This window comes from Morganella psychrotolerans (assembly GCF_001676055.1).
In the GTDB taxonomy this organism is placed as follows: Bacteria; Pseudomonadota; Gammaproteobacteria; order Enterobacterales; family Enterobacteriaceae; genus Morganella; species Morganella psychrotolerans_B.
Genome location: NZ_LZEX01000043.1, coordinates 173,015 through 217,903, shown reverse-complemented (window position 1 = coordinate 217,903; position 44,889 = coordinate 173,015). Strand labels below are relative to the sequence as shown.

General features: G+C 47.8%; 49 protein-coding genes and 3 pseudogenes (1 of these 52 running past the window's edge). 19 read left to right on the top strand and 33 right to left on the bottom strand.

Going from position 1 to position 44,889, the window contains the following annotated elements; translation table 11 throughout:
- From AYY17_RS21375 to fkpA, 9 genes are all read right to left on the bottom strand, one after another.
- A partial coding sequence (locus AYY17_RS21375) for a GTP-binding protein (RefSeq protein WP_004200661.1) occupies positions 1-154 on the bottom strand: 154 nt, incomplete at its 3' end.
- 76 nt (positions 155-230) lie between these two features.
- Positions 231-2,357, bottom strand: a complete 2,127-nt coding sequence (gene fusA / locus AYY17_RS18055; RefSeq protein WP_067426073.1) for an elongation factor G — start codon at positions 2,355-2,357, stop codon at positions 231-233.
- Positions 2,358-2,436: 79 nt separating this feature from the next.
- Positions 2,437-2,907 carry a 30S ribosomal protein S7 gene (rpsG, locus tag AYY17_RS18050; RefSeq protein ID WP_067368905.1) on the bottom strand — a complete coding sequence of 157 codons (471 nt, stop codon included), beginning with the start codon at positions 2,905-2,907 and terminating at the stop codon, positions 2,437-2,439.
- 96 nt (positions 2,908-3,003) lie between these two features.
- Positions 3,004-3,378, bottom strand: coding sequence for a 30S ribosomal protein S12 (rpsL, locus tag AYY17_RS18045; RefSeq protein WP_067405540.1), 375 nt, complete (start codon positions 3,376-3,378; stop codon positions 3,004-3,006).
- Between the two features lie 132 nt (positions 3,379-3,510).
- Positions 3,511-3,801 carry a sulfurtransferase complex subunit TusB gene (gene tusB / locus AYY17_RS18040; protein WP_067426072.1) on the bottom strand — a complete coding sequence of 97 codons (291 nt, stop codon included), beginning with the start codon at positions 3,799-3,801 and terminating at the stop codon, positions 3,511-3,513.
- A gap of 19 nt (positions 3,802-3,820) precedes the next feature.
- The gene (gene tusC / locus AYY17_RS18035; protein WP_067405544.1) at positions 3,821-4,180 is read right to left on the bottom strand and encodes a sulfurtransferase complex subunit TusC; all 360 of its coding nucleotides are present in this window, start codon (positions 4,178-4,180) and stop codon (positions 3,821-3,823) included.
- Positions 4,181-4,189: 9 nt separating this feature from the next.
- Entirely contained in the window at positions 4,190-4,585 is a 396-nt protein-coding gene (gene tusD / locus AYY17_RS18030) for a sulfurtransferase complex subunit TusD (RefSeq protein ID WP_067426070.1), read from the bottom strand.
- A gap of 14 nt (positions 4,586-4,599) precedes the next feature.
- Positions 4,600-5,301 carry a helix-turn-helix transcriptional regulator gene (locus tag AYY17_RS18025; protein WP_067368893.1) on the bottom strand — a complete coding sequence of 234 codons (702 nt, stop codon included), beginning with the start codon at positions 5,299-5,301 and terminating at the stop codon, positions 4,600-4,602.
- A gap of 406 nt (positions 5,302-5,707) precedes the next feature.
- Positions 5,708-6,466 (bottom strand): FKBP-type peptidyl-prolyl cis-trans isomerase, encoded by a 759-nt coding sequence (gene fkpA / locus AYY17_RS18020; protein ID WP_067426068.1) that lies wholly within the window; start codon positions 6,464-6,466, stop codon positions 5,708-5,710.
- 245 nt (positions 6,467-6,711) lie between these two features.
- On the opposite strand from fkpA, the gene AYY17_RS18015 reads away from it, so the two are divergent.
- Positions 6,712-6,930, top strand: coding sequence for a SlyX family protein (locus tag AYY17_RS18015; RefSeq protein ID WP_067405551.1), 219 nt, complete (start codon positions 6,712-6,714; stop codon positions 6,928-6,930).
- 66 nt (positions 6,931-6,996) lie between these two features.
- Here AYY17_RS18015 and slyD read toward each other — a convergent pair whose 3' ends face one another.
- The 4 genes from slyD to kefG form a co-directional block, all read right to left on the bottom strand.
- Positions 6,997-7,701, bottom strand: coding sequence for a peptidylprolyl isomerase (slyD, locus tag AYY17_RS18010; protein WP_067426067.1), 705 nt, complete (start codon positions 7,699-7,701; stop codon positions 6,997-6,999).
- A 121-nt stretch (positions 7,702-7,822) separates the two neighbouring features.
- Positions 7,823-8,026 carry a YheV family putative zinc ribbon protein gene (locus tag AYY17_RS18005; RefSeq protein ID WP_067426065.1) on the bottom strand — a complete coding sequence of 68 codons (204 nt, stop codon included), beginning with the start codon at positions 8,024-8,026 and terminating at the stop codon, positions 7,823-7,825.
- Complete coding sequence (gene kefB / locus AYY17_RS18000; protein ID WP_202906437.1) at positions 8,023-9,867, bottom strand: glutathione-regulated potassium-efflux system protein KefB; 1,845 nt, start codon at positions 9,865-9,867, stop codon at positions 8,023-8,025. Before kefB ends, AYY17_RS18005 begins: the two co-directional genes overlap by 4 nt.
- Complete coding sequence (kefG, locus tag AYY17_RS17995) at positions 9,860-10,426, bottom strand: glutathione-regulated potassium-efflux system ancillary protein KefG (protein WP_067426062.1); 567 nt, start codon at positions 10,424-10,426, stop codon at positions 9,860-9,862. The genes kefB and kefG overlap by 8 nt, the downstream gene beginning before the upstream one ends.
- Positions 10,427-10,575: 149 nt before the next feature.
- On the opposite strand from kefG, the gene AYY17_RS17990 reads away from it, so the two are divergent.
- Positions 10,576-12,507, top strand: a complete 1,932-nt coding sequence (locus AYY17_RS17990; RefSeq protein WP_067426060.1) for an ABC transporter ATP-binding protein — start codon at positions 10,576-10,578, stop codon at positions 12,505-12,507.
- A gap of 36 nt (positions 12,508-12,543) precedes the next feature.
- Here the strand turns inward: AYY17_RS17990 and AYY17_RS17985 are convergent, their stop codons facing one another.
- A complete protein-coding gene (locus AYY17_RS17985) occupies positions 12,544-13,404 on the bottom strand; it encodes an SIS domain-containing protein (protein ID WP_067426058.1) in 861 nt (286 codons plus the stop codon).
- Between the two features lie 267 nt (positions 13,405-13,671).
- Between AYY17_RS17985 and murQ the strand changes: the two are divergent.
- Positions 13,672-14,582 (top strand): annotated as a pseudogene (gene murQ / locus AYY17_RS17980) (N-acetylmuramic acid 6-phosphate etherase).
- A gap of 15 nt (positions 14,583-14,597) precedes the next feature.
- Positions 14,598-16,055, top strand: coding sequence for a PTS N-acetylmuramic acid transporter subunit IIBC (gene murP, locus AYY17_RS17975; protein ID WP_067426056.1), 1,458 nt, complete (start codon positions 14,598-14,600; stop codon positions 16,053-16,055).
- Positions 16,056-16,156: 101 nt separating this feature from the next.
- Here murP and AYY17_RS17970 read toward each other — a convergent pair whose 3' ends face one another.
- The 3 genes from AYY17_RS17970 to AYY17_RS17960 form a co-directional block, all read right to left on the bottom strand.
- Complete coding sequence (locus tag AYY17_RS17970) at positions 16,157-16,510, bottom strand: type II toxin-antitoxin system HicB family antitoxin (protein ID WP_067426054.1); 354 nt, start codon at positions 16,508-16,510, stop codon at positions 16,157-16,159.
- The gene (locus AYY17_RS17965) at positions 16,503-16,781 is read right to left on the bottom strand and encodes a toxin HicA (protein ID WP_082981448.1); all 279 of its coding nucleotides are present in this window, start codon (positions 16,779-16,781) and stop codon (positions 16,503-16,505) included. The genes AYY17_RS17970 and AYY17_RS17965 overlap by 8 nt, the downstream gene beginning before the upstream one ends.
- 166 nt (positions 16,782-16,947) lie before the next feature.
- Positions 16,948-17,550, bottom strand: a complete 603-nt coding sequence (locus tag AYY17_RS17960) for a LysE family translocator (RefSeq protein ID WP_067426050.1) — start codon at positions 17,548-17,550, stop codon at positions 16,948-16,950.
- A 95-nt stretch (positions 17,551-17,645) separates the two neighbouring features.
- Between AYY17_RS17960 and AYY17_RS17955 the strand changes: the two genes are divergently transcribed.
- From AYY17_RS17955 to AYY17_RS17945, 3 genes are read left to right on the top strand one after another with little or no spacing between them, the layout of a single operon-like run.
- Positions 17,646-18,632 carry a hydrolase gene (locus tag AYY17_RS17955; RefSeq protein WP_067426048.1) on the top strand — a complete coding sequence of 329 codons (987 nt, stop codon included), beginning with the start codon at positions 17,646-17,648 and terminating at the stop codon, positions 18,630-18,632.
- Entirely contained in the window at positions 18,629-18,847 is a 219-nt protein-coding gene (locus AYY17_RS21655) for a YheU family protein (RefSeq protein ID WP_067426046.1), read from the top strand. The genes AYY17_RS17955 and AYY17_RS21655 overlap by 4 nt, the downstream gene beginning before the upstream one ends.
- A gap of 21 nt (positions 18,848-18,868) precedes the next feature.
- Entirely contained in the window at positions 18,869-19,744 is an 876-nt protein-coding gene (locus AYY17_RS17945; protein ID WP_067426044.1) for a phosphoribulokinase, read from the top strand.
- A 62-nt stretch (positions 19,745-19,806) separates the two neighbouring features.
- Here the strand turns inward: AYY17_RS17945 and AYY17_RS17940 are convergent, their stop codons facing one another.
- The gene (locus AYY17_RS17940) at positions 19,807-20,214 is read right to left on the bottom strand and encodes an OsmC family protein (RefSeq protein WP_067426042.1); all 408 of its coding nucleotides are present in this window, start codon (positions 20,212-20,214) and stop codon (positions 19,807-19,809) included.
- Between the two features lie 303 nt (positions 20,215-20,517).
- On the opposite strand from AYY17_RS17940, the gene crp reads away from it, so the two are divergent.
- Complete coding sequence (crp, locus tag AYY17_RS17935) at positions 20,518-21,150, top strand: cAMP-activated global transcriptional regulator CRP (RefSeq protein WP_067368848.1); 633 nt, start codon at positions 20,518-20,520, stop codon at positions 21,148-21,150.
- Positions 21,151-21,207: 57 nt separating this feature from the next.
- On the opposite strand, the gene AYY17_RS17930 is transcribed toward crp, so the two are convergent.
- From AYY17_RS17930 to ppiA, 3 genes are all read right to left on the bottom strand, one after another.
- Positions 21,208-22,428, bottom strand: a complete 1,221-nt coding sequence (locus tag AYY17_RS17930) for an aspartate aminotransferase family protein (RefSeq protein WP_067426041.1) — start codon at positions 22,426-22,428, stop codon at positions 21,208-21,210.
- A 113-nt stretch (positions 22,429-22,541) separates the two neighbouring features.
- Positions 22,542-23,117, bottom strand: coding sequence for an aminodeoxychorismate synthase component II (locus AYY17_RS17925; protein WP_067405598.1), 576 nt, complete (start codon positions 23,115-23,117; stop codon positions 22,542-22,544).
- Between the two features lie 264 nt (positions 23,118-23,381).
- Positions 23,382-23,948, bottom strand: a complete 567-nt coding sequence (gene ppiA, locus AYY17_RS17920) for a peptidylprolyl isomerase A (protein ID WP_067426039.1) — start codon at positions 23,946-23,948, stop codon at positions 23,382-23,384.
- 554 nt (positions 23,949-24,502) lie between these two features.
- Between ppiA and yihA the strand changes: the two genes are divergently transcribed.
- Positions 24,503-25,144: a ribosome biogenesis GTP-binding protein YihA/YsxC gene (gene yihA, locus AYY17_RS17915; RefSeq protein WP_067426097.1), complete on the top strand. Its 642-nt coding sequence runs from the start codon at positions 24,503-24,505 to the stop codon at positions 25,142-25,144.
- Between the two features lie 185 nt (positions 25,145-25,329).
- Here yihA and spfP read toward each other — a convergent pair whose 3' ends face one another.
- On the bottom strand, positions 25,330-25,377 hold the full coding sequence (spfP, locus tag AYY17_RS22810) for a small protein SpfP (protein WP_438361642.1): 48 nt from the start codon (positions 25,375-25,377) through the stop codon (positions 25,330-25,332).
- 299 nt (positions 25,378-25,676) lie between these two features.
- Between spfP and def the strand changes: the two genes are divergently transcribed.
- Entirely contained in the window at positions 25,677-26,234 is a 558-nt protein-coding gene (gene def, locus AYY17_RS17910; RefSeq protein ID WP_067426037.1) for a peptide deformylase, read from the top strand.
- A 95-nt stretch (positions 26,235-26,329) separates the two neighbouring features.
- Here def and polA read toward each other — a convergent pair whose 3' ends face one another.
- From polA to AYY17_RS17890, 4 genes are all read right to left on the bottom strand, one after another.
- Positions 26,330-29,131, bottom strand: a complete 2,802-nt coding sequence (gene polA, locus AYY17_RS17905; protein WP_067426035.1) for a DNA polymerase I — start codon at positions 29,129-29,131, stop codon at positions 26,330-26,332.
- A gap of 417 nt (positions 29,132-29,548) precedes the next feature.
- Entirely contained in the window at positions 29,549-30,172 is a 624-nt protein-coding gene (dsbA, locus tag AYY17_RS17900; protein ID WP_067426093.1) for a thiol:disulfide interchange protein DsbA, read from the bottom strand.
- Between the two features lie 18 nt (positions 30,173-30,190).
- Positions 30,191-31,177 carry a serine/threonine protein kinase gene (locus AYY17_RS17895; protein WP_412779026.1) on the bottom strand — a complete coding sequence of 329 codons (987 nt, stop codon included), beginning with the start codon at positions 31,175-31,177 and terminating at the stop codon, positions 30,191-30,193.
- An 8-nt stretch (positions 31,178-31,185) separates the two neighbouring features.
- Positions 31,186-31,455, bottom strand: coding sequence for a YihD family protein (locus AYY17_RS17890; protein ID WP_067368938.1), 270 nt, complete (start codon positions 31,453-31,455; stop codon positions 31,186-31,188).
- Between the two features lie 330 nt (positions 31,456-31,785).
- On the opposite strand from AYY17_RS17890, the pseudogene mobA reads away from it, so the two are divergent.
- From mobA to AYY17_RS17870, 5 genes and pseudogenes are all read left to right on the top strand, one after another.
- Positions 31,786-32,328, top strand: a pseudogene (gene mobA / locus AYY17_RS22460) (molybdenum cofactor guanylyltransferase MobA); the annotation flags it as partial.
- 48 nt (positions 32,329-32,376) lie between these two features.
- Positions 32,377-32,892 (top strand): annotated as a pseudogene (gene mobB, locus AYY17_RS22455) (molybdopterin-guanine dinucleotide biosynthesis protein MobB); the annotation flags it as partial.
- Positions 32,893-33,101: 209 nt separating this feature from the next.
- Entirely contained in the window at positions 33,102-33,404 is a 303-nt protein-coding gene (locus tag AYY17_RS17880; protein WP_067405610.1) for an HdeA/HdeB family chaperone, read from the top strand.
- Between the two features lie 120 nt (positions 33,405-33,524).
- Positions 33,525-34,031, top strand: a complete 507-nt coding sequence (idi, locus tag AYY17_RS17875; RefSeq protein WP_067426029.1) for an isopentenyl-diphosphate Delta-isomerase — start codon at positions 33,525-33,527, stop codon at positions 34,029-34,031.
- Between the two features lie 283 nt (positions 34,032-34,314).
- The gene (locus AYY17_RS17870; protein WP_067426027.1) at positions 34,315-34,779 is read left to right on the top strand and encodes an Hcp family type VI secretion system effector; all 465 of its coding nucleotides are present in this window, start codon (positions 34,315-34,317) and stop codon (positions 34,777-34,779) included.
- Positions 34,780-34,784: 5 nt separating this feature from the next.
- Here the strand turns inward: AYY17_RS17870 and AYY17_RS17865 are convergent, their stop codons facing one another.
- The 4 genes from AYY17_RS17865 to AYY17_RS17850 form a co-directional block, all read right to left on the bottom strand.
- Complete coding sequence (locus AYY17_RS17865; protein ID WP_235845426.1) at positions 34,785-35,183, bottom strand: hypothetical protein; 399 nt, start codon at positions 35,181-35,183, stop codon at positions 34,785-34,787.
- Positions 35,176-35,862, bottom strand: coding sequence for a hypothetical protein (locus AYY17_RS17860; RefSeq protein WP_067426023.1), 687 nt, complete (start codon positions 35,860-35,862; stop codon positions 35,176-35,178). The genes AYY17_RS17865 and AYY17_RS17860 overlap by 8 nt, the downstream gene beginning before the upstream one ends.
- Before the next feature lie 383 nt (positions 35,863-36,245).
- Complete coding sequence (gene gorA, locus AYY17_RS17855) at positions 36,246-37,601, bottom strand: glutathione-disulfide reductase (protein ID WP_067426021.1); 1,356 nt, start codon at positions 37,599-37,601, stop codon at positions 36,246-36,248.
- A gap of 72 nt (positions 37,602-37,673) precedes the next feature.
- The gene (locus AYY17_RS17850) at positions 37,674-38,516 is read right to left on the bottom strand and encodes a 23S rRNA (adenine(2030)-N(6))-methyltransferase RlmJ (RefSeq protein WP_067405624.1); all 843 of its coding nucleotides are present in this window, start codon (positions 38,514-38,516) and stop codon (positions 37,674-37,676) included.
- 200 nt (positions 38,517-38,716) lie between these two features.
- On the opposite strand from AYY17_RS17850, the gene AYY17_RS17845 reads away from it, so the two are divergent.
- Positions 38,717-39,121: a DUF1090 domain-containing protein gene (locus AYY17_RS17845; RefSeq protein ID WP_082981450.1), complete on the top strand. Its 405-nt coding sequence runs from the start codon at positions 38,717-38,719 to the stop codon at positions 39,119-39,121.
- Between the two features lie 39 nt (positions 39,122-39,160).
- Here the strand turns inward: AYY17_RS17845 and AYY17_RS17840 are convergent, their stop codons facing one another.
- Both AYY17_RS17840 and AYY17_RS17835 read right to left on the bottom strand, forming a co-directional pair.
- Complete coding sequence (locus tag AYY17_RS17840; protein ID WP_067426019.1) at positions 39,161-39,763, bottom strand: NleE/OspZ family T3SS effector cysteine methyltransferase; 603 nt, start codon at positions 39,761-39,763, stop codon at positions 39,161-39,163.
- A 137-nt stretch (positions 39,764-39,900) separates the two neighbouring features.
- Positions 39,901-40,332, bottom strand: a complete 432-nt coding sequence (locus tag AYY17_RS17835) for a putative T6SS immunity periplasmic lipoprotein (RefSeq protein ID WP_067426017.1) — start codon at positions 40,330-40,332, stop codon at positions 39,901-39,903.
- Positions 40,333-40,637: 305 nt separating this feature from the next.
- Between AYY17_RS17835 and yhjD the strand changes: the two genes are divergently transcribed.
- From yhjD to AYY17_RS17820, 3 genes are all read left to right on the top strand, one after another.
- Positions 40,638-41,630, top strand: coding sequence for an inner membrane protein YhjD (gene yhjD / locus AYY17_RS17830; RefSeq protein WP_067426015.1), 993 nt, complete (start codon positions 40,638-40,640; stop codon positions 41,628-41,630).
- 208 nt (positions 41,631-41,838) lie between these two features.
- Positions 41,839-42,045 (top strand): 2-hydroxymuconate tautomerase family protein, encoded by a 207-nt coding sequence (locus AYY17_RS17825; protein ID WP_067368804.1) that lies wholly within the window; start codon positions 41,839-41,841, stop codon positions 42,043-42,045.
- Positions 42,046-42,146: 101 nt separating this feature from the next.
- The gene (locus AYY17_RS17820) at positions 42,147-43,175 is read left to right on the top strand and encodes a serine hydrolase domain-containing protein (RefSeq protein ID WP_067426013.1); all 1,029 of its coding nucleotides are present in this window, start codon (positions 42,147-42,149) and stop codon (positions 43,173-43,175) included.
- 80 nt (positions 43,176-43,255) lie between these two features.
- Here the strand turns inward: AYY17_RS17820 and AYY17_RS17815 are convergent, their stop codons facing one another.
- Positions 43,256-44,889: the 3' portion of a M16 family metallopeptidase gene (locus AYY17_RS17815; protein WP_067426011.1), read on the bottom strand. It continues 97 nt past the right edge of the window; the window shows 1,634 of its 1,731 coding nt (coding positions 98-1,731); its start codon lies beyond the right edge, outside the window; its stop codon occupies positions 43,256-43,258.

The following is a 44,889-nucleotide window of genomic DNA, read 5'->3' as shown; positions in this document are numbered from 1 at the left end:
TATCGATCTGATCGAATGCACGCGCAGAACCACCGTAGGTTTTAGCCAGAACGGTAGTGATTGCAGCTGTCAGGGTAGTTTTACCGTGGTCAACGTGGCCGATAGTACCAACGTTAACGTGCGGTTTTGTACGTTCAAATTTTTCTTTAGACACGACTCTATTCCTTATGGAGTCCCTTCTTCATTGTGAGAAGGGACTGAAATTAACGAGTTAAACCGGTAATAACCGATTATTTTGCATTACGCGCTTCAATGATAGCCTGAGCTACGTTGTTTGGCGCTTCATTATACTTCAGGAATTCCATGGAGTAAGAAGCACGGCCCTGGGTCTGTGAACGCAGGTCAGTTGCATAACCAAACATTTCAGACAGTGGCACTTGCGCACGGACGATTTTACCGGTAGGCATATCATCCATACCTTCGATCATACCGCGACGACGGTTCAGGTCACCAATTACATCACCCATGTAGTCTTCCGGTGTTTCCACCTCAACTTTCATGATTGGTTCCAGCAGAACAGGTTTCGCTTTTTTGAAGCCGTCTTTAAACGCCAGTGATGCAGCCAGTTTAAACGCCAGTTCAGAGGAGTCGACATCATGGTATGAACCGTAGTGCAGACGAACACCCATGTTTACAACAGGGTAACCTGCTAACGGACCAGATTTCAACTGCTCCTGAATACCTTTATCAACTGCAGGGATGTATTCACCAGGAATTACACCACCTTTGATTTCGTTGACAAATTCGTATTCCATGTTGACGCCGTCAGCACCTTTCTTGTTCAGTGGGTACATGTCGATAATAACATGACCGTACTGACCACGACCGCCTGACTGTTTCGCGTGTTTACCTTCAACGTCAGCTGCTTTAATAGTGATCGCTTCACGGTAAGCAACTTGTGGTTTACCCACGTTCGCTTCAACTTTAAACTCACGACGCATACGGTCAACCAGAACATCCAGGTGAAGTTCACCCATACCTGCGATGATTGTCTGACCTGATTCTTCGTCGGTTGATACACGGAAAGATGGATCTTCCTGCGCCAGACGGCCCAGTGCGATACCCATTTTTTCCTGGTCAACTTTAGTTTTTGGTTCAATAGCAACAGAAATTACCGGCTCAGGGAACTCCATACGTTCCAAGATGATTGGCGCATCGATGGCACACAGAGTGTCACCAGTCGTTACGTCTTTCAGGCCGATTGCTGCTGCAATGTCACCAGCGCGAACTTCTTTGATCTCTTCACGCTTGTTAGCGTGCATCTGAACGATACGACCAAAGCGTTCTTTTTTCGATTTAACCGGGTTCAGTACGGTATCACCTGAGTTAACAACACCAGAGTATACGCGGAAGAACGTCAGGTTACCCACGAATGGGTCGGTAGCAATTTTGAATGCCAGCGCAGCAAACGGGTCTTCGTCAGTTGAATGACGTTCCGCAGGCGTGTCTTTACCATCATCCAGAATACCTTTAATGGCAGGTACTTCTGTCGGAGATGGCAGGTACTCAATAACTGCATCCAGCATTGCCTGAACACCTTTGTTCTTAAATGCAGAACCACAGGTAACCAGAATAATTTCGTTAGCCAGAACGCGCTGACGTAAAGCTGCTTTAATTTCAACTTCAGTCAGTTCTTCGCCGCCGAGATATTTTTCCATCAGTTCTTCTGATGCTTCAGCTGCGGCTTCAACCAGATTCTGGTGCCATTCTTCAGCTAATTCCTGCAGGTTTGCAGGGATATCTTCGTAGACAAAGCTTGCGCCCTGATCTTCTTCACTCCACTGAATCGCTTTCATTTTGACCAGGTCAACCACACCGGTGAATGACTCTTCAGCGCCGATAGCAATCTGAAGAGGAACCGGAGTTGCCGCTAAGCGGGTTTTGATCTGATCAACAACTTTCAGGAAGTTTGCACCCATACGGTCCATTTTGTTAACGAACGCGATACGTGGTACATGATATTTGTTCGCCTGACGCCATACGGTTTCAGACTGTGGCTGAACACCACCAACAGCACAGTAAACCATCACAGCACCATCAAGAACACGCATGGAACGTTCTACTTCGATTGTGAAGTCAACGTGCCCCGGGGTGTCAATGATGTTGACGCGGTGTGGTTCAAATTGTTTACCCATACCGGACCAGAACGCAGTGGTTGCTGCGGAGGTGATAGTAATACCACGCTCTTGTTCCTGCTCCATCCAGTCCATTGTTGCAGAACCTTCGTGAGTTTCACCAATTTTATGGTTCACACCTGTATAGAACAGAATACGTTCTGTGGTGGTGGTTTTACCGGCGTCGATATGTGCACTGATACCGATATTACGGTAACGTGAAATGGGTGTTTGACGAGCCATTATTTCCTCTCTTAGGTCGTTCGTTTGATTTGGTCGGGCAGCCAATTGGCTACCCTATACACAATTCGCTACCGTTTGATTACCAACGGTAGTGTGCGAACGCCTTGTTAGCTTCTGCCATACGGTGAACGTCTTCACGTTTCTTAACGGCAGTGCCTTTGTTTTCAGCTGCATCGGATAATTCATTTGCCAGGCGCAGAGCCATGGATTTATCACCGCGTTTACGGGCAGCTTCAACGATCCAACGCATTGCTAACGCATTACGACGGACCGGACGAACTTCAACCGGAACCTGGTAGGTAGAACCACCGACGCGACGGGATTTAACTTCCACAGTCGGACGGACGTTATCCAGCGCTAATTCAAACGCTTCCAGGAAGTCTTTACCAGAACGCTGAGCCAGGGTATCAAGCGCGGTATAGACAATTGATTCTGCAGTAGATTTTTTACCGTCTACCATCAGGATGTTTACAAATTTAGCCAGCAGTTCTGATCCGAACTTAGGATCCGGCAGAATTTTACGTTGACCAATTACACGACGACGTGGCATGGAAATACTCCGTTGTTAATTCAGGGTTGTCCAAAACTCAATGAGTTTATTTGACATTAATGCGATAAATGTTTGGCCTTACTTAACGGAGAACCATTAAGCCTTAGGCTTCTTCACACCGTACTTGGAACGAGACTGTTTGCGGTCTTTAACACCTGAACAGTCCAGTGCGCCACGAACTGTGTGGTAGCGAACACCTGGTAAGTCTTTAACACGACCACCACGGATCAGGATCACGCTGTGCTCCTGCAGGTTATGGCCTTCACCGCCGATGTATGAAGAAACTTCAAAACCGTTGGTTAAACGAACACGGCAGACTTTACGCAGTGCTGAGTTAGGTTTTTTAGGTGTGGTGGTATATACACGGGTACATACGCCACGTTTTTGCGGGCAGGCTTCCAGTGCAGGAACGTTGCTTTTCACAACTTTCGAGCTACGGGATTTGCGAACCAGCTGATTAATCGTTGCCATTATAAAAAAAGCTCCTGGTTTTTTGCTTCGTAAACACGGATTTGTACCTCGTATCTGTCAGAGACAAAACACGAGGACGCGAAATTTTATTGCTGACGCAACAGGGTGTCAAGAAATATACAATGATATTTGCTATTCCCACGCAAAATGCTGCGTGTGTATGACAGTAAGTTCAATAAAACCATTATAGTCTATGATTCTTACTTTGCCGGAGAGGTACGGTAATAAACCGCGTGCTTGCGCATCCTCCCGCAGCACACAGGGAATATGACCCGACTGAATAAGCGCCGGCAACAACGGATTTTCGTTCGTTGCTGCTATTACGCCATCTTCGGTAAACAGGATGTCATCCCCGGGGGACAACAAATTCAGTAATGATTGAATATCAGTACGAAATGGCGATTGGCTGACAGTATATAGCATCTTGCTCACCGTAAGTAGATCAAAATGACAGAACGATATCGAATGTCGCCAGTTTGCGGGCAAACTCTGCTGAATCCAGACAGGTTACCGGAAGAATATACGGCGTTTCCGGTGATAATCCGCGGGCAGCCATATCCTCAGCACACACATAATACTCATCGATATCATAGAGCGGCAGCACTTTGAATGTCGCTATATAGTCGCGGGCCAGGATCTGCTCAGGCTGTTGGTCGGGTAATAATTGCCAGACACCGTCAGAGACAAAAAAAGCAGCAACCTGCTCAGTATAATTACTGGTTGCCAGCAAAGCATCCAGTCCTTCCCTGCCACCACTGCTGCCGTGAGGTGCATTTTTGAAAACAAACGCAATACGTTTCACCGGCTCTCCTTAAAACTGGATCACGCGATCACAAGTTATCATCGCTTCCGCCAGTGTCCCCAGGCCACTGAGTGCAAATCCACCGGCAATGTTAGCGCCGGCCAGTGCCTGAGATTGTGCCTGCGCTTCATCTGTCACACCACGACGCAGCGCTGCCGCCACACAGACGGACAGTGTAAACTGCCCTTGTGCGGCAAGCTGCTGCCACCGGCGCACCATGTCGGTTTCATCATTCGCCGGTGAGGTCAGCTCATTAGCATTACTGACCCCTTCGCGATAAAAAAACACACACTGAATGCGGTGTCCCGCCGCCAGAAGATGCTGCGCAAACAATAATGCGCTGCCGGCGCGCTGTGTACCGTAAGCCGGACCGGTAACCAGCAGGCAGTAAGATAGCGGAGTCATTTTGTCTGTGCGCCTTACTCGCCGTTTTTAAACTGACGGATGTACAGATAAACGGTGTGCTTGGAAATATTCAGACGCAACGCAACAAGGTTGATGGCATCTTTAATATCGAATATTCCTTTTTCATACAGATTCAGCACAACTTGTTTGTTCTTTGCATTATTCGCCACGTTACGGTCAGCATTGACCTCTTCGATGGTCTGTTCCAGCGTCTGGGCAACCAGGTCTTCAACAGAAGAAGCAAAGTTCACGTTGGATGTTTCTTCTGCCAGTTCTTTTGGCATAAACGTCTGCACAATTTGTGAGAACGGAACATCCAGGTTCATATTAATGCATAGTAACCCGATGATACGACGGGATTTATTTCGGATAGCAATAGTCAGCGATTTCATCAGCGCGCCGGTTTTTGCCCGTGTAAAATACGCTTTTGACGTGCTGCAATCTTCATCGGTAATATCATGAAGCATACGCAGAGCAAGATCCGTTATCGGAGAACCGACTTTGCGTCCGGTATGATGGCCGTTTGCGATCTTCACCGCTGAGCGCTTCAGGTCTTCCAGAGAGTGGAGAACGATTTCACAGTGCTCACCGATGAGTAGCGCGAGGCCATCAACAGCTGCTTCATAGGATTTCAGGATTTCATAGTCCGTTTCAGTAAACGGATGATTTACGATGTAATCCGAATCATTGTCATTAAATAATACTGGGTTAGACATTTAATACACCACTCTTTGTAACGTGTGAACGTCGTTGGTTTTACTCATCTGTAATCTTTCACCGCTGGAGGAGGATTACCCTGTCAACATGTTATAAATTATATACCCGAATTTGTCCGGGTGCAGGAAGGCGGCAAATGACGAGTTTCCCGTACTGCACAGATACCCACTATAGTGTTATAGCGAAAAACAGACAGTTTTGCGCCTGAGGTGATCAAATTCTGGTAAAAAATATAAAAAAAAACTAAAGGTCTTGCAAATATTTCATGAAACGGGGATGTATACCCTTATTCATTCAGGATCCGGCCAATAAACCTGTAGTTTGAATGAATAAGGTATATCAGAAACAAAAACCCGCACAATAATGTGCGGATTTCTTACAAAATGACGATTGAAACCGGAATACTTATTTTGATGCAGGTTTGATATCCAGTAACTCAACATCAAAAATCAGTGTGGCGTTCGCAGGGATCCCCGGGACACCATCAGTACCGTAAGCTAACTCCGGCGGAATGACGAATTGCGCTTTGCCGCCTTTCTTCATCTGCTTCAGTCCTTCAGTCCAGCCTTTAATCACGCTGTCCAGGCGGATAGTCAGCGGGTCTTTGCGATCATAAGAGCTGTCAAACTGGGTGCCGTCAATTAACGTCCCTTTGTAATGGACAACAACGGTATCAGTCTCTTTCGGTGATGCACCATTACCTTCTTTTTCTGTTTTATACAGCAGACCGGTTTTGGTTTTCACTACGCCTTTTTCTTTGGCAAATGCTGCGCGGTATTTATCACCGGCCGCTTTATTTTCTGATCCCTCACGTGCCATTTTTTCCTGAGCAGCACCTTTCACCTGCTCTTCGAAACCACGCAGAGTCTGATTAATTTCTTCATCACTCAATTTGCTTTTATCGTTAAATGCATCCTGAACACCCGCCATCATCTGGTCGCGATCAAGATCCAGACCAATAGCTTTTTGTTCACTCAGTGCATTTTCCATATAACGGCCCAGGGATGCGCCCAGAGCATAAGCATTCTGCTGACCTGCTGTTTTAAATGCGCTGTTAAGTTTTACTTCTTCTTTTTTGGGTGCGGTATCCGCATAAGCCTGCGACATACCTAGTGTCATCGCCAGCGAAGTTGCGACAACAGTCGCTTTAAACAATGATTTCATCCTTTTCTCCAATCAATTTTGCAACAATTGCAAGAAGTACCGCTTAGCGAAACACGCCAGAGAGTAGTTGCAGCCGCCACCGGGCGACATCATAATGTCACAGTGTTGTGATGCTGAGACAACCTTAGCAAAAAGAGGTTTCATAGTAACCCCCCAATAAAAGATATCCACTCACAGTAAGCGTATTTCACAGGGATATTACATATTTTTACACAGTCGGCACCGCCTCAGACAGGAGAAACTCCATGGATTTTCACGAATTAGAACAGCGCCTCGAACAGCTTGAGACCAAAACGGCTTTTCAGGATCTTACCATTGAGGAGCTGAACCAGGTCGTCACGCAGCAACAGATGGATATCACCCGGCTGAATGAAACGCTCCGCCTGCTGAGTGAACGCCTGAAAGCAACGCCCGGCTCAAATGTTGCGCCACTGTCGGAAGAAGTTCCGCCACCGCACTACTGAGTAAGTGACAGGCAGAAAAAAAGCGCATCAGAGTGCGCTTTTTTTATCCGGCTCAGCCGCGGGTTATCAGTGACAACCACAACCGCCGTTACCGTGACCTTTACCGTGGCCTTTACCCTGACCACCGCCACAGCAACCGCCTTCTTCGCCATGTTTATGATCGTGGTCGTGGTCGTGATCGTGGTCATGATGACCGCCGCCGCAACAACCGCCCTCTTCGCCATGATCGTGGCCGTGATGACCGCCGCCGCAGCAACCGCCCTCTTCACCGTGACCGTGACCACCGCAGCAACCGCCTTCTTCGCCTTCGCCGTGAACATGTCCGTGCTCCAGCTCTTCTGCTGTTGCTTCACGCACACCGATCACTTCGACGTGGAATTTCAGGTTCTGACCTGCCAGCATATGGTTTCCGTCAACGATAACTTCGTCGCCTTCAACACCGGTGATTTCAACCGGCACAGGACCCATATCGGTATCAGCCAGGAAACGCATGCCGACTTCCAGCTCTTCAACGCCCATAAAGACATCTTTCGGAACGCGCTGTACCAGGTTTTCATCATACTGACCGTAAGCGTCATTTGCGCCTACATCAACATCAAAAACATCACCGGCAATACGGCCTTCCAGTGCACTTTCCAGCCCGCTGATCAGCGAGCCGCGACCGTGCAGATAGTCTAACGGAGCACTTGCCGGAGACTCATCAACTAATACGCCGTCTTCTGTTCTTACCTGGTAAGCTAAGCTCACCACCAGGTCTGTTGCTACTTTCATGGTATCTCCTACATCTGCGGGGATAAATTTTAATTAACGCGCCGATTGTAGCGGAATTTCCGGGCACTGTATCTGTTTTGGGACAAATTCCCCCAAATTCTGTCAGAAAAATGGCTGCTCATTATTCCTGCGGCGTGAAAATACCAATAACCTGTTCATCTTTGCGCACATGAGGGTCAACACGGGCATCTGTCTGCCTCTGCATGTGCCCGCACTGCACACACTGCACCACATCCACACTGTCCTCACGCCACATCGCCAGGGTATCCGCTGCCTGACACTCAGGGCATACAGCCCCTGCAATAAACCGTTTACGATTTTTCACACTCCGCTCCTGTCATCTGTCCGTGCTTTGCCCGGAGAGTCATCAATACTGTTCCAGCCGTCCGGCTGACCTTGTTCCCGCTTCATTTCATTGCTGAACAAATTTTCCAGCTCGCGGCGGGCTTCTTTCACACGGGAAACATGCGCGATCTCTTCCTCTGCCTGCGGGATAAGCTCACGCAGCAACTGCATATCCAGACGGCGGAATAACTGCTGCGCCCGGTAAGCTTCTGCCGGATGGACACCCAGCCCGGTCAGGGCTTTGCGAGCCAGTTCCAATGCCGAGGAAAATGTCTCACGGCTGAACTGCGTCACACCATGCTGTAACAGCTCATGTGCCTCGACCCGTCCCCTGGCACGTGCAATAATTTGCAGGTGCGGGAAATGTTCCTGACACAGTTGCACAATCGCCATGGTGTCTTCCGGTTTATCACAGGTAAGCACAATGATTTTTGCATTTTCTGCACCGGCGGAGCGCAATAATGCGAGCTCAGTGGCATCACCGTAATACACTTTATAACCATAGCGGCGCATGGCGCTGACCGCACTGACATCTTTTTCCAGCACGGTCGGGTGGATTTTATTTGCCATCAGCAGGCGGCCGACAACCTGCCCCATCCGCCCGAAACCAACCAGAATCACATGCGGATGATTATCCTCCACAAACGGTGTTTCGTCTGTGCCCGCGCCCGCATTGTAACGACGCGCCAGGATCACATCGATTCCCTGCATCAGCAACGGCGTGGTCATCATGGAGAGCGTAACCACCACCAGCAGCAGTGCCATCTGGTGATCTGTAATCACACGGCTCGCCAGTGCGGCGGAAAAGAGCACAAACGCAAATTCCCCGCCCTGGCTCAGCACCCCGGCAAATTGCAGGCGCCCGCTCCGCCGGCAACTGAGGCGTGCCAGCACATACAGCACCAGCATTTTGACACTCACCAGCACAATCACACCCAGCAAAATTTGCGGGAGATATTGCCACAACACACCGATATTCAGCGACATCCCGACAGAGATAAAAAACATCCCCAGCAACAGACCTTTAAACGGCTCAATGGTGATCTCCAGTTCATGACGATATTCCGTATCCGCCAGCATCACCCCCGCGATAAATGTACCGAGCGCCATGGAAAACCCGAGCTGCTCCATAAACACCGCCGACCCGATAACCACCAGCAGTGACGCCGCGGTAAACACTTCACTGACACCCGATTTTACCACCAACCGGAACAACGGACGCAGCAGATAACGCCCGCCGACCAACAGTCCGGCGAAAGCCAGGATTTTTATACCGATGCGATACCAGTCACTGCCCGCTGCTTCCCCGCCCAGCAGCGGAATAACCGCCAGAATGGGGATCACCGCCATATCCTGAAACAGCAATACAGAAAAACCCAGCTGACCACTCTCATTGTTGGTCATGCCTTTTTCATCCATCAGCTGTAATGCCATCGCGGTGGATGACATCGCCATTCCCAGACCGCCGACGACTGCCGCCTGCCAGGAGAAATCGGTCAGATACAGCAAAATACCCAGGATCAGTGCGGAGAAAACAACCTGCGCCGTCCCGGTGCCGAAAATAGAGCGCCGCAGTTTCCATAACTCACGCGGGTTCAGTTCCAGCCCGATAAGAAACATAAGGAAAACCACACCCAGTTCTGAGAAGTGCAGCAGTTCATTAACGTTCTTAATAAAACCCAGCCCCCACGGACCGATAGCTATCCCCGCCAGCAAATACCCCAGAACAGCGCCGATGCGCAGCCGTTGTGCCACGGGCACCATAATGACTGCTGCCGCCAGAAAAATAATCCCGGCATGCAGTAAGTTGCCGTCATCCATCGTCATTCGTGCGCCCTCCTGTCAGTTGCGGGGTACGGAGCCAGTCACACCAGGCCTGAGTCTGTTCATGCAATACCGCTTTTCCCTGGCGGCGCGCCTCATAGATAACAACCGGTGCCAGCCAGTGCATTTCACACATCGATGCGGTCAGTTCGAAGGGACGCAGCAAATCACTCAGCGGAAAACGATTATAACCGCCGGGCTGATAGGCATCTGACGGCTCGCCGGTGGTGATAACCTGGCGCCAGTATTTGCCTGATAATTGCTTTCCGCCCTGCTCACCGGAAAAATCACGGGTGAGAACGCGGTCAAACCACTCTTTCAGCAATGCAGGGCAACTGTAAGTATACAGCGGGTGCTGAAATACGATGATATCGTGCTGACTGAGCAATGCCTGCTCATGGCGGATATCAATAAAAAAATCCGGATAGGCACCGTAAAGGTCATGAACCGTGACATGTTCCAGTTCAGACGCACCGCTAATCAGCGCCTTGTTTGCGATGGAGTGATGCGGCTCCGGATGGGCATAAAGCAGTAATATAGTCGGATTATTTGTCATCACTTCCTCTTAAACGCGTGAGAATTGCTGTGATTTTCGCTACTATGCCTGCTGCAACGATACCTCCACGCCTGCTGCCGGGTGATTTGCTGCCGACAACGCACGAATTACATTAATTTTACTCTCAATTGCGTACCCTATCGATATTTATGATTGTTTTCTCTTCACTTCAAGTCCGCCGCGGAGTCCGGGTTTTACTCGATAACGCAACGGCTACCATCAATCCCGGACACAAAGTCGGATTAGTGGGAAAAAATGGTTGCGGTAAATCCACCCTGCTGGCACTGCTGAAAGGCGAATTGCAGGCAGAAGCCGGCAGTGTCACTTTTCCCGGCAACTGGTCACTTGCCTGGGTTAACCAGGAAACACCGGCTCTGGATGTCCCGGCGATTGATTATGTGATTGACGGGGATCGTGAATTCCGCGCACTCGAAGCAAAACTGCATCAGGCGAATGAACAAAATGATGGTCATGAGATTGCCCTGATCCACGGTCAGCTTGATACGCTGGACGCCTGGACTATCCGCGCACGCGCAGCCACGCTGCTCAGCGGGCTGGGCTTTTCACAGGAACAGCTCGAAACCCCTGTCCGTGCATTCTCGGGCGGCTGGCGGATGCGTCTGAATCTGGCGCAGGCACTTATCTGCCGCTCGGATCTGCTGCTGCTGGATGAGCCAACCAACCACCTGGATCTCGATGCCGTGATCTGGCTGGAAAAATGGCTGAAAAGTTATCCCGGCACCTTAATTCTTATCTCTCATGACCGTGATTTTCTAGATCCGATCATTGATAAAGTCCTGCATATTGAGCAGGATACCCTATTTGAATATACCGGAAACTACTCCTCATTTGAATTGCAGCGCGCTGAAAAAATGTCCCAGCAGCAGGCTCAGTATGAGAGCCAGCAACTGCGTCGCGCACATCTGCAACACTATGTGGATCGTTTCCGCGCACAGGCAACAAAAGCCAAGCAGGCACAAAGCCGGATAAAAATGCTGGAGCGGATGGAAAAAATCGCGCCCGCGCTGGTGGATAACCCGTTTCATTTCAGCTTCCGCCCGCCGGAAACCCTGCCAAATCCATTACTGAAAATGGAAAAAGTCACCGCAGGATATGGCGACAAAATAATTCTCGATGCTATTAAACTCAACCTGGTGCCGGGCTCGCGCATTGGTTTGCTGGGGCGTAACGGTGCGGGTAAATCCACACTGATAAAAATGCTGGCAGGGGAATTAAAACCGCTGCACGGTGAAATCGGGCTGGCGAAAGGAATTAAGCTCGGCTACTTCGCGCAGCATCAACTGGAATTCTTACGCGCAGATGAATCCCCGCTGCAACACATGGTGCGCCTCGCGCCGGAAAAAACAGAACAGCAATTGCGTGATTACCTCGGCGGCTTCGGGTACAAAGGCGACCAGGTAACCGATGTCACCGCCCGTTTCTCCGGTGGTGAAAAAGCACGCCTGGTACTGGCGATGATTGTCTGGCAGCGCCCGAATCTGTTACTGCTCGATGAACCGACCAACCACCTTGATCTGGATATGCGCCAGGCACTGACAGAAGCACTGATCGAATTTGAAGGTGCGATCGTGGTGGTTTCCCATGATCGTCATTTACTGCGCTCAACAACAGATGATCTCTATCTGGTGCATGATGGTCAGGTTGAACAATTTGACGGCGACCTGGATGATTACCAGCGCTGGCTGGCCGGCAGCCAAAAGCAACAGCGCCAGACAACAGAAGCAGTGACCGGTGATGCTGATGAAGAGAAAACCACAGTCACGGCGCAGGATCGTAAAGAACAGAAACGCCGCGAAGCAGAGTTTCGTCAGCAGACTCAGCCACTGCGTAAGCAATCAGAAAAACTGGAAAAAACCATGAGCCGGTTATCTGATGCCATTGCCGCGGTTGAAGAAAAACTCAGCGACAGCGGGTTGTATGACCAGGCGCGCAAAGCCGAACTGACAACCTGTCTTCAGGAGCAAATGCAGCTCAAAGCTGAGCTTGAAGAGACCGAAATGGCGTGGATGGAGATACAGGAAAACCTCGAAGCCATGACGCAGGCATTAGAAAATCCATAAATATCCAGGCGGTACAGTCATGTACCGCCTCTTTTATCAGCCATCCAGGCTGTTAATCATGGTTCGCGCATTGTTCACCAACTGCCGCGCCTGCTCCTCCCGCCGCTGTAACAGCGCCATAAACAATAAATCTGTCACTGTATTCTGCGCCGTCCTCGATGAAATGGATGAGCTGCGCCATTCATTTTCTTCAGCAACGGTTTCCAGTACGTAATCAGCCATTTTTGCCAGCGGGGACAGCCGGTTACCGGTAATAGCAATCAGTGTTGCATTCTGTTTTTTAGCCGTTGCCGCCGTTACCAGCATATCCCTGCGCTTTCCGCTGAAAGAGAGCACCACCAGCACATCCTTTTCGGTCAGCGTCTGGGAAAAGGCAATCTGCACATGGTGATCGGCTTCCGCCAGTGTCATCAGCCCGATTTTCTGGAGTTTATACGCCAGATCTTTTGCCGTAAGACCGGAACCGCCGATCCCGGCAACCTGAATGCAGCGGGCAGTATCCAGACACGCAACAATATGAGCAACCTGTTCAAAATCAAGACGCCGCGTGGTTTCCGCAATTGAATTTTGTTTTTCCTGTGCCAGCTTTTGTGAAATAACCAACAGTGAATCATGTGTTTCGATCCGGTTATGCAGGGCATTTTGCTGATTTACCGCCAACACCCGGTTGCGTCCGATCTCTTCACTGATCGCCATTTTCAGTGCCGGAAATCCCTTAAAACCCATCTTCTGGCTGAATTTTACAATGGCGGACTGACTGACGCCCACACGCTCTGCCAATGCCTGGGAGGAGAGCGTTACCGTCATTTCCGGCTGCGCCAGAATAAAATCAGCAATATATTGCTGATTTGTCGCCAGCTCGGGTCTTGCCCAGCTGATTTTTGTCAGGGTAGCCATCTGTTTTTACTGTCTCCGTCCGGAAAACCGCCATGAAAGAATAAATTATTTATATCTGTGCAGTTAAATTATCCCTCAGGAATAATTTGTTATAAAAAAGATAAATATAATTAAATTCAATATAATAATTAAAAAAATAGGTTAAATATCATAGAAATATTCCTCACATACCATCACAGGAGAATAGATTAGCCTGTGATAATCCTCACATAAAAAGAATATTTAATTCCTTAGCATGCAGATTATATCTGGTTTAAAGGATTACCTATGAAGATTGACTTAACCACACTTGTTACCGAAAGCCGCAACCCCGCCAGTGCAGACATCGACAGCCTGCCAACCTTGACATGCTGCGGGTCATCAACCGCGAAGACCAGTCCGTGGCACTGGCCGTGGAAAAAACACTGCCGCAGGTCGCACAATTGGTGGATGCGGTCGCTGATGCTTTCCGCCGTGGCGGACGCCTTATCTATATGGGTGCGGGAACCTCCGGGCGGCTCGGTATTCTTGACGCCAGCGAGTGTCCGCCGACGTTCGGCACTCCGGCGGAACTTGTCGTCGGTCTGATTGCCGGCGGGCACAAAGCTATCTTAAAAGCCGTTGAGAATGCGGAAGATAACCGCGAACTGGCTGTCAGTGACTTAAAAGCACTGAATTTCAATAAGAACGATATTCTGACCGGGATAGCTGCCAGCGGACGAACTCCGTATGTGCTGGGCGGTATGGAATACGCGCGTTCTCTCGGCGCAACCGTGGCAGCAATCAGTTGCAACCCGGACAGTGAAATGAGCCGCCTGGCAGATATCGCGATAACCCCGGTTGTCGGCGCGGAAGTCGTCACCGGCTCCTCGCGGATGAAAGCGGGAACCGCTCAGAAACTGGTGCTCAATATGATCACCACAGGGGCGATGATCCGCTCCGGCAAAGTGTACGGCAACCTGATGGTGGATGTTGAAGCGACTAACGCCAAACTGGTTGAACGGCAAAAACGTATTGTGATGGCAGCAACGGAATGCGACAGAGAGACGGCAGAGCAGGCGTTATCCGCCTGTAACGGACACTGCAAAACCGCCATTGTTATGATCCTGGCGCACCTGAGTGCCGGTGATGCCACCGCCCTGCTGGCGCAGAATCAGGGATTTATCCGTGATGCTCTCGCCGGTACGGCACACGCTTAACACAAGGTAATAACCATGGCAAAAATCACGCAATCAACAATTGTACAGATCCTGACTGCCATCGGCGGGCCGGGTAATGTGGCACACAGCGGCAACTGCATGACCCGTCTGCGCCTGACACTGAACAACTCACAGCTCGCAGACAAGGTCGCCATCAAAAAAATTGAGGGTGTGCTGGGTGTTATTGAAAGTGACGAACAGTTCCAGATAGTCCTGGGACCGGGCAAAGCACAAACCGCCGCAGAACTGATGCAGCATCAGCTGGATGAATATACTCCCGGCAATCATTCAGACAATGGTAATGAAAACCGCAGTCTGAAAGAAATAGCCGCAGAGCAAAAACAGCATCTGAAAGAGAAGCAAACTAACCCCGTACAGCGCTTTCTGGCAAAATTTGCCACCATTTTTACACCGCTTATCCCGGGGTTTATTGGTGTTGGTCTGTTACTGGGACTGGCAACGCTCGGTGAGCAGCTCTGGATAACCGGCAACGTTGCACCGAACCAGACACTGGTCGAAATCCTCGCCTACATGAAACTCTTCAGTAAGGGGATGTTTACCTTCCTGAGTATTCTGATTGGTTACAACGCGCAAAAAGCCTTTGGCGGCTCCGGTGTGAACGGAGCAATCATCGCGGCACTGTTTGTATTTGGTTATGATCCGCAGGTAACCAAAGGATTCTATTCCGGCATGGAAACCTTCTTCGGCCATGCTATCGATCCGCGCGGCAATATTATCGGCGTACTGATCGCCGCGATCCTCGGCGCATGGGTGGAGCGGAATGTCCGGAAAATCATCCCCGCCAATCTTGATATTATTCTGACATCAGCAATCACCCTGCTGATTATGGGAGCCGTAACCTTTGTCGTCATCATGCCGGTCGGCGTTTATCTGTTTGACGGCATGTCATGGCTGTTCACGCATCTCAACGGAAACCCGTTCGGAACCGCCGTATTAGCCGGTCTGTTTCTGATAGCGGTGATGTTTGGTGTGCATCAGGGCTTTATCCCTGTGTATTTTGCCCTGGTTGATGCACAGGGATTCAACTCACTGTTTCCTATCCTTGCGATGGCGGGAGCCGGTCAGGTGGGGGCGGCACTCGCGCTCTATATGAAAGCCAAGAAAGATTCACTGCTGCGCACACAAATCAAAGGTGCCATTATCCCGGGCTTCCTCGGCATTGGCGAACCCCTGATTTACGGCGTGACATTACCCCGTCTGAAACCCTTTGTGACAGCATGTCTCGGCGGCGCAACAGGTGGTTTCTTTATCGGGCTGGTTGCCTGGATGGGCTTGCCGGTCGGCCTGAATACCGTATTCGGGCCTTCCGGGCTGGTTGCCATCCCGCTGATGACATCAAACAGCGGGATCTTTGCCGGGATGGGTGTGTATGTCGCGGGTCTGCTGGTCGCGTATCTGGCAGGTTTCCTTCTCACTTTACTGTTCGGCAGTAAAAATGTGGATTTGAATTAGTTACCTTGCATCCTTCATATGCGTATACAAAAACAGACCGCAGTGCGGTCTGTTTTTCGTTCAGCTTTTGTTTTTGTTCTGCGGGCTATAATTACGTTAAATCATCGTGATACCAGTTCCCGCTCCAGTAACTGAACAATAAACTGATTCTTTGATACAGAGTGTGCCGCGGTGACGGCATTCAGACGCGCTTCCAGCCGGTAAGGATAACGCAGTGTAAACGCTTTTAATTTGTCCTCGTCTTTAAAAGGCTGAATACCTTCTTCTTTGCATGTTCCAATAAATTCAGCCAGTGAAATAGCACCTTCTTTTTCAAGCCCGTCAATACTGTCTGATATAAAATCACAATATCCGTTTATATCCAGAAATTTACCACGAAATGCTTTAATTTCATCTTCATAAGTCACAGATGCAGGATGACCTTCAATAGTCATGATATTTGTGTTTTTAATCATGCTCCACCCCTATAATAGTTTCAAACCACTCCCGCAGACCACTTACGGCGCCTTTATCCATTACATTACCGGGATGAGGCTGATGTGTCTGATAAACTGACCCCATCAGAATGAATTTTCTCCGTGAGCCGTTTCCGTTCTTAATTTTACCACCCAAATGACCGATCAGGTTACTTACGTCATCCCACCGGATCCCTGATTTAGGCGGGATCGTCAGTACATCAATCAATGTTTTACGGTGTCGGGTACTCAGCATCCTGAACTTTATCATTAGGCATCCGGTTGATGTCATTTAATGACACCAACTTAGCCACAAAATAATATGATATCAACTCATGATATCATATGAAATAATCAGCAGGTTATCATAGTCTATTTTTCGTTCAGCTTTTGTTTTTGTTCTGCGGGCTATACTATGTCAGCGTTTCCGGCACCCATTATTCCAGCCAAATCAACGGAACACATGCCGCCGTCAGTAATCCCATAACAATATTAAAGGTAAACCAGGCATTACGGCTGCGCAGAAAGAGCCCGATAAATGCGCCGAAACTTATCCAAAGCAACCCGGCGACCAGATTCACGGTGATCATCACAATACTCATCACCCCGACGGACATCATATACGCATCACCGCTCAGGCTGTAACTACCGACAGCGCCCAGCCCCATAAGCCAGGCTTTGGGATTAATAAACTGCAACAGAGCGCCCTGATACCAGGTGATGGCTTTACTGACCTGCGGTTTATCAAGATGCTCATACGGTGCGGTAGCCAGTTTTTTGGCCAGCCACAGAAGGTAAAGACTGCCGGCAACTTTCATAGCAGTATGCAATTTCGGATAAATAAGTAAAATAGCCGCGACACCGAAAGCTGAAAGGTATAATACTGTCTGCATTCCAAGCATAATACCCGCCATCAGGATCAGTGTCCGACGGATCCCGAACTGCGCACCGGAGGCAGTCAGTAACATATTATTAGGACCGGGCGTGACCGCTGCGATAAACATGAATACCGAAAGCGAAAGTAAAAGATGAGTAGTCATTTGCAGCCTTGCGCAAAAGTGGACATTTTCTTTCCACGAAATTATCAGTATGTTATTAATTAAACAAGAGACGTTTTTTCATTACGAATTCAACTATGTCTAGTCATTTTGAACCGATTTCCTGGGCGACAAATCCGCACCTGCAAACACTGCTGCCCCGGATTTTCCGCCGGAAACCGATGATAAAACCATTCTGGCAGCGCCTGACGCTGCCGGACGATGATTTTATTGATCTCGCGTGGAGCGAAGATCCGGACACAGCACGCCATAAACCCCGGCTGGTGATTTTTCACGGGCTGGAAGGCAGTTTTCGCAGCCCGTACGCTCACGGGATGCTGGCAGCGGCTGCCCGCCAGGGCTGGCTGGGTGTTGTCATGCATTTTCGCGGGTGCAGCGGTGAACCAAACCGCTCCAGACGTATTTACCACTCCGGTGAAACAGAAGATGCCCGTTACATGCTGAACTGGTTACAGGAAACCTATGGCAAAGTCCCGACCGGGGCTGTCGGTTACTCACTCGGCGGTAATATGCTGGCGTGTTATCTGGCTGAAGAGGCCGAACAGGCGGCAGTCGACGCCGGGATTATTGTTTCTGCCCCTCTGATGCTGGAGCCCTGCTCATTTAAACTGGAGAGAGGATTTTCCCGTTTTTATCAGTGGTATCTGCTGAAAGGACTGAAACGGAACGCCACCCGCAAACTGGTGCGTTACCCTAACTCGTTGCCGACAAATTTACTGCATATCCGCGCCATTAAACGGATCAGGGAATTTGACGATATGATCACATCGCCAATCCACGGCTTCCGTGATGCATCAGATTACTATCGTCAGTGCAGCGCGCTGCCGAAACTGCCCGATGTCCGTAAGCCGATGCTGATCATTCATGCAAAAGATGATCCGTTTATGGCACAGGAAGTGGTACCGGATCTCTCTCTGCTGCCGCCGTGTGTGGAGTATCAGATGACTGAACACGGCGGGCATGTCGGGTTTGTCACCGGCAGCTGGCGTCATCCCCGCTTGTGGCTCGAAGAGCGCATACCTGAGTGGCTGGCTCCTCATCTGGCGGCAAAGGATACAAAATGATTATTCCCTGGCAGGAGATTGATGCACAAACTTTGCAAAATATCCTGGAAAGTATTGTATTGCGCGAAGGCACCGATTACGGTGAATATGAGAAGTCACTCAGTGATAAAGTAGCTGACCTGTGCAATCAACTGAAAAACGGCGAGATTGTGATTGTCTGGTCGGAACTGCACGAAACACTCAATATCATGCCGGCGGCGGAATTCCGCGGCTGATACGCCCGAAGGAACTGACACATGTCCCGGATTCACCCGATTATTGCTGTTACCGGCTCCAGCGGAGCCGGTACAACGACTACAAGTCAGGCTTTCAGGAAGATATTCCAGCAACTTAGTGCAACACCGGCAACCCTGGAAGGGGACAGCTTTCACCGCTACACCCGCCCGGAAATGGACTCAGCTATCCGTAAAGCACGGGAACAGGGCCGCCATATCAGCTACTTCGGCCCCGAAGCGAATGATTTTGGTCAATTAGAAACCGCTTTCCGCCAGTACGGTGAAAACGGAACCGGAGAGCGCAGGAAATACTTACACACATACGATGAAGCCGTACCTTATAACCAGCAGCCCGGTACATTTACCCCGCGCGAGCCACTGCCGGAAAATACCGATGTGCTGTTTTACGAGGGTTTGCACGGTGGTGTGGTTACGCCGGAGAATAACATTGCCGGTCATGTGGATTTACTGGTCGGCGTAGTCCCGATTGTTAATCTGGAATGGATCCAAAAGCTTATCCGCGATACATCAGACCGGGGACACTCACGGGAAGCGGTAATGGACTCTGTTGTGCGTTCAATGGATGATTACATTCACTATATTACGCCGCAGTTTTCCCGTACCCATATTAATTTCCAGCGGGTGCCTACCGTGGACACATCAAATCCGTTCTCTGCCAAAGCCATCCCGACACAGGATGAAAGCTTTACCGTGATCCGTTTTCGCGGGCTGAAAAAAATTGATTTCCCCTATTTATTGTCAATGTTACAAGGTTCATTCATTTCTGCCTCAAATACCATTGTCGTCCCGGGCGGAAAATTGGGACTGGCAATGGAATTAATTATGGCGCCGCTTGCAGAACAATTATTACAGGGCAAACAAATAAATCAGCGATAAAAAAACCGGGTAATTATCATTGCCCGGTTTATTCTCAAAAATAAAAAGAATAATTCAAAAAATTATTCAATATTCTTCACTTCGAAACTATGTGTAATGTTAACGCTTTCACCTAACATTAATGAGACCGAACAGTATTTTTCAGCGGATAATTCCACGGCACGCTCAACTGTGCTCTCTTTCAAATCACGCCCGGTAACACTAAAATGCAGATTAATATGTGTAAATAAACGCGGTGCAACCTCACGGCGCTCTGCGGTAAGTTTCACATCACAATCAATGACTTGATGACGGCCTTTTTGTAAAATAGAAACGACGTCAATCGCGCTGCATCCGCCGGTTGCCATCAGTACCATCTCCATAGGATTCGGGGCTTTTTCACCGGCATTACCATCCATTGTAATCTGGTGTCCTGAGGCGGATTCCCCTAAGAAAGTCATGTTTTCAACCCACTTTACACGCGCTTCCATCTTTATATCCTCATCATCATTATAATTGAGGACAGCCTACCCTTTCATTCACGGACTGGCAATCTCTCTCATAGTTTATTATGCTGAACCGAGACAGTAGAAGACAGGACGCCTTTCCTATGCTAAAAACACGGCAAGGATTTATCTATGGCTAAGATCAATATCTTTTAATGTAGATTATTATACTATTTTAATAAACTAACTTGCCGGAGATTCAGCAAGTTAATATGATAAGCTAAGACTTTATATAATTGCAGAGTGTAAACAACAATTTGCAATAACTAACAACAGAGGATAACGCGAATGGTTCTCGGCAAGCCACAAACAGACCCCACGCTTGAATGGTTTTTGTCTCACTGCCATATCCACAAATATCCATCAAAAAGCACCCTTATCCATCAGGGTGAGAAAGCAGAAACACTCTACTATATTGTAAAAGGTTCTGTTGCGGTGCTTATCAAAGATGAAGAAGGCAAAGAGATGATTTTATCCTACCTTAACCAGGGGGATTTCATCGGGGAACTCGGATTATTTGAGGAAGGACAGGAACGTACCGCGTGGGTACGGGCAAAAAGTCCCTGTGAAGTTGCAGAAATCTCCTATAAAAAGTTCCGCCAGCTTATCCAGGTTAACCCGGATATCCTTATGCGCCTCTCCGCGCAGATGGCAAGCCGCCTGCAAACGACATCAGAAAAGGTCGGAAACCTTGCATTCCTTGATGTGACAGGCCGCATTGCTCAGACGTTACTTAACCTGGCTAAACAGCCGGATGCCATGACGCACCCGGATGGTATGCAGATCAAAATTACCCGTCAGGAAATTGGTCAGATTGTGGGATGTTCCCGCGAAACAGTCGGCCGTATTCTGAAAATGCTGGAAGATCAAAACCTGATCTCTGCACACGGTAAAACCATTGTGGTATACGGCACCCGTTAATCCGGATTGTCCATATCACCAAAACAGGCGCATTTTGCGCCTGTTTTATTTTCTGATTTACTGCATTTCCCGAAAATCAGCCAGGGTTTTCGCCAGACGTATCATCCCTTCTTCAACATCCGCTTTTTCAATAATAAGTGACGGCGTGAAACGCAGTACATTTGTGCCGGCATTGAGCAGCATCAGACCATTTTTTGCCGCCAGCCCCAGCAGGATTTTAGATTGTTCACGGTAAATACCGGTCAGTTCCGCACCGATCAACAAACCTTTGCCGCGGATCTCACCAAATGCCTGATAGGTTTTATTCAGTGATTGCAGGGCATCAGCAAACCATTGATGACGCTCATTTACCCCGGCCAGTAATGCAGGGTCGTTGATCAAATCAAATGCCGCATTGCCGACAGCACAAGCCAGCGGATTACCACCGTATGTTGTGCCGTGTGTTCCGGGTCCCATCACTTGTGCAATTGTTTCTTTCGTCAGCATCGCGCTTATCGGAAAGCCGCCGCCCAGAGCCTTGGCAGTGGTCAGAATATCCGGCTCGATACCGTAATCCATATACGCAAACAGTTTCCCGCAGCGTCCCATGCCGCTCTGCACTTCATCAAATACCAACAGAGCCTTGTGCTTATCACACAGCTCCCGCAGCCCCTGCATAAATGCCTGAGTTGCCGGTGTTATTCCGCCCTCGCCCTGAATCGGCTCCAGCACAACAGCACAGGTATGGTCATCCATCACCGCTTTGACAGCATCAAGGTCATTAAAAGGCACATGAATAATATCCGCCGGTTTAGGTCCGAAACCATCGGCATATTTAGGCTGCCCGCCGACAGACACCGTAAAGAGTGTCCGGCCGTGGAAACCGTGATGAAAGGCAATTATTTTTGTTTTATAGGGATGATGGCAGGTCAGTGCATAATGACGCGCCAGTTTGAATGCGGCTTCGTTAGCTTCCGCACCGGAGTTGGCGAAAAAAACCCGATCCGCAAACGTATGCTTTATCAGCTTCTGTGCCAGGGTCAGTGCCGGTTCATTTGTGAAGATATTACTGACGTGCCAGAGAGATTCGCTCTGACTTTTCAGTGCCGCAATCAGCGCCGGATGGCAATGTCCCAGCGCCAGTACCGCGATACCGCCGGCAAAATCCACATACTCAGTACCATTCTGATCCCACACCCGGCTACCCTTCCCTTTTACAGGAATGAACGCTGCCGGTGCATAAATTGGCAGCATGACATCGTCATAGGTGCTGCGCGTTACTGGGTTTTGTTTTGTCATCTTTCCATACCTGATCCATCCACAAGTGAAAACATAATCACTAAATATGAATAAAAAATCAAATACAAATAAATAAAAAAAACAAAACCCGGGATAAAATAAGAACTAACTGATTAGTATTTAAGAAAATTATTCAACAGCTCATGGCCTTGTTCACTGAGAATACTTTCCGGGTGAAATTGCACACCTTCGATTGGCAGCGTTTTATGTCTGATACCCATAATTTCATCCACATTACCATCATGCAGACTCCACGCGGTGACCTCAAAAGAAGCAGGCAGTGTTTCAGGTGCGATAACCAAAGAATGATAGCGGGTAACCGTCAGCGGACGGTTAAGCCCTTTAAATACACCTTGCTGATTGTGATGGATAGCAGTGGTTTTGCCATGCATCACCTTACGGGCTTTCACAACCTGCGCACCAAATGCCTGGCCAATCGCCTGGTGACCCAGACACACGCCGAGGATCGGAATATCCCCTGCAAAATGGCTGACGGCATCCAGTGAAATACCGGCGTCCGATGGCGTACACGGGCCGGGCGAAATCACAAGATGAGTGGGCGATAGCTGTTCAATGTCACGGAGGCTGACGGCATCATTTCGTTTAACCTGTACATCTGCACCTAACTCACAGAAGTATTGATACAGGTTATAAGTAAATGAGTCATAATTATCGATAATTAATAGCATGATTATCTATATCCGACTGATATTCTTGTCTTTATTATTTTAAACTGCGGTACCGGGTACCGGCTGACAATACCCTGTGATCATCATGATCACACCGGCGGCTTCAAGAAGTCGGCTATCATACCACAGCCGGACACAGAAAATAGCCCGAATGCGGCACGCACCCGCAGAGGCAGATATCATCATATTCAGACTATCAGGAAGCCTGTTCATTCCAAGGGGAATATCAGGAAATATTCCCCTTAGTCTGCGATAAAATAAGGTTTATTTTATAATAGTTGCAGAGATAATTTTGATCGGTACGGAAGGGACATTCTGGTAAGGACCTATGTTATCGGTTTTCACTTTTGACATTTTATCAACGACATCCATACCGTTCACAACCTTACCAAATACGGCATAACCAAAATCGCGCTGTCCGTGATCCAGAAATGCATTATCCGCCACATTAATAAAGAACTGGCTGGTTGCGCTGTTTACATCAGCAGTACGTGCCATCGAGATCGTTCCGCGCACATTGCGCAAACCGTTATCCGCTTCATTTTTAACCGGGGGACGGGTTGGTTTCTGAGTCAGATCCGCAGTAAAACCACCGCCCTGCACCATAAAACCCGGGATAACACGATGGAATGTTGTATCGTCATAAAACTTGTCGGTAACATATTGTTTGAAATTCTTTACTGTCTCCGGCGCTTTTTCATCATCCAGTGCAATTTCAAAATTACCCGCAGAGGTAACAAACTGAATATGAGTCTGCTCCGCGGCAAAAGCCAGCGAAGACGCACTGAGAGTACAAGCCGCCACAAGTGAAACTAAAACACGTTTTAACATTCCAAATTCCTTTCAACGAAATATGCTGACACTGTTCTTATCGATTTTAATGGGCAATGACAGGAAGTGCCACCGATTTACCTTAATTTACCTTCACAATAGATATTACTGATTATGACATGGATTTTTCACGTATTTACACTGATGATATTCTGTTCATTGTCATTAATTTATCAAAATACGACGAAATCATTCACTATTTTTAACCATAAGTACCGCCGACCGATACAATATCACTATTTCTTTGATTTTATTTAATATTACCAATGATATTTCGTAACTAACTACTTATGTCAAATAGAAAATATCCGACATATACATGGCCGTAAAATAAGTAATACCGCTTTATTGTTTAAATCATCCGGCATATTCGCCCGGCCAGAGGAAAAGCGACGTCATTGTGCTTGTTTATATCCGGGTCTGTTGCGTGTTGGATGTTTGCTATTTCTTTTTCATTTCTGATAATAAACCCGGCCGGCAATCTGTTTGCCGCAGTTCTTAAACGGCAGGCATTAGGCTATAATCGTCACGCTTTCGATCTGAGGAGACGGATTTTGACTATTAAAACGCACAATTATCATATGACCCACTTTGTCATCAGCGCACCGGATATCCGCCATTTACCGGAAGATTCGGGGATCGAAGTGGCGTTTGCCGGACGCTCCAATGCCGGAAAATCAAGTGCACTGAATGCACTGACACAACAAAAAAGTCTCGCACGGACAAGTAAAACGCCCGGGCGGACTCAGTTAATCAACCTGTTTGAAGTCAGCGAAGGCTGCCGGGTTGTCGACCTGCCGGGCTATGGTTATGCCGAAGTCCCGGAAGCAATGAAACGTAAATGGCAGGCCGCACTGGGTGAATACCTTCAGAAACGCGACTGTCTGCGCGGCCTGGTGGTACTGATGGATATCCGTCATCCCCTGAAAGATCTGGATATGCAGATGATCGAATGGGCGGTTGCAATGGAGGTTCCGGTGCTGGCGCTGCTGACTAAAGCCGATAAACTGGCAAGTGGCGCACGTAAAAAACAGTTAATGGCAGTCAGAGATGCACTGACGGAGCTGAACGAGGCAGGAGATATTCAGGTCGAATATTTTTCAGCCCCGAAAAAAATTGGTATCGATAAGTTAAGTCAGAAGCTGGATTTTTGGTTCAGCGGGCAGACGGACAGCGACACGCAAGCAGAAAGCTGATCCCCCGGTATACAACTCAGCAGACAGGTGGCTACCTGATACGCCATCTGTTTTCTTTCGTCATAACAGCCGCTTGTTAGTCACTCCGGATATCTTTATTTCCGGTGACACATTCCGCCCGTACTTTTCTTTATACAAAAAAAAATGCTCCGGTCAGATCAATGTCTGACCGGAGCAGCTAATATTCAGCTAAATCCGATTACGTGAAGTAAAAGGTCTGAAAGATAGAACATCTTACCTCTGTACCCTACGCGAATAACTTTACCGTAAATCTTCCGGCAAAAAAACCTTTTTTGTAATTTATTTTCAGTTTACTCACGATTCAGCTAGTCACCATCCTGACATATACCGCTCAAATGTTATTTAATTACACATTAGTGCGATCTGGATCTATAGTGGTATTCAGCCACCCGCACAAAATAGCAACAAAACAGCACAAATGGTGCCGTTTTCTCAGGCCATTGTTATGATAGTCTGAGCGCATCCGGAGAATAGCCTCTCCATTTAATTTATTTATATTAGTGAGTTAGCAATGGCATTACTGACATTACGGCATTTTCCTGATCCTTGTCTGCGGGAAACAGCCAAACCGGTCACTGTTTTTGGTGATGAACTGAAAACATTTGTCGCGGATATGACAGAGACAATGTATGCCGAGCGCGGTATTGGTCTTGCCGCGCCTCAGGTCGGCGTTTGTCAGCGCGTAATTATTGTGGATGTATCAGAGAACCGTGATCAGCCCATGGCGCTGATCAACCCGGAGTTTATCCACTGTGACGGTGAAATGATGATGATGGACGGCTGTCTGTCATTACCGGAAAGTTACACAGAAACACAGCGCTACTCGGCGGTAACTGTGCGTTACCAGGATATCAGCGGTGAGACACACACCCTGGAAGCCGAAGGATTACAGGCGGGCTGCCTGCAACATGAGATAGATCACCTCAACGGCATGTTGTTTATTGATCATCTCTCCCCGATGAAACGCCAGCGCATTGAAAAGAAAGTAAAAAAAGACCCTGAAAATGAGAGCAGAAGACACCAGCAACTGATACCTCCGTTGCTCTTCACAAATAAAAACCGGCGCTGAAATCAGCACCGGTTTTTTTATCATTCCACAGCCTTTTTACGCTATAAATTTCAATTTGTGGCAACGCCGCCACAGATTGAAAGATGACGCGTAAATTAATGGGCTTCGTCCCAGTTGAGACCAACTCCCGCCTCTACTTTCAACGGCACATCCAGCACCATAGCCGCTTCCATCAGTGCTTTTATCTTCTCTGCCATGCTTTCTGTCTGATCTTCGCGGACTTCGAATACTAATTCATCGTGTACCTGCATTATCATCAGGGCATCGGTATTTTCTTTCTGCAACCAGCTATCTACGGCGATCATGGCTTTTTTGATGATATCGGCTGCGGTGCCCTGCATCGGAGCATTGATCGCTTCGCGCTCTGCGGCTTTACGGCGCATTGCGTTGCGGGAATTAATTTCCGGCAGATACAGACGACGCCCTTCGAGAGTTTCGACATAACCTTTTTCAGCAGCATGTTCGCGGGTGCGCGCCATATAATCCAGCACGCCCGGATAGCGCTCAAAATAGAGATCCATATAGCGCTGTGCTTCTTTGCGCGCAATACCGAGCTGACGCGCCAGACCAAAGGCGCTCATGCCGTAAATCAGCCCGAAGTTAATCGCTTTTGCACTGCGGCGCTGATCGCTGCTCACACTCTCCAGCGGCACACCAAACACCTCTGCAGCAGTCGCGCGGTGGATATCTTTACCTTCGGCAAAGGCTTTCAGCAACCCCTTATCCTGAGACAGATGCGCCATAATGCGCAGCTCAATCTGTGAATAGTCCGCCGCCAAGATGCGGTAGCCATCACGGGCAATAAACGCCTGGCGTATACGGCGGCCTTCATCTGTTCTGACAGGGATATTCTGCAGATTCGGATCACGGGAAGAGAGGCGCCCGGTTGCCGTCACCGCCTGGTGGTAAGAGGTATGAACACGGCGGGTTTTCGGATCAACCATCTGCGGCAGTTTATCCGTATAAGTCGTTTTCAGTTTGGACAGACTGCGGTGCTCCAGGATCACACGCGGCAATTCGTGATCATCCGCCAGCTCTTCTAACACTTCTTCATTAGTTGATGGTGCGCCACCGGGTGTTTTTTTGACAACCGGCAGGCTGAGCTTTTCAAACAAAATGGTTTGCAGCTGCTTTGGTGAAGAGAGATTAAATTCTTCACCGGCAATAGCAAACGCCTGTTTTTCCAGTTCATCCAGACGTGCGGTAATTTCCACAGACTGTACCGCCAGCACAGAAGAATCAATCAGTACCCCGGTGCGCTCCATACGGGAAAGAACCGGCACCAGCGGCATTTCGATATCACGATACACATGCAGCAATGTTTTTTCTGCTTCCAGCTGCGGATAGAGTGCCTGATGCAGGATAAGCGTAATATCCGCATCCTCTGCTGCATAATTGGCAGCTTCTTCCAGCGGGATCTGATTAAACGTCAGCTGTTTTTTGCCCTTTCCGGCAATCTCTTCAAATGTCGTGGTTTTATAATTCAGATGGCGATCGGCCAGGCTGTCCATATCATGGCGCCCGGCAACACTGTTGAGCACATAGGATTCGAGCATGGTATCAAACGCAATCCCGCGCAGTTCAACACCGTAATTCGCCATAATACCGCGATCAAATTTCAGGTTCTGCCCGATTTTGCGTAAATTTTCATCTTCCAGAATCGGCTTCATGACCGCCAGAACCTGATCAAGAGAGAGCTGATCCGGCGCATCAAGATAATCATGCGCTATCGGCAGATAAGCAGCATGTCCTGCTTTGGCGGCAAATGACATCCCGACCAGGCGCGCGGAAAGATTATCCAGACTGTCAGTTTCAGTATCAAACGCAAACTCACCGGCACTGCGCAGAATGTCTGCCCAGCGGGTTAGCGCAGCTTCATCGAGAATGGTTTCATAGTTTTCATTGCTGATCGCCGGGATATCCACCACAGGAGCCGCTGCCACCGGCTGTACAGGTGCCGCAGTAACCACTGCTTTGGATGGAGCGCTGCGCGTGCTTTTCTTCGCCAGCCAGCCGCCGTTTTCCAGGTCACTTATCCAGCGTCTGAATTCATACTGCGTGAATAATGCATGAAGCTTATCCAGATCCGGCTCGGCAAGTGTCAGAGAGTCCCAGGTGCGATCAAGTTCAACATCGGTTTTGATGGTTGCCAGCGTGTAAGAGAGATAAGCCATCTCTTTATTGGCTTCCATTTTCGGTGCCAGTGTTTTCGCGCCGCGAAAGCTCAGTGTCGCGATTTTATCCAGATCTTTATAGATATCATCCAGGCTGCCCATGCCCTGTAACAGCGCCTGGGCAGTTTTTTCACCGACACCCGGCACACCCGGGATATTATCCGAGGAGTCACCCATCAGTGCCAGATAATCAATAATCAGCGATGGCGGTACGCCATATTTGGCTTCCACTTCCTCCGGCCCGAGAATAGTGTTGTTCATGGTATTGATGAGCGTGATATCCGGCGTAACCAGCTGCGCCATATCTTTATCACCGGTACTGATAAGCACAGGGCGGCCCTGTGCTGCTGCCTGTTTTGCCAGCGTACCGATAACATCATCCGCTTCAACACCAGAGACAGACAACAGCGGCATTCCCATCGCCACCACCATTTCATGCAGCGGCGCTATCTGCTCACGCAGATCGTCCGGCATCGGCGGGCGGTGTGATTTATAGTCTTCAAACAGTTCATCGCGGAATGTTTTTCCTTTCGCATCAAACACGACTGCCACATGCCCGGATTCATACTGCATCACCAGGCTGCGCAACATGTTCAGTACGCCGTACATGGCGCCGGTAGGCTGCCCTGCGCTGTTCGTCAGGGGCGGAAATGCATGATATGCACGATAGAGGTAGGATGAACCATCGACTAAAATCAACGGGTTGTCTGCAATCTGAGCCATAATTGCCTTTACGGTATTGAATGAATGTCCGGAGGGTAGGATGCCACAGACCGTGGCATTAGACGACAATTATTGCCCGTCACCGGAAATTCAGAAATGCATCAGATTAAGATATCTTATCTGGTGGCATAAAAAGGGAAAAGCTGTGGATAACTTTGTGCATAAATTTATGAATGCTATGTAAATCACGGCTGTCAGCGCAGATCACTAAAATCACACTCAAAAAAATCAATAGGTTATAAACTAATACAGCAAAATAATCTATCGTGCTAATCAATTGATTAATGTGGATAGCCTTTTTGCTATCTGCATTATTGTTGTATTATTTTTGCATTGTTCTTTATGCCGCGCACGTTGTAAGCAGAAAAGGAAACCGGTCGCCCGGTTTCCTTCTTATTTTTACTGCCTGAACAGAAATTACTTCTGTTTCAGTAAATAATTCACCGTGTCAGAGAATGCTTTACCGTATTGCGTCACGTCTTTTACTTCCAGACCACCATTGTTGATCTGGTATTTACCCTTGACGAAGACCGCAGGAACGCCACGTAATTTATAATCAGCGGCTGCTTTCTGCTGCTTGGCAATCAGGGATTTAACAAAAATGCTGTTCGCAGCGGCGTCATAATCATCGCCGGTGATACCTGCCTGAATGAAAGCCTCACGCACATCATTTGCATTTTTGATAGTGCCGGTTTCCTGAATACCTTTGAACAGAATCGGGGTGACTTTATCTTCCACACCCATCGCCATCGCCACAGACCAGGCTTTAGTCAGTTCAGGACCCATAGGGCCGCCTAAGAAATCAACATGATAGCGCTCATGTTTAGTGCCTTCCGGCAGATTTTTATTGATAGCTTCCGGCACTTTGAAATTTTCTTCAAACTGGTAGCAATGCGGGCAGTAGAAAGAGAAAAACTCCACTACCTCAGGCTGATTCGCAACCGGGGTTTTAAGTTCAGTATACTGTTTGCCGGCAACAGGTGAGGCGAACACACTGAATGTCATCGCGAATCCCATCATTGCTAACCAAAATTTCTTCATCATTGTTTCTCCTGAAAATCAATAAGGCTGATAACGCGTCAGCGGTGGTTCCGCCAGTACGGCTATCTGTTCAGTAATCAGTGACTGCTGTTGTGACCAGAAATCACTATCCGCCATCCATGGAAAAGCTTTCGGAAAAGCGGGATCCTGCCAGCGGCGTGCTACCCAGGATAAAAAGTGAACCATACGCATAGCGCGCAGTGGTTCGATTAATGCCAGTTCCCGCGTATCAAAATCACAAAACTCCTGATACGCCTCCAGCAAAATATCTAACTGATAACGGCGAGAGTCATTATCGCCATTAAGTAACATCCAGAGATCCTGCACAGCCGGTCCGTTACGGGCATCGTCAAAATCGACCAGCCACGGCTCATCACGCCATAAAATATTGCCCGGATGACAATCGCCGTGTAACCGGATTGATTGCCATTCCCCGGTCCAGCGCGCAGTTACCTCACGGATCAGTGTATCCAGCGCCTGTAAAAAACTATCCCGTACTTTTTTCGGAATAAGCGGACACTCAGCCAGGATGTCGCGGGGTGCTATCAAATACTCCTGCGGTGAAATTGACGGGCGGTACTGAAACTCACGCTCCCGTCCAATCTGATGCAGTCGTCCCAGCAAACGCCCGGTACTTTCCAGCTGATCTATATTATCCGTTTCATACGCCCGCCCGCCTATCGACGGAAAGAGCGCAAACAGATATCCGTCCTGTGACAGCAAGGTTTCACCATCAAACACCAGCGGAGCGGCAACCGGCAGCCCGGCGTCAACCAGAGACAGTGTCAGCTCATGCTCCTCGCGGATCTGCTGCTCACTCCAGCGCGCGGGACGATAAAATTTCACCACATAACGGGTGCGGTTTTCATCCATAAACTGATAGACCCGGTTTTCGTAGCTGTTCAGCTCGGTTAAACCGGAGTCCAGCCAGATACCGTAGCGGCTCAGGCTGTCTATCAGACGATCAGGCCGGAAATCCTGAAAGGTAAAAACCGGCGGTGTGATAGTCTGCATTACTCTTTGATGATGCCGCGCGCACGTAACAGTGCCGTTTTAAAATCGTCTTCGTAATCTTTTTTCAGACCCGGGATTTCAGCCGTTGCATCAGAGCCACGCATTTTCAGGTGGTAAATCAGAATATCATCAGTCAGATCAGACAGTTCGCCCTCAAACCCGGCTTCATCTGCCAGCATTTGCAACATCTGCATCAGATTCAGATCAGAGTGCTGCTGCCAGACAGGGTGCAGAAGTTCGATAACTTCATTAAGACGATGACATTTCATAATAAATTCCTTATAAGCAAGACGTAACACATTACCAATTATCCGCAGTCCCGGAAAGAACAGGACTGTCAGGATGCGTAAATATTGGCGCGTTGTAATAACTGCGGACATATTATCCGCGATTATGGCGTCTATTGCATTTATATTCGCGCTCACTTTACCCTTATTCATTCAAACCGCAGGTTCGTTGGCTGCGCTCAGCCCGCCGGGTCACATAGTTTCAGCCGGAGCTTGCCGCCTGCCTGCAATTCGAATGACGTTGGGTATATACCGGAATCATTGTTAAGATAAGGTCAGAATGTTTATCGCAGATAGTCAGAGAAATTGAAAATGATGACGCAACTCAGCGGCTGTATTCTTGCCGGCGGCCGGGCGACCCGGATGCAGGGACAAGATAAAGGCCTGGTGTTACTGGGCGGGATCCCTCTTTATCAGCACAGTGTGAAACACCTGGCGCCCCAGGCGGATGAGATTTTTATCAATGCAAACCGCCACATCGCGGCTTATCACGCCACCGGCCTGCGCGTGGTCAGTGACACATTGCCGGATTTTCCGGGACCGCTTGCCGGTATGCTCGCAGGATTAGAAAATGCCCGTCACGACTGGGTATTATTTGTGCCGTGTGATGTTCCGGTTTTTCCGGAAAATCTTGCCCGTACGCTCTGGCAGCAAAAAGGGGATTCCCTGTGCGCCTACGCCTGTGATGCCACCCGCGCGCACCCGACATTTGCCCTGTGTCACCGCTCGCTGGCTGAACCGCTGAGACATTATCTCACCAACGGCGATCGGAAATTATTGCTGTTTATGGATATGATCAGCGCAAAAGCCGTCACGTTCGACGCACCTACCGACCAGTTCGTTAATCTCAATACCCTTGCAGAGTGTCGTGAATGGGAAAAACAGCATCAGTTACCCCACCCTGTTCCGTTACTCGCCGTCACCGCTTACAGCGGCACCGGCAAAACAACCATGCTGAAAAAACTAATTCCGCTGTTGCGGGATGCCGGTTTGCGGATTGGTCTGGTCAAACACACACATCACGATATGGATGTGGATACCCCGGGAAAAGACAGTTACGAGCTGCGCAAAGCCGGCGCGTACCAAACCCTGGTGGTCAGTCAGGAACGTTTTGCGCTGATGACGGAAACACCCGGCGGTGCGGAGCCTGATCTTGCAGAGCTTGCCGCCCGGTTTGACAGCAGACAGTTGGATCTTATCCTGGTGGAAGGATTCAAAGGCGAAGCAGTACCGAAAATAGCGCTGTACCGCGATGTGGTTGATCGCCCGTATCAGACACTGCTCGATGAATTTGTGATTGCATTTGCCTGCGATATTCACCGGGATGATGTTTCAGTGCCACAGTTGGATATCAATAACATAGCTGCCATCCGGGATTTTATTGTGCGCTGGCTGACAGAAAATCCGCTTAATCCGTAATCATTACTCATATCGGGACTGATACAAAATGGCGTTTGCCGGCCCGATATGAGTGTTTCTCTGTATCACATGCTTTTTATTTTAAATTAACCATTTAATATTATTATTTTCATTTTAAAAAATCCGGAATATTGAATAAGACAGGATTTGATCTATTCTGAAAACGTATTTATTCTGTTTCCTGAAAATAAAAATGAGGCTTATTTATTATGAAAAAGTATTTTGTTACCGCATGCCTGGTTGCAGCAAGTGCGTTTTCGTCTGTGGCACTCGCAGAGCCTGCTGATATCCAGGTGCCGGATAAAATGACCTGCAAACAGTTTGTCGATTTAAACCCGCAAAGCTGGGCACCTGTTGCCCTGTGGGTTATCAGTAAAGATACACAATATCCGGGCGGTGACTTTGTCGCACTGTCTGAAAAAGGGGTCGCAGAAGCACCGAAAATCGTTGAATTCTGTAAAAAATACCCTGAAGGCACCTTACAGGATTACCTGGCTGCCCGTAATAAATAATCCCCGCCACTAAATTATAAAATGCCGGAAAATACCTTCCGGCATTTTTGACATACCTTTCCTTTACAGATTTGATAAAGTACGTCCCTCTTATAATACTTTTCCCGGATAAATAATTTAATGAGTGACGAACTGATTCTGGTTGATGAGCATGATGCCGTTACCGGGCATGATGAAAAGCTCCGGGTTCACCGGCTTGGTCTGCTGCACCGCGCATTTTCTGTGTTCTTATTTAATGACGCCGGTGAATTACTGCTCCAGCAGCGCGCACTCACCAAATACCATTCGGGCGGATTATGGGCAAACAGCTGTTGCAGCCACCCGCGCCGGGGAGAAACATTGACGCAGGCAACACAACGCCGTTTACAGGAAGAGCTGGGGATCACCTGCCCGCTTCACGCTGCGGGACATATTATTTATCGTGCAGATGTTCCGCCTGCACTGATTGAGCATGAATATGATCACCTGTTCACCGGACACTATAACGGAGAGTTTGCCCTGAACCCGGAAGAAGTCGCCGCTGTACGCTGGATCTCACTGCCGGATTTGGATAAAGAAGTAAAAAACCATCCTGAGCGGTTTGCCGAGTGGTTTAAAGTGATTGCAGAAAAACTTCCGGGAATATAATGAAACATATTGGTATATTACTAATTGAAAAATATGAACCCACTCTCAAACAAAACATTATTTCCCGTGTGATTGTATATAAATAAACATATATTTTCGTTTAAACTAAATCGCCCCCATCAGAAAGGTAACGAATTATTATCAGTAAATACGTTAATACCATTAACTTTAAATTAAGGCACGCAAATAAAAATAAAAATTGCATCACCAATGAATTAGAGGTATTAAATATAGCGCACGACAAATCAGACTTAAACCAACAGATATAATAAGGTTGTTAATAGTGGCGAATTTAATATATTTAAAAATAAAAGGAACATCTCAGGGAAACATATCCAAAGGATGTTCAACATATGATTCCATAGGGAATAAATATCAAAACGGACATGAAGACCAAGTATATGTTTATTCTTTTGATTATGATATAAATAGAGAGCAAAATATTAGTCACTCCCCTGTTATTATATCAAAGCCAATAGATAAATCATCTCCCCTTTTAGGTGTGGCAATAACTAATAATGAAATACTGGAATGTGAACTGGAGTTTTATAGAACAAATACCCATGGGAATCAGGAAAAGTACTACACCGTAAAGCTTACAAAAGCCAGCATTACAAATATATCAGCTCATTACCCAAACTCACTTACTCATGCAGATGCCCAAGCATATGAAGATATAACGATAAAATATGAAAGTATTTCATGGAACCATATTTGTGCCGGGACATCGGGTTATAGCATAAAATAAAATATTTAGTCTTTTTCCACAAAAAACGATGTGGTTTTTTCTGATTCATTGATAATGATATCTATTCTTATATTATCCTTAACCCATCGTTCTTTCATTTTATCTGTATCAAAATGCTTAGAAAACCCAATACTCTCAACATACTCAAATAGCTTTTTGTTTTCATTTGAATTTACATTAAAAAAAACGATGTCATTAAATTCACTTGAATTTCCGTCAACAGGATCATAAGTTATCTGATATACATCAGATAACATTGGAATTTCCTTTACTTCATCAAATGTATATAAGTTATAATAAACTATATTTGTTTTTGTATATTCTCGGTTACCAGGCAAAAATAAAAATACCGCAGCAGCTAAAAATAAAAAAACAAACAGAGGTAACACAATAAATTTACTCAATTTTAATCCATTCACTTTCAACTCCAATGTTAATTCCCGTACTGTCTCTTACATGTATCAGAATTTGACTCGTCCTTATATCATTTATTGGTTTTACTGTATCTAAAAACAGAGGTAATGACACAAAATATGGACGTGCATTATTCGGATATTCATCAGGATCTGGGAATATCAATGGTCGGAACAGTTTATTTTTATACTTACCTATTGAACCATAGTAATCCCAGAGCCTGTATGCTTCTTCTTTACTGATTATAGTCAGATAGTTCATAGGATCAACATCACTTATCACTTTATAAAAACCAAGTAAATTAGATATACAATCCTCGCCACTATAACCGCTATCAGTTACCCAACTGAAAGGGAATTCACCCTGGAGTGATTCAAATTTATGAGTGGTATACATCATTATAGTAAGAACAATACTTTTCTTATCATCATCAGATAACCCTCTTCTTACTTTCCATCGTGTTATTTTTGAGACTCCATGATCCCGTCCTCTTCCCATATACTGTGTATACTTAACTCTGAAATATGGCTCCTTAGCACTGTAATCTCCGGCGTTTAATACATTCATTAAAATAGAGGCATCTTCACCTTTTGCATGCCCTGTATCTATCCATCCAAGTTCTTCGGTATAAATTAATCTTCCACTACTTATATCAGACCTTTTTGTCATATTTTATATCCCGACTATGTATCTATATAAAAGCCAATTATTGAACATGTGAATAATTGTACTAAATAACAAACCACTTAAAAAAAACCTGACAACCTGAGAAGTAATAATAAATACCCTAACACACCGAAATCAATATTTTATGAATAATAGCGTCAATTCCTTAATGTTAACGTAAATCTGTAACCAAAAAATACGTTATTATTATTCCGTGTATTATTAAATTCAGGATTTATATAAATATCCCGACCACATTATATCCAATCAAAAAATTTCCTGATCACAGATACAGTATCAACTATACCTCATAAATAAAAAAACCGGTCATATGCTATTCATATAACCGGTTTCATTTATTTCAAAACTATAACATTTTTAAGCTATCACCGCATCGTTACAAACTCTTCTGCCGCAGTCGGGTGAATTGCTACTGTATTATCAAAGTCTTTTTTGGTCGCACCCATTTTCAGTGCTACCGCGAAGCCCTGTAATATTTCATCCATACCGTAGCCGATACCGTGGATACCGACGACTTTTTCGTCTTTTCCGGCGCAGACCAGTTTCATTTTACATGGCTGGCGGTGGCTGGTCACCGCGGTGTACATTGCGGTGAAAGAGGATTTGTAGCATGTCACATTATCTGCGCCATACTGCTCAATCGCCTGCGGCTCTGTCAGACCCACAGTTCCGATTGCAGGGTGGCTGAATACCACGGTCGGGATATTGCTGTAATCGAGGTGCTCATCCGGCTTATTATTGAAAAGACGCTCAGAAAGACGGCGACCCGCCGCAACCGCAACCGGGGTCAGTTCAACCGCACCTGTGTTATCGCCTACCGCGTACACACCCGGAACAGAGGTATTCTGGAATTTATCCACCTGAATAAAACCACGGTCATTGCGCGCCACACCGGTGACATCCAGATTAATGTTATCCGTTGCCGGTTCACGTCCGATAGCCCAGATAAGGCAATCCACTGTCTGCTCGTGACCATTTTCCAGTTGCAGTGTCAGGCTGCCGTCTGCATTTTTCACAACCGCTTTCGGTACAGAATTTGTATGCAGCGCCGGGCCTTCCGTATTCATGACTTCCACCAGCGTTTCCACAATCAGCGGATCAAAATTACGCAATGGGGCATGTTTACGGACAAACAGGTGCGCTTCGCTGCCCAGGGCATTCAGAACACCTGCCAGCTCAACAGCAATATAGCCAGCGCCAACAATCGCCACACGCTTGGGCAGAGCTTTCAGCGCAAAGAAACCATCAGAATTAATACCGTATTCCGCACCCGGAACAGATGGCGGCATGACAGGACGCCCGCCGGTCGCAATCAGGATATGATCCGCAGTATAGATTTCGCCGTTCACTTCCACAGTATGTGCATCTTTAAAACGGGCAAAACCGGTTATGACATCAATTTTATTGTTGCCCAACACACGCTCATAGGACTGGTGAATACGATCGATATACGCAGAACGGCTTTCCAGCAGTTTTTCCCAGCTAAAGTGATTTACCGTGGTATCAAATCCGTAATCCGGGCCATACTGGCGGATAGCTTCGGCAATCTGAGCGCCGTACCACATCACTTTTTTCGGGACACAACCGACATTAACACACGTACCGCCGAGTGCTTTCGCTTCAATCAGGGCGCATTTCTGCCCGTACATCGAGGCACGGTTCACAGAGGCAATCCCGGCACTGCCGCCGCCGATTGCAATATAGTCGTAATGTTTGCTCATAGTTGGCTCGTTCCATTTATCAGTCAATACATAAACACCCGCCGCAGTGTGATACAAGGCGACGGAAACTAATTATTCCGGCGTAATCCATTCAACCCGGGTATGACCCGTGCCTTCCGGCACCAGTACATTATGCAGCCACGGTAACACGGCTTTCATTTGTGATTCCAGTTTCCACGGCGGATTGATAACAATCATGCCGGAGGCTGTCATGCCGCGCTGATCACTGTCAGGGCGCACTGCCAGTTCGATTTGCAGGATTTTGCGGATACCTGTTGCCTGAAACTCTTTTACCATACGCTTGATTTGCTGGCGCATCACAACCGGATACCAGATGGCATAAGTGCCGGTTGCAAAACGGCGGTAACCTTCCTGAACCCCTTTGACCACATCCTGATAATCCGTTTTCATTTCATACGGCGGATCAATCAGAATCAGACCACGGCGGGACTGTGGTGGCAATTGCGAGCGCAGTTGCTGATAACCATCTTCGCGGATAACACGGGCGCGGTAGTCACGGGTGAATTCACTGCGCAGCAGCGGAAAGTCAGACGGGTGCAGTTCACTGAGGCTCAGTTTGTCCTCATCACGCAGCAAATGTGCAGCGATCAGCGGGGAGCCCGGATAAAAACGCAGTTCTTTGCGCGGATTCAGCGCACTGACAGCCTCCAGATAGGCGGTCAGTTCTTCAGGACAGGCTTCCTGTGCCCAGAGCCGGGCTATCCCTTCCAGATATTCGCCGGTTCGTTCGGCATGCTCACCACTGAGCTGATAACGCCCGGCGCCTGCGTGCGTATCCAGATACAAAAACGGTTTGTCTTTCTCTTTTAATGACTCAATGATCAGACTCTGGACGGTGTGCTTTAACACATCCGCATGGTTGCCGGCGTGAAAGCTGTGGCGGTAACTAAGCATACATGGGCCTCAGATGGTCGGGTGTAAACCACCCGGAACAAGAATATCAGTACAAATTTAATTGCTCAGTATAACCTGATTTCTGCAGGAAAGAACCAACGCCCTTTCCTCATCTGTGCGGATACAGTGCGGATGCACAATGAACCGTTGAAGATATTAAAGGTCATAAAAAGATGAATGGAATTAATCACGAGGTAAATATGACACGATTTAAATCTGCCGCCCTGCCGGCTCTGGCTTTCGGACTGGGTGCGCTGCTGATGAGTACATCTGCTATAAGTGCGCAGAATGGCTGTGAAATTAAAAAAGACAAAATTACAGAACAGATCCGCTACGCCAAAGCACACGGCAATACTTATCGGGTGCAGGGGCTGGAGCGCGCATTGCAGAATGTAGAAACTTACTGTACACCGGACAGCCTGCGTAATGATACCCGCAACGAAATGAATGACCGGAAAAAAGAGGTTGAAGAACAAAAAGCAGATTTGCAAAAAGCCATCGATAAAGGTGATAAAGCAAAAATCGCCAAACGGGAACGCAAACTGGCAGAGGCTGAAGCAAAATTAAAAACAGCACAGTCAGAATTGGACGCATTATTAAAATAATAACAGCGCACCCGATCCAACCGGGTGCGCTATCTCTGATTACTGAGGAGAGTTCAGCGAATCCAGCCGGGTTTTCATCATTGCTTCATAGTGCTGAATATCCTCAGGATCATAATGCAATAATTCTCCGAACCTGCGCCCGAGCTTATATTCTGAATAATAAACCCGCTCTTCATGAGTTCCTTCACCACTTTCCATCATTGCTTTTTTTTCGTTCATCAGAGCAATAAAATCCAGCGCACCTGTCTCACCCTGATCACTGTCACGACGATATACCAGGATGATATAAATATTGATATCATTTTGTTTCAGATAACATTTTATACCCAGCCCCGGCGTGTCATACAAGCCGTGAAGAACCGGGTCATAAAGTGACAGTACACTGAATTGTCCCAGCGGGCGCAATCCCTTCACCACACTCAGCCAACTGTCTGACGGATTATTGACTGAGCCGGGATGAATCGTTCCGGTTTCACAACAGGTGCCGTAAAACGCCTGAATTTCACGCCGGGTTTCATTATATTTCTGCGTAAATATATCCGGATGCTGCCTGTAACCCTTCGGGTCACAATTTAAATCTGACGCATTACATTGCGGATAAATCATACAGATCCGCGGATACATATCATTATTTTCCGGCACCAGACTATCCTGCCGGCACAACCTTGTGTGATTATTCACATTCAATATTGTTTTCTCATACAGAAAAAACGCTATATAAACAGATACCCGATAACAAACTATTATAAAACCGCCCTTCTTGTATTACGCTAGACTGCTCAGTATTCTGTTGCCCGTAATTGCCCGAAATACTCAGTCAGCTGAAAACGGACATCAAAATTACGGGTGACCGGGGTAATCTGAAGGCGGCGCTTAATATCTGACTCCACCGTAATCAGTGCAGTATAGGATTTTCCGCTTCTGAACGGATAATTCAGCGTGGAAACACAGCGGTGTTTTCCGATAACGTCCTGCTGCGGTGTAAATGTATGGGTCAGCAATCGCTTATTCTCACTGCCGATTTCATCAATATCCAGCCTGGCTAATTTTTCATCACCGTCAGGAGATATAATAATACACACCTGATTGGATACAATAATAACTCTGGCCGGCGAATGCGAGCCATCCGGTTTATACACACATCCACCGGCGCTCAGTCCGGCGAGCATCATCAACAGTATATACCCTGTTTTTTTATTAAAGATTGCCATTTCCATTTATTCTGTGTGAGTGTAAAAGAAAAATAAAAATAATAACGTCCGATAAATACACATTATTTATTCACTTGGTGAACATATCGTTACGCCATATTGATTAATCTTATCCCGCGTAGGAATAGGAGCCGATAATAAAGTATTTTTACCTGCATTAATCAATCGGGAAATTCTTAAGCCCGTGAAAACCATATAACATATCGTGTTTTTATCTCTATATCCGCTGTGCGAACCTGAATTGTTCATCGGGTTTGTCATGTAGTAAACTTAAACCGAATCAATTGTTGAACAAGCGAGGATACATGGCCCGGGAAAATGATATACCGGAGAACGGCAACGACACATCATCAATAAAGCCCCTGCGCAAAAATTTTGATGAGGGAATAAAGCAGGGAAAAAAAGCCCTGAAATGGAGTGTGAAAGCCGGAAATTATATCCGGGATATTCCGTTTATCGCTCATCTGCTCCGTACCGCCACCCGGTTTAATGACCGGATGGGAAGCCAGTTTGGTGCAGCGATTACCTATTTTTCCTTTTTATCCATGATCCCGATTCTGATGGTGTCATTTGCCGCTGCCGGTTATGCCCTGGCATTTAATCCGGAACTGCTGACAAAACTTATCCGTGGCGTTGCCAACAGCATCAGTGATCCGACACTCGCAAATACCATTGAGCGCAGTATTGATACGGCTATCCGTCAGCGTGCAACCGTCGGGTTAACCGGTCTGGCACTGGCGCTCTATTCCGGAGTGAACTGGGTGGGTAATCTGCGGATGGCAATACGCGCGCAGTACCATGAACAGTGGGAGCCGGATATGGAAATCAAAGAAAATATGTTCCTGCGCTACCTGCGGGATTTTCTGGCACTCATCGGGCTGCTTATCGCCCTGATTATTACGCTCTCACTGACATCGATTGCCGGCTCAGCACAGGCGACGATTGTACAATTTTTAGGGCTTGATTCGATTGAGTGGCTGCGCCCGGTCTGGACCATTATCGGGCTGACTATTTCGATTCTGGCAAACTACCTGCTGTTTATGTGGATTTTCTGGTTCCTGCCACGCATGAAACTGAACCGGACGTCACTGCTGAAAGGAACATTGTTGGCGGCTATCGGGTTTGAGATCCTGAAAACAATTATGACCTGGCTGCTACCGAATATGGCGGCGTCCCCTTCCGGAGCGGCATTTGGTTCGGTTATCGGGTTGATGGCATTCTTTTATTTCTTCGCCCGGCTGATCCTTGTTTCTGCGGCCTGGATTGCGACAGATATTCAAAAAAATAAAACCGTCTGATATTTTTTACGGGGGAAACGTCCTGTTTCCTCCGTCCGGCCCTGCCAACTATTCCTCTTTCATTGACTCGCACCTGACACTGCTTCACTCTATGATGTGGTGAGAACATCAGTCCTCTTTATCGATGGAGATAAATCATTACAGGCTGATATTCAAACACTTGCAAACATCCTCAGGAATAATAACCACAAAATTATCAGGAGCCACTATGCCGTTTGTACACATCCGCATCACCAAAGAGGGTGCGACAGAAGAACAAAAACAGAAGCTGATTGAAGGTGCGACTCAGTTACTGGTTGATGTACTGGGGAAAAATCCGGCATCCACCTTTGTGATTATTGATGAAGTGGAAACAGACAACTGGGGTGTCGGCGGGAAAACCGTAACAAAACTGCGTGCTGATGCTAAAAAATAGTCTGTACCACCCTGAGGCGGGTATTCCCGCCTTTTTATTTCTGTCATATTGTTGTCATCTCACATATTTTTTGATTTGTTAATGATCGAGGTGACCTGACTATGCCGACTCAAAATCTGTCTGCTTTATTGCAGGATGTTCAGCCCGCCGGTTTTGCAACGGCAATGTATTTTACCGGCGAAGGTTGCGAAATCCCTGACGGGCTGGCGCATGGCGGTCTGAGCAGAACAGACAATACACCCGTTACACCTGACACCCCGATCCGGATAGCCAGTAATACCAAAACATTTACCGCCGCCGCTATTCTGCGGCTGTATGAACTGAATAAACTCACGCTCAATGCCCCTATCGGTGCGCTCATCACCCCGCAATATGCACAATGGCTGACAGACGCAGGTTATGACCTGACTGCAATCACAGTTCAGCACCTTCTCAGCCACAGTGCCGGGTTGTATGACCATGCAGACGACCACTATATTAAAGAGGTGCTTGCCGACCCCGCTCACCTCTGGACGCGGGATGAGCAGATCCGCCTTTATATCCGCCGCGGATATCCGCTGACGGAGCCCGGCACCTGTTTTCTCTACTCAGACACCGGCTATTTATTACTGGCAGATATTATCGAACGCATTACACAGTTGCCGCTGGCGCAGGCTGTCCGCGAGTTGCTGCGCTTTGATGCATTGGGAATGACATCCGCATACTGGGAAGTGTATGAGCCGGTTCCGGCGGGACTGCCGCCACGGGCGCATCAGTATCTCGGTAATATCGACGGCGATACCATCAGCCCGACAATGGATCTTTACGGTGGTGGCGGATTGGTTATGTCGGTAAAAGATTTAGCCATGTTTATGGCACATCTGTTTGAAGGTCGTATTTTTGACAATCCCGCCACGCTTGAAGAGATGCTGAAACAAGGTTCGCACGATGGCGCAGAAGATTACCGCGCGGGTATGATGGTCACAAAAAAAGCAGGGCAGACACTCTGGTATCACCTCGGGTTCTGGGGTACGGCAGCCTACTACCATCCGCAGAAAAAAATTGCTGCTGCCGGGTTTGTTAACAGCAGGGATACCCGCCCGTGGCTGATGAATCTGCTGGAAACCCGTCTGTGTGAGAGTGATGATTAAACGCGCTGATTTACCGGAAAAAAATAACAAAAAGGGCATCCGCGGATGCCCTTCTGACCGTAAATAAACCGGTAATATTCTCAGGCGCTGACGCCATCAGCGCCTGTATTATCCGCAGCCGGTGGCTCAGTATTACCCGGTTGCTCACCTTTTTTTGCCGGTGCGACAGCCGGTTTTTCCGGTTCAGCCGGTTTGACGACAGATAAAGGTACCTGTGCCTCAACAGGCTTTGCCGGCTGTAAACCTGCCTGCTCTGCGGCTGTTTTTTCAGCGGCAGCTTTCTCTGCTGCTTCAGCTGCTTTTTCTGCCTGTTCCGCTTTAGCCTGTTCTGCATCTGCTGCAGCTTTTTCAGCAACAGACGCGGCTTTCTCTGCCGCTGCAACCGCTTTTCCCGGGTGCATGACTTTATCAAACTGCGCACGTAACTGCTCCACGCTCATTTCCGGCTCACCTTTCGGCTGAGTGAAAATAAACCCGGTATCCTGCTCTAAAATTGCATGGATTTCAGCATTCAGAACATCCGGCGTCAGGTTGTTCAGGAATGACTGACGCAGACGCTGATACTGCTCCGGCGGAATATCAATGATGTTACTCTGCTGAGACATCAGACGCTGGTTAATCAGAATATCGGTGGTTGTCCGGGCATAGATAGCAAATAACTGCTGAAGCTGCGCCTGTTTCAGCGCAATCAGTCCGTTAAAGCTGTCGGCGGAAATACCCTTTTCTTTCAGAACAGCCAGTTCACCCGCAAGCTCTGCTGTAATCGCCGGCATTTTTTCATTCGGCGCCTGCACACTCAGCATGCAACTGGCACGCTGATATTGCATCCGGCAATCCATATTCATCGCCATGAATTTTTCGTTTTTCCTGCCCATGCTCTGTTGCAATGCACCGAACAGTGCTTCACGGGCCAGATCGTTCAGCCAGTAGCGGTTGAGTGCTGCGGAATCCTTGACTGATGACCAGTTAAGATCCCAGACCAGCGACAGAACATCCTCTTTCTGGTTTTCGCTTACCGCATGGACAGACAGGGGCTTCATCGGTGGCAGTGTTGCCACGCTGACAGGGGTTTGCCGCTTACCTTCCAGCCCGGAAAATGCTTTATTGATACCGTCTTCCAGCGCACGTTTATCGACCGGGCCTGCAACATACAGCGTTACCATGTCCGGCGTATACCAGCGCTGATAAAAATTATTCAGTGCTTCCACATCAATTTTATCCGCAACCGGTGGTAACGGATCAAAACCCTGTAATGTGGTACCTTTTATCCGGACTTTCCAGATAGGGTCATTAATATTCGGCGGGTAAGTGGCAATCGGTGAATTTGGTGCGGCAAGTGCGCCGGCAACCGTATCCTGATTAAAGATACCGTGTCCTGATATATCCGCCATCCAGCTCAGTGCTTCTTTCAGCAGTTCCGGATTATTATTCGGCAGGCTCAGGTTATATAAAGTGAAGTCATAAGAGACAATAGCCGGCGGCAGCGGCATATTCGGGTCAATAGCATTACTCAGCAAATGAGAAAGCTGCTGCGTATTCAGGCTCTGGCTATTAAACATCACCACTTTCGGAATGAGATAAGAAAACCCTTTTTCAGCGGATTTTTCCATCATCGAACCGGTTTGCACAGAAAGACGCAACTGAACCCGGTCATTCGGACGCTGCGGGGTTTGCAGTAGTTGCCAGTTAAATCCGTTTGCCAGCTTTCCCTGCT

Coding starts and splice junctions, on each gene's coding strand:
- AYY17_RS17990 (WP_067426060.1), top strand. CDS start 10,576: ATGATTGTTTTCTCTTCACTTCAAGTCCGCCGCGGAGTCCGGGTTTTA.
- AYY17_RS17860 (WP_067426023.1), bottom strand. CDS start 35,862: ATGACAAAAAGGTCTGATATAAGTAGTGGAAGATTAATTTATACCGAA.
- AYY17_RS17820 (WP_067426013.1), top strand. CDS start 42,147: ATGCCGACTCAAAATCTGTCTGCTTTATTGCAGGATGTTCAGCCCGCC.
- AYY17_RS17960 (WP_067426050.1), bottom strand. CDS start 17,550: ATGACTACTCATCTTTTACTTTCGCTTTCGGTATTCATGTTTATCGCA.
- def (WP_067426037.1), top strand. CDS start 25,677: ATGGCATTACTGACATTACGGCATTTTCCTGATCCTTGTCTGCGGGAA.
- fusA (WP_067426073.1), bottom strand. CDS start 2,357: ATGGCTCGTCAAACACCCATTTCACGTTACCGTAATATCGGTATCAGT.
- AYY17_RS18015 (WP_067405551.1), top strand. CDS start 6,712: ATGGATTTTCACGAATTAGAACAGCGCCTCGAACAGCTTGAGACCAAA.
- kefB (WP_202906437.1), bottom strand. CDS start 9,867: ATGGATGACGGCAACTTACTGCATGCCGGGATTATTTTTCTGGCGGCA.
- AYY17_RS17845 (WP_082981450.1), top strand. CDS start 38,717: ATGACACGATTTAAATCTGCCGCCCTGCCGGCTCTGGCTTTCGGACTG.
- AYY17_RS17825 (WP_067368804.1), top strand. CDS start 41,839: ATGCCGTTTGTACACATCCGCATCACCAAAGAGGGTGCGACAGAAGAA.
- AYY17_RS17955 (WP_067426048.1), top strand. CDS start 17,646: ATGTCTAGTCATTTTGAACCGATTTCCTGGGCGACAAATCCGCACCTG.
- AYY17_RS17880 (WP_067405610.1), top strand. CDS start 33,102: ATGAAAAAGTATTTTGTTACCGCATGCCTGGTTGCAGCAAGTGCGTTT.
- AYY17_RS17930 (WP_067426041.1), bottom strand. CDS start 22,428: ATGACAAAACAAAACCCAGTAACGCGCAGCACCTATGACGATGTCATG.
- tusD (WP_067426070.1), bottom strand. CDS start 4,585: ATGACTCCGCTATCTTACTGCCTGCTGGTTACCGGTCCGGCTTACGGT.
- AYY17_RS21655 (WP_067426046.1), top strand. CDS start 18,629: ATGATTATTCCCTGGCAGGAGATTGATGCACAAACTTTGCAAAATATC.
- slyD (WP_067426067.1), bottom strand. CDS start 7,701: ATGAAAGTAGCAACAGACCTGGTGGTGAGCTTAGCTTACCAGGTAAGA.
- idi (WP_067426029.1), top strand. CDS start 33,525: ATGAGTGACGAACTGATTCTGGTTGATGAGCATGATGCCGTTACCGGG.
- kefG (WP_067426062.1), bottom strand. CDS start 10,426: ATGACAAATAATCCGACTATATTACTGCTTTATGCCCATCCGGAGCCG.
- AYY17_RS17940 (WP_067426042.1), bottom strand. CDS start 20,214: ATGGAAGCGCGTGTAAAGTGGGTTGAAAACATGACTTTCTTAGGGGAA.
- murP (WP_067426056.1), top strand. CDS start 14,598: ATGGCAAAAATCACGCAATCAACAATTGTACAGATCCTGACTGCCATC.
- rpsG (WP_067368905.1), bottom strand. CDS start 2,907: ATGCCACGTCGTCGTGTAATTGGTCAACGTAAAATTCTGCCGGATCCT.
- AYY17_RS17835 (WP_067426017.1), bottom strand. CDS start 40,332: ATGGCAATCTTTAATAAAAAAACAGGGTATATACTGTTGATGATGCTC.
- tusB (WP_067426072.1), bottom strand. CDS start 3,801: ATGCTATATACTGTCAGCCAATCGCCATTTCGTACTGATATTCAATCA.
- AYY17_RS17925 (WP_067405598.1), bottom strand. CDS start 23,117: ATGCTATTAATTATCGATAATTATGACTCATTTACTTATAACCTGTAT.
- gorA (WP_067426021.1), bottom strand. CDS start 37,601: ATGAGCAAACATTACGACTATATTGCAATCGGCGGCGGCAGTGCCGGG.
- AYY17_RS17970 (WP_067426054.1), bottom strand. CDS start 16,510: ATGATTAAAAACACAAATATCATGACTATTGAAGGTCATCCTGCATCT.
- polA (WP_067426035.1), bottom strand. CDS start 29,131: ATGGCTCAGATTGCAGACAACCCGTTGATTTTAGTCGATGGTTCATCC.
- AYY17_RS17850 (WP_067405624.1), bottom strand. CDS start 38,516: ATGCTTAGTTACCGCCACAGCTTTCACGCCGGCAACCATGCGGATGTG.
- AYY17_RS17965 (WP_082981448.1), bottom strand. CDS start 16,781: ATGATAAAGTTCAGGATGCTGAGTACCCGACACCGTAAAACATTGATT.
- yhjD (WP_067426015.1), top strand. CDS start 40,638: ATGGCCCGGGAAAATGATATACCGGAGAACGGCAACGACACATCATCA.
- crp (WP_067368848.1), top strand. CDS start 20,518: ATGGTTCTCGGCAAGCCACAAACAGACCCCACGCTTGAATGGTTTTTG.
- dsbA (WP_067426093.1), bottom strand. CDS start 30,172: ATGAAGAAATTTTGGTTAGCAATGATGGGATTCGCGATGACATTCAGT.
- AYY17_RS17945 (WP_067426044.1), top strand. CDS start 18,869: ATGTCCCGGATTCACCCGATTATTGCTGTTACCGGCTCCAGCGGAGCC.
- AYY17_RS17985 (WP_067426058.1), bottom strand. CDS start 13,404: ATGGCTACCCTGACAAAAATCAGCTGGGCAAGACCCGAGCTGGCGACA.
- fkpA (WP_067426068.1), bottom strand. CDS start 6,466: ATGAAATCATTGTTTAAAGCGACTGTTGTCGCAACTTCGCTGGCGATG.
- ppiA (WP_067426039.1), bottom strand. CDS start 23,948: ATGTTAAAACGTGTTTTAGTTTCACTTGTGGCGGCTTGTACTCTCAGT.
- AYY17_RS18025 (WP_067368893.1), bottom strand. CDS start 5,301: ATGTCTAACCCAGTATTATTTAATGACAATGATTCGGATTACATCGTA.
- rpsL (WP_067405540.1), bottom strand. CDS start 3,378: ATGGCAACGATTAATCAGCTGGTTCGCAAATCCCGTAGCTCGAAAGTT.
- AYY17_RS17890 (WP_067368938.1), bottom strand. CDS start 31,455: ATGAAATGTCATCGTCTTAATGAAGTTATCGAACTTCTGCACCCTGTC.